The organism is Mucilaginibacter yixingensis, from assembly GCF_041080815.1.
Lineage (GTDB): Bacteria > Bacteroidota > Bacteroidia > Sphingobacteriales > Sphingobacteriaceae > Mucilaginibacter > Mucilaginibacter yixingensis.
On sequence record NZ_CP160205.1, the window covers coordinates 4,210,019 to 4,267,689 of the forward strand.

The 57,671-nt window shown below is 45.4% G+C and carries 50 protein-coding genes (2 of these 50 running past the window's edge); 19 read left to right on the plus strand and 31 right to left on the minus strand.

The features are described 5' to 3' along the window. The 7 genes from ABZR88_RS17185 to ABZR88_RS17215 form a co-directional block, all read right to left on the minus strand. Positions 1-22: the 5' end (the start) of a PstS family phosphate ABC transporter substrate-binding protein gene (locus ABZR88_RS17185; RefSeq protein WP_107827200.1), read on the minus strand. The gene continues 914 nt to the left of window position 1, outside the view; only the first 22 of its 936 coding nucleotides appear in the window; it begins with the start codon at positions 20-22; its stop codon lies off the left edge, out of view. A gap of 230 nt (positions 23-252) precedes the next feature. Then, on the minus strand, positions 253-1,077 hold the full coding sequence (locus ABZR88_RS17190; RefSeq protein ID WP_107827202.1) for an energy transducer TonB: 825 nt from the start codon (positions 1,075-1,077) through the stop codon (positions 253-255). 90 nt (positions 1,078-1,167) lie between these two features. Continuing rightward, positions 1,168-1,710: a biopolymer transporter ExbD gene (locus tag ABZR88_RS17195; protein ID WP_107827203.1), complete on the minus strand. Its 543-nt coding sequence runs from the start codon at positions 1,708-1,710 to the stop codon at positions 1,168-1,170. Between the two features lie 7 nt (positions 1,711-1,717). Next, on the minus strand, positions 1,718-2,332 hold the full coding sequence (locus ABZR88_RS17200) for a biopolymer transporter ExbD (protein ID WP_107827204.1): 615 nt from the start codon (positions 2,330-2,332) through the stop codon (positions 1,718-1,720). Positions 2,333-2,422: 90 nt separating this feature from the next. Further along, positions 2,423-3,256: a MotA/TolQ/ExbB proton channel family protein gene (locus ABZR88_RS17205; RefSeq protein WP_107827205.1), complete on the minus strand. Its 834-nt coding sequence runs from the start codon at positions 3,254-3,256 to the stop codon at positions 2,423-2,425. Between the two features lie 397 nt (positions 3,257-3,653). Beyond that, the gene (locus ABZR88_RS17210; protein ID WP_107827206.1) at positions 3,654-3,998 is read right to left on the minus strand and encodes a translation initiation factor; all 345 of its coding nucleotides are present in this window, start codon (positions 3,996-3,998) and stop codon (positions 3,654-3,656) included. Positions 3,999-4,002: 4 nt separating this feature from the next. After that, a complete protein-coding gene (locus ABZR88_RS17215) occupies positions 4,003-4,890 on the minus strand; it encodes a diacylglycerol kinase family protein (RefSeq protein WP_107827207.1) in 888 nt (295 codons plus the stop codon). Between the two features lie 226 nt (positions 4,891-5,116). Here ABZR88_RS17215 and metK point away from each other — a divergent pair, with 226 nt between their 5' ends. Then, positions 5,117-6,367, plus strand: a complete 1,251-nt coding sequence (metK, locus tag ABZR88_RS17220; RefSeq protein ID WP_107827208.1) for a methionine adenosyltransferase — start codon at positions 5,117-5,119, stop codon at positions 6,365-6,367. Positions 6,368-6,470: 103 nt separating this feature from the next. Here metK and ABZR88_RS17225 read toward each other — a convergent pair whose 3' ends face one another. From ABZR88_RS17225 to ABZR88_RS17280, 12 genes are all read right to left on the minus strand, one after another. Further along, positions 6,471-6,800 (minus strand): hypothetical protein, encoded by a 330-nt coding sequence (locus tag ABZR88_RS17225; RefSeq protein WP_107827209.1) that lies wholly within the window; start codon positions 6,798-6,800, stop codon positions 6,471-6,473. 75 nt (positions 6,801-6,875) lie between these two features. Further along, positions 6,876-8,162 (minus strand): DASH family cryptochrome, encoded by a 1,287-nt coding sequence (locus tag ABZR88_RS17230; RefSeq protein ID WP_107827210.1) that lies wholly within the window; start codon positions 8,160-8,162, stop codon positions 6,876-6,878. Between the two features lie 228 nt (positions 8,163-8,390). Further along, entirely contained in the window at positions 8,391-9,734 is a 1,344-nt protein-coding gene (locus ABZR88_RS17235) for an MFS transporter (RefSeq protein ID WP_245916995.1), read from the minus strand. A gap of 290 nt (positions 9,735-10,024) precedes the next feature. Then, complete coding sequence (gene recG, locus ABZR88_RS17240; protein WP_107827211.1) at positions 10,025-12,133, minus strand: ATP-dependent DNA helicase RecG; 2,109 nt, start codon at positions 12,131-12,133, stop codon at positions 10,025-10,027. Positions 12,134-12,147: 14 nt separating this feature from the next. After that, positions 12,148-12,525 (minus strand): RidA family protein, encoded by a 378-nt coding sequence (locus tag ABZR88_RS17245; protein ID WP_107827212.1) that lies wholly within the window; start codon positions 12,523-12,525, stop codon positions 12,148-12,150. Positions 12,526-12,675: 150 nt separating this feature from the next. Next, complete coding sequence (locus ABZR88_RS17250; protein ID WP_170113544.1) at positions 12,676-12,819, minus strand: DUF6728 family protein; 144 nt, start codon at positions 12,817-12,819, stop codon at positions 12,676-12,678. Positions 12,820-12,839: 20 nt separating this feature from the next. Continuing rightward, entirely contained in the window at positions 12,840-13,421 is a 582-nt protein-coding gene (locus tag ABZR88_RS17255; RefSeq protein ID WP_107827213.1) for a hypothetical protein, read from the minus strand. A gap of 49 nt (positions 13,422-13,470) precedes the next feature. Beyond that, a complete protein-coding gene (locus ABZR88_RS17260; RefSeq protein WP_107827214.1) occupies positions 13,471-14,853 on the minus strand; it encodes a M28 family peptidase in 1,383 nt (460 codons plus the stop codon). Positions 14,854-14,995: 142 nt separating this feature from the next. Next, complete coding sequence (locus ABZR88_RS17265) at positions 14,996-18,166, minus strand: ATP-dependent DNA helicase (RefSeq protein WP_107827215.1); 3,171 nt, start codon at positions 18,164-18,166, stop codon at positions 14,996-14,998. Positions 18,167-18,262: 96 nt separating this feature from the next. Then, positions 18,263-18,541, minus strand: coding sequence for a type II toxin-antitoxin system RelE/ParE family toxin (locus tag ABZR88_RS17270; protein WP_107827216.1), 279 nt, complete (start codon positions 18,539-18,541; stop codon positions 18,263-18,265). A gap of 1 nt (position 18,542) precedes the next feature. After that, entirely contained in the window at positions 18,543-18,779 is a 237-nt protein-coding gene (locus ABZR88_RS17275) for a hypothetical protein (protein WP_146166475.1), read from the minus strand. 71 nt (positions 18,780-18,850) lie between these two features. Next, on the minus strand, positions 18,851-20,578 hold the full coding sequence (locus ABZR88_RS17280) for a glycoside hydrolase family 3 N-terminal domain-containing protein (RefSeq protein WP_342748737.1): 1,728 nt from the start codon (positions 20,576-20,578) through the stop codon (positions 18,851-18,853). Positions 20,579-20,706: 128 nt separating this feature from the next. Here ABZR88_RS17280 and ABZR88_RS17285 point away from each other — a divergent pair, with 128 nt between their 5' ends. Then, on the plus strand, positions 20,707-21,390 hold the full coding sequence (locus ABZR88_RS17285) for a porin family protein (RefSeq protein WP_245916996.1): 684 nt from the start codon (positions 20,707-20,709) through the stop codon (positions 21,388-21,390). Between the two features lie 217 nt (positions 21,391-21,607). After that, the gene (locus ABZR88_RS17290; RefSeq protein ID WP_107827219.1) at positions 21,608-22,675 is read left to right on the plus strand and encodes an acyltransferase; all 1,068 of its coding nucleotides are present in this window, start codon (positions 21,608-21,610) and stop codon (positions 22,673-22,675) included. Here ABZR88_RS17290 and ABZR88_RS17295 read toward each other — a convergent pair. Continuing rightward, positions 22,672-23,628, minus strand: coding sequence for a nucleotide-diphospho-sugar transferase (locus ABZR88_RS17295; protein ID WP_107827220.1), 957 nt, complete (start codon positions 23,626-23,628; stop codon positions 22,672-22,674). The genes ABZR88_RS17290 and ABZR88_RS17295 overlap by 4 nt on opposite strands. Before the next feature lie 163 nt (positions 23,629-23,791). Continuing rightward, on the minus strand, positions 23,792-25,111 hold the full coding sequence (locus ABZR88_RS17300) for an OmpA family protein (RefSeq protein ID WP_107827221.1): 1,320 nt from the start codon (positions 25,109-25,111) through the stop codon (positions 23,792-23,794). 150 nt (positions 25,112-25,261) lie between these two features. Between ABZR88_RS17300 and ABZR88_RS17305 the strand changes: the two genes are divergently transcribed. Next, the gene (locus ABZR88_RS17305) at positions 25,262-26,551 is read left to right on the plus strand and encodes an aminopeptidase P N-terminal domain-containing protein (RefSeq protein ID WP_107827222.1); all 1,290 of its coding nucleotides are present in this window, start codon (positions 25,262-25,264) and stop codon (positions 26,549-26,551) included. A gap of 64 nt (positions 26,552-26,615) precedes the next feature. On the opposite strand, the gene meaB is transcribed toward ABZR88_RS17305, so the two are convergent. Then, entirely contained in the window at positions 26,616-27,524 is a 909-nt protein-coding gene (meaB, locus tag ABZR88_RS17310) for a methylmalonyl Co-A mutase-associated GTPase MeaB (protein WP_107827223.1), read from the minus strand. 162 nt (positions 27,525-27,686) lie between these two features. Here meaB and ABZR88_RS17315 point away from each other — a divergent pair, with 162 nt between their 5' ends. The 7 genes from ABZR88_RS17315 (at position 27,687) to ABZR88_RS17345 (ending at position 34,915) form a co-directional block, all read left to right on the plus strand. Then, on the plus strand, positions 27,687-28,679 hold the full coding sequence (locus tag ABZR88_RS17315) for a glycosyltransferase family 2 protein (protein ID WP_107827224.1): 993 nt from the start codon (positions 27,687-27,689) through the stop codon (positions 28,677-28,679). Between the two features lie 3 nt (positions 28,680-28,682). Next, the gene (locus ABZR88_RS17320; protein WP_107827225.1) at positions 28,683-29,660 is read left to right on the plus strand and encodes a glycosyl transferase family 90; all 978 of its coding nucleotides are present in this window, start codon (positions 28,683-28,685) and stop codon (positions 29,658-29,660) included. Then, positions 29,657-30,190 carry an AAA family ATPase gene (locus ABZR88_RS17325; protein ID WP_107827226.1) on the plus strand — a complete coding sequence of 178 codons (534 nt, stop codon included), beginning with the start codon at positions 29,657-29,659 and terminating at the stop codon, positions 30,188-30,190. The genes ABZR88_RS17320 and ABZR88_RS17325 overlap by 4 nt, the downstream gene beginning before the upstream one ends. A gap of 105 nt (positions 30,191-30,295) precedes the next feature. Then, entirely contained in the window at positions 30,296-32,125 is a 1,830-nt protein-coding gene (locus ABZR88_RS17330; RefSeq protein ID WP_107827227.1) for an ABC transporter ATP-binding protein, read from the plus strand. 1 nt (position 32,126) lies between these two features. Continuing rightward, positions 32,127-33,062 carry a glycosyltransferase family 2 protein gene (locus ABZR88_RS17335; RefSeq protein WP_107827228.1) on the plus strand — a complete coding sequence of 312 codons (936 nt, stop codon included), beginning with the start codon at positions 32,127-32,129 and terminating at the stop codon, positions 33,060-33,062. Between the two features lies 1 nt (position 33,063). Next, positions 33,064-33,819, plus strand: coding sequence for a glycosyltransferase (locus tag ABZR88_RS17340; protein WP_107827229.1), 756 nt, complete (start codon positions 33,064-33,066; stop codon positions 33,817-33,819). Beyond that, positions 33,812-34,915 (plus strand): glycosyltransferase family 1 protein, encoded by a 1,104-nt coding sequence (locus ABZR88_RS17345; protein WP_107827230.1) that lies wholly within the window; start codon positions 33,812-33,814, stop codon positions 34,913-34,915. The genes ABZR88_RS17340 and ABZR88_RS17345 overlap by 8 nt, the downstream gene beginning before the upstream one ends. A gap of 155 nt (positions 34,916-35,070) precedes the next feature. On the opposite strand, the gene ABZR88_RS17350 is transcribed toward ABZR88_RS17345, so the two are convergent. Further along, a complete protein-coding gene (locus ABZR88_RS17350) occupies positions 35,071-35,289 on the minus strand; it encodes a hypothetical protein (protein ID WP_107827231.1) in 219 nt (72 codons plus the stop codon). 210 nt (positions 35,290-35,499) lie between these two features. Between ABZR88_RS17350 and ABZR88_RS17355 the strand changes: the two genes are divergently transcribed. Both ABZR88_RS17355 and ABZR88_RS17360 read left to right on the plus strand, forming a co-directional pair. After that, complete coding sequence (locus tag ABZR88_RS17355) at positions 35,500-36,513, plus strand: sensor histidine kinase (protein WP_107827232.1); 1,014 nt, start codon at positions 35,500-35,502, stop codon at positions 36,511-36,513. Between the two features lies 1 nt (position 36,514). Beyond that, the gene (locus tag ABZR88_RS17360) at positions 36,515-37,255 is read left to right on the plus strand and encodes a LytTR family DNA-binding domain-containing protein (protein ID WP_107827233.1); all 741 of its coding nucleotides are present in this window, start codon (positions 36,515-36,517) and stop codon (positions 37,253-37,255) included. A 138-nt stretch (positions 37,256-37,393) separates the two neighbouring features. Here the strand turns inward: ABZR88_RS17360 and ABZR88_RS17365 are convergent, their stop codons facing one another. The 4 genes from ABZR88_RS17365 to dnaE form a co-directional block, all read right to left on the minus strand. Continuing rightward, positions 37,394-37,690, minus strand: a complete 297-nt coding sequence (locus ABZR88_RS17365; protein ID WP_211309749.1) for a GIY-YIG nuclease family protein — start codon at positions 37,688-37,690, stop codon at positions 37,394-37,396. A gap of 159 nt (positions 37,691-37,849) precedes the next feature. Then, positions 37,850-38,062, minus strand: coding sequence for a hypothetical protein (locus ABZR88_RS17370; RefSeq protein WP_107827234.1), 213 nt, complete (start codon positions 38,060-38,062; stop codon positions 37,850-37,852). Positions 38,063-38,092: 30 nt separating this feature from the next. After that, positions 38,093-38,977: a TraB/GumN family protein gene (locus ABZR88_RS17375; protein ID WP_107827235.1), complete on the minus strand. Its 885-nt coding sequence runs from the start codon at positions 38,975-38,977 to the stop codon at positions 38,093-38,095. A gap of 47 nt (positions 38,978-39,024) precedes the next feature. Next, positions 39,025-42,615, minus strand: a complete 3,591-nt coding sequence (gene dnaE / locus ABZR88_RS17380; RefSeq protein ID WP_107827236.1) for a DNA polymerase III subunit alpha — start codon at positions 42,613-42,615, stop codon at positions 39,025-39,027. Between the two features lie 611 nt (positions 42,616-43,226). Here dnaE and ABZR88_RS17385 point away from each other — a divergent pair. The 4 genes from ABZR88_RS17385 to ABZR88_RS17400 all read left to right on the plus strand — a co-directional run bounded on the left by ABZR88_RS17385 (position 43,227) and on the right by ABZR88_RS17400 (position 51,930). Then, a complete protein-coding gene (locus ABZR88_RS17385) occupies positions 43,227-48,527 on the plus strand; it encodes a translocation/assembly module TamB domain-containing protein (RefSeq protein WP_107827237.1) in 5,301 nt (1,766 codons plus the stop codon). Between the two features lie 3 nt (positions 48,528-48,530). Then, positions 48,531-50,780 (plus strand): BamA/TamA family outer membrane protein, encoded by a 2,250-nt coding sequence (locus tag ABZR88_RS17390; protein ID WP_107827238.1) that lies wholly within the window; start codon positions 48,531-48,533, stop codon positions 50,778-50,780. A 115-nt stretch (positions 50,781-50,895) separates the two neighbouring features. Next, on the plus strand, positions 50,896-51,330 hold the full coding sequence (locus ABZR88_RS17395; RefSeq protein ID WP_107827239.1) for an aspartyl protease family protein: 435 nt from the start codon (positions 50,896-50,898) through the stop codon (positions 51,328-51,330). Positions 51,331-51,336: 6 nt separating this feature from the next. Beyond that, on the plus strand, positions 51,337-51,930 hold the full coding sequence (locus tag ABZR88_RS17400) for a YdeI family protein (RefSeq protein ID WP_107827240.1): 594 nt from the start codon (positions 51,337-51,339) through the stop codon (positions 51,928-51,930). Between the two features lie 197 nt (positions 51,931-52,127). Here the strand turns inward: ABZR88_RS17400 and gyrB are convergent, their stop codons facing one another. After that, entirely contained in the window at positions 52,128-54,086 is a 1,959-nt protein-coding gene (gene gyrB, locus ABZR88_RS17405) for a DNA topoisomerase (ATP-hydrolyzing) subunit B (RefSeq protein WP_107827241.1), read from the minus strand. 154 nt (positions 54,087-54,240) lie between these two features. On the opposite strand from gyrB, the gene ABZR88_RS17410 reads away from it, so the two are divergent. Both ABZR88_RS17410 and ABZR88_RS17415 read left to right on the plus strand, forming a co-directional pair. Further along, complete coding sequence (locus ABZR88_RS17410; protein ID WP_107827242.1) at positions 54,241-54,840, plus strand: OmpH family outer membrane protein; 600 nt, start codon at positions 54,241-54,243, stop codon at positions 54,838-54,840. A 305-nt stretch (positions 54,841-55,145) separates the two neighbouring features. Further along, positions 55,146-55,613, plus strand: coding sequence for a nucleoside deaminase (locus ABZR88_RS17415; protein ID WP_211309750.1), 468 nt, complete (start codon positions 55,146-55,148; stop codon positions 55,611-55,613). A gap of 41 nt (positions 55,614-55,654) precedes the next feature. Here ABZR88_RS17415 and rfbC read toward each other — a convergent pair whose 3' ends face one another. The 3 genes in view from rfbC to ABZR88_RS17430 are tightly spaced (at most 27 nt apart) and all read right to left on the minus strand, a layout consistent with a single transcriptional unit that may run on beyond the window. After that, positions 55,655-56,203, minus strand: coding sequence for a dTDP-4-dehydrorhamnose 3,5-epimerase (gene rfbC, locus ABZR88_RS17420; protein ID WP_107827243.1), 549 nt, complete (start codon positions 56,201-56,203; stop codon positions 55,655-55,657). Between the two features lie 17 nt (positions 56,204-56,220). Continuing rightward, a complete protein-coding gene (gene rfbB, locus ABZR88_RS17425; protein WP_107827244.1) occupies positions 56,221-57,273 on the minus strand; it encodes a dTDP-glucose 4,6-dehydratase in 1,053 nt (350 codons plus the stop codon). Positions 57,274-57,300: 27 nt separating this feature from the next. After that, positions 57,301-57,671, minus strand: partial view of a UDP-glucose/GDP-mannose dehydrogenase family protein gene (locus ABZR88_RS17430; RefSeq protein WP_107827245.1) — the end only. Its footprint extends 940 nt past the window's final position; the window shows 371 of its 1,311 coding nt (coding positions 941-1,311); its start codon lies off the right edge, out of view; its stop codon occupies positions 57,301-57,303.

Here is a 57,671-nt window from a genome sequence, read left to right on the forward strand (position 1 = left end):
ATATGCGGTTTCTGTTATTCATCGGTTTTCTTTCTGAACAGGATCCGGCTACTGCGTAAAATTCCGTAAAGGATGCAGATAATGCCAAAACCTATTCGCTGCACAGGGGGCAAGTCAAGCATCTTGATTAGCTTGTCCCAGAACAAAATCATCAGCCCAAAACTGACTGTTACTACCAGTAGGGCTATTCCTAAAATGAGCAAAAACCGCCTTGGGGGCGATTTTTGCTCACGTTTATTAAAATATGGCATCTTAATTTTCTTGCAGCGTAAAGCTGATAGGCACGGTGTACTGTTGACGTACTGCACGGCCATTTTGCATACCTGGTTTCCATCTTGGCGAGTTCTTGATCACGCGGATCGCTTCCTCGTCACAACCGCTACCAATACCACGCAGAACTTTGATGTCGGTTAAGCTACCATCTTTCTCTACTACGAAAGTAAGGAACACTTTACCTTGAACGTTGTTCTCGCGGGCTACAGCCGGGTAACGAATTGATTTACCCAGATAAGCGTAGAACTTATCGATACCACCAGGGAACTCGGCACTGTTCTCAACCGCGGTAAAGATCTCGTTAGAGTCTTCCACCACTTGTTTGATGTCTGAGTTACCCACCGGCTCGTCGATACGAACCTCCTGAGTAGGGTCACCTTTCTGGTCTTTCTGGCCAGGGTCGGCAGTTTTCAGATCCTCTACAGTTGGAGGGTCTTTCTCCTTAACCTCGTTATCCGGTTTTACTACCGGAGGCGGGAAACGTACCTGGTCCACTTTTGGTTTTGGTGGCTCTGGTGGCGGCGGAGGTGGTTTTTTAGTTTCGTCAACCGGTGGAGGCGGCTTTAAAGTCACCTCAACTATCTTGACTTTTTCTTTTTCTTTTGGGATGAAACCCTTGATTTTGTTAATGATGGTCGGTAACGCTACCGCAATCGCAAACAGCACTACAGTGATAATTAAAGCTGTACGGGTATTTTTTGGATTATCCCTTCTCAGCTCGTAAGCACCATAGTTTTTATTGCGGCCAACAAAAACAACATCAAGCCATTCAGGTTTCAATATGTCTAATTTTGAACCAAACATTGATGTATTTTTTTAGTGGTTATACTGATAACGCAAAACGTTATCAGCTTATTGTACTAATGTACTAAACTTTTAGTTTAAAAACAAATATTAATAAATATTGTCGCGTTTTAACAGGCCAACTTCGGCTTCGCTGATGTCAACAATAGCACGAATGTTAATGTTGGCAATGTTCAGTTCATCCATGATGTTCACCATGTCAGAGTAAACCGATTTATCGCTCGGTTTAACAATCACGATCATTGGCTGGCCGCCTGAAGCGTCTTTTGTTTTTTTAGACTCTTCCAGTAAAACCTTACGAATACCGTTTTTACCGAAGTTATCTACAGTTGGACCTGCAAGTGGCTTGTCTGGCAAACCTCTGTACCACTCCATTTTGTGGTTACTACCCAGCAAAATGGTAAGCGTACGAGATTCTGGAACCGGTTTCTGGTCGTGTGTTTTATCGTCCTTATCCGGCATTACCAAGTCCATTGCTTTTGGTTTGGCCAGGGTGGTTGTTAGCATGAAGAAGGTTACAAGCAGGAACGCCAAGTCAACCATCGCTGTTAAATCCACGCGGGTTGATGCTTTCTTACTTCTTACCTTCCCGCCTTTCTTCCCACCCCCGCCGGAGGTATCTAATTCTGCCATTTCTTTCTTATTTAGGCGCGCTCTTTAACGCGGTAATTAAAGCGAATTTGTTAACTTTTTGTTTCTGCAAGGTCTTAATGATCGTTGCAATGGTAGGATATTCTTCCTGGCTGTTACCTTTAATAGCGATACGCAGTTCTGTATTGTGCAGGTTTTTTACAACCACACGTGCATTGCGCACCCAGTCATAAAGTTCGTTATCAGCAGTAGTATCAACCGGGATACCTGGCAGCTGCATTCCTTTACGTTTTTCTGGATCAAGATCAAGATATTCTTTCAGCGAGCCCATTGGTACGCCTACGTTAGGCATGCCGGCAAATTGTTTAACCTCAGATTCGGTTAACGCTACTTTGTATTTGGCTGCCATTTGTTTCACCAGCTCGGTACGTACGCTGTCGCCATCGATGCTGAAGAATACTTTTTTTGAACCAACGGTAAGCTGCGCCACGTTTGCATCCGGCAGGATAACCTTTTCTGTTGAAGCCGGAATATCTACCGGAACAGGGTCATCTGTTTTTGGCTTGGCCGTTAATATGAAGAAAGTAAGCAGAAGGAAAGCCACGTCACACATCGCGGTCATGTCTATCGCAGTGCTCTTTCTTGGAATTTTTACTCTTGGCATAGTCTGTCTGTTTAAATAAAATTAGTGGATGAGTTTTTTATAACAACCCGGCCCCTTTTACAGGGCCGGGCATAAACTAAACACTAAATTTTATTTGTTCTTGTGCGAAGCAGCAAAAGTTTGAACAAGGCTGAAACCAGTTTCGTCGATAGCGTAGGTCAGTTTGTCAATTTTTGATGTAAACAGGTTGTACATGATGATTGACAGCGCTGAAGTACTGATACCCAGAGCGGTGTTGATCAACGCTTCAGAGATACCTACCGCCAGAGCTGATTGGCTTGGAGCACCAGAAGCACCCAGTGCAGCAAACGCACGGATCATACCGGTTACTGTACCTAACAGACCCAACAGTGTACCGATTGATACCAGGGTAGCAATGATAGTAAGGTTTTGCTCCAGCATTGGCATTTCAAGAGCAGTAGCTTCTTCAATGTCTTTCTGGATAGCCAAAGTTTTCTGGTCAACGTCCAGGTTTGGCTCTTGCTCCATTTCTTTATACTTTTTAAGGCCTGATTTGATAACGTTTGCAACAGAACCTTTTTGTTTGTCGCACTCTGCGCTAGCAGCGTCAATGTTACCTTGGTTTAATAAAGCCTGAATCTTTTTAACAAAAGAATCAACACTGCTGGTACCAGCAGCTTTACCAATAACTACGAAACGCTCGATAGAGAAAACGATCAGCATCATAAACATAGTCATCAGCACCGGTACAATTGGACCACCTCTGTGTACAGTACCAAAGTAGTCATTTGGTTCACCGTGCTCAATATCACCGCCTTTATAGTGACTTGCATCACCCAAAACGAACATAAAGATCAATACAGCAACAATAAAACAGATAGGGATAACCAATACAGCGAAAATACTGCTGGTTCCTGCTTTTTCATTCTTAACAGGAGTAGTTGGTTTTGGTGCGTTTGCCATTACTTTAAAATTTAGTTTTTAGTTTTTGTTTGTTATTTATAAGTTAATTAATGTGCACTAGTATAGCCGGGTAACAAATTTAAAATTTTATTGACTTAAAAAAATTAAAGCCGCAATTCTTAACAATTTATTAACGTAGGCTGCTTGACGCGGTTGGTTTATAATTGGCGCAATAATAGCAACTTATTACCGCTATCAAACAAAAAAATTGCCGTTTCTGCGGACAATTTTTTACAATGAAAACTATTTTTTTTAAAAATAACAAGCCCCCCACATAAAAAGTATGTAACTAACGTGATATAGTTACAGGGGTATTTGTCGTTTTTTTAAATGTTACAACTGGTTTCGTTTACTTAAAACGTAAATACCTAACGAAGGCCTTAGTTGATATATTGTATCAACCGCCCGCTTTTTTTGCTTTATAGCCATCGGCCAGTAACATGGCCAGTATTTTATCCCTAAAATCGCCTTGAATTAGTATTTCTCCCTCTTTTACAGCGCCTCCAACACCACATTTGGTTTTCAATTTTTTGCCCAGCGCTTCCAGATCAGCATCGGCACCGGCAAAACCGGCAATGGCTGTTACCATTTTGCCGCCACCTTTTCTGTCTAAAAATATCCTGAGGTTTTGCTGCTGTGGCGGCACTGTCTGTGCACCATCCTGATTACTGTCCTGATATTCAAAATCGGGGTTGGTAGAGTACATGACTCCTCCCCCTGTGTTTTTATTCTTTTTTGACATGATGCTAGTTTTTATAAGCCGAACCTACAATAATATTTAACACCGCCGGGATGATATCAATTTGCAACTCTGCTCCTGCAATTTGCGGTTCGCCATCCAGATGGATAGGCCCCTCACTAGTCCGGCTGATACGGATATGTTTGCCGCGATGAATTTCTACCGCCGATGACTTGTCTGCCGTTTTGGTAAACATAATAGATGCCATCCATAAAAACTTCCAAACCGGAAAAGGTTTCACCACACAAACATCCAGCAGCCCATCCTGCACCGAAGCCATGGGCGATATATGCGCATTATTACCGTATTGCGATGAATTGGCTATGCTCAACATAAAAGCCTGACGCTCTACTTCTTTACCGTCAATATTGATAGTGTAGGTATCCGGCTTAAAGCTCATCACCTCAGAAAATGCCGAGCGAACATAACTCATAAAACCACGCTCTTTATGATGTGAAAATACTTCGCTAATGTGCGCGTCAAAACCCATCCCGGCCATGTTGAAGAAGTATTTACCGTTCAACTTACCGGCATCTATACGCTCTACGCGGCAATTGTTTATACTTTTAATAGCCAGAACAACATCCAGCGGAATATTCAGAAATCGCGACAACCCATTGCCAGAACCAAACGGGATAATACCGAACAAGGTATCACTACCCGCAATACCCGACGCTACCTCGTTAATTGTACCATCCCCCCCAACGGCCACTACAATATCATGCACACCTACAGCTTCTGCCGCCAGCGTGGTAGCATGACCTGCACTGGCGGTATAACCAATAGCATATTCGTATCTGTCAGCATCTAAATACTGTTTGATTAAGCCGGGTACACTGTCTTTTTTCTTCCCTCCGGAGATGGGGTTGATGATGAATAAAACTTTACGCTTCAAGTATTTGAATTTTAAGCCATCAAAGGTAACCTATTTTCGGCTTTGGTAAAATTGTTTTACATTTGCGCCAACGAAAGTGGACTGATTTTACGCCCCGCTGCCGCTAATGGCCCGGGCCGGATTGCAACCACATAAAAAAGTGCTAATTTTTTGTCTCTTTTTTCTGGTACCTATCCGTTCAGCCTGCCTTCTTTTTTCATAAAACTACTTATTAAGAAAGATTTTTATGCCTTATTTATTCACTTCAGAGTCGGTATCAGAGGGACATCCGGACAAGGTTGCCGACCAGATTTCAGACGCATTAATTGATAATTTCCTGGCTTTTGACGCTGAGTCTAAGGTAGCTTGCGAAACTTTGGTAACTACCGGACAGGTTATTCTTGCCGGTGAGGTTAAATCTAAAGCCTATCTTGATGTACAAAAAATTGCCCGCGATGTGATCAACAAAATTGGTTATACCAAAGGCGAATATATGTTTGACGGCGCTTCTTGCGGCGTACTTTCGGCCATCCATGAGCAATCTCCGGATATTAACCAGGGTGTTGACCGTAAAGATCGCCAGGAGCAGGGTGCAGGCGACCAGGGTATGATGTTTGGCTATGCTACGGTAGAAACCGAAAATTATATGCCATTGGCACTGGATCTGGCTCACGCTTTGTTATTGGAGCTGGCTGTTATCCGTCGCGAAATGAGCGAGATCAAATACCTGCGCCCGGATGCAAAATCGCAAGTGACGCTGGAGTATGACGACAACAATCAGCCTACCCGCATTGATGCTATCGTTATCTCTACCCAGCACGATGATTTTGACGAAGAAGCACGTATGCTGGACAAGATCAAACATGACATGATCAGCATCCTGATTCCTCGTGTTAAAGCTAAATATCCAAACTACGCTCACCTGTTTAACGATCATATTAAGTATCACATCAACCCTACCGGTAAATTTGTAATTGGCGGTCCGCATGGCGATACTGGCTTAACCGGTCGTAAAATCATCGTTGATACGTACGGTGGTAAAGGTGCACACGGCGGTGGTGCTTTCAGCGGTAAAGACCCTTCAAAGGTTGACCGTTCTGCTGCTTATGCTACCCGCCACATTGCTAAAAACCTGGTAGCTGCCGGCGTTTGTAACGAAGTATTGGTACAGGTATCATACGCTATCGGCGTGGCACAGCCAATGGGTATCTACGTAAACACTTATGGCACCACTAAAGTTAAACTGAACGATGGCGAAATTGCTGCCAAAGTAGAGCAGATCTTTAACATGACGCCGTATGCTATTGAAACCCGCTTTAAACTGCGTAACCCTATCTATAGCGAAACCGCAGCGTACGGCCACTTTGGCAAACAGAATGAGGTTGTAACCAAAACCTTTACAGCTCCAGACGGCACCGTGATTACCAAACAGGTGGAACTGTTTACCTGGGAAAAACTGGATTATGTTGATCAGGTAAAAGCTGCTTTCGGATTATAATTAGTCCGGAAGTCAGAAAGACCGAAAGACCGTAAGCATATAAAAAGAAAAGCGCCCCATGTTCGGGGCGCTTTTCTTTTTATATAATATGTTATCAGAGAACTTAAGCCAATCCTCTGTTTTTCAGTGCAACTTTATATTCGGCTAACGCGATTAACGACACAATTGCACTAAACAACAAGTTTATAATCAGGGCAAAGCAAAACACTGCGATACTTTCAATAACACGAGACTGACCGCAATGCAAGCAATTCATCTCATCTCCCCCTGAAATAGACGCAGCCCAGACAGCTGTGCAGATAGAAAGAAAAAAGCAGATGAGCGCCGTTCTACCTATAGAAACGTCTATTTTAAACTGCACCCGCCAAATCACCATCATTAACTGAATTACAGGCACTATGGCGATGATAACGCAACGAAAAAATGTTTCCATAATAAGGTTTATTATTAATGCAGAAATGCCACATTAAGTAACCTATTTATGAAAAAAATATTTGTTTGTCAGATCTCAGCCCGCTACCGCCACGCCGCTTAACCAGGTCTGTATAAACGGCTCACTCGGGTCATGGTCTGCAGCTGGCTTTACCGAGGTAAAGTACTTATTCTCACGCGGGTCGCAGCCTACACCGGCAATAAATGCCCAGTTACCCCAGTTGCTGGCGGGTTGGTAATCAATGAGTTGTTCTTCGAAATAAGAAGCGCCTTTGGTCCAGTCTACCTTTAGCTCTTTTACCAGGAAGTTGGCCACCGTTTGGCGGCAATAGTTGCTGATATAGCCCGTAGCTTTTAACTCATGCATACAAGCATCAACAAACGGAACGCCGGTGGTACCGTTTTTCCACTGCTCAAATAACGCATGCTGATCTTTGCTTACTGCTGGGGCATCATCCCTGAAACCATCTGATTTAAAGAACTGGTTACCATACTTTTTGAACATAAAGCGAAAGTAATCGCGCCAAAGCAATTCCATCACCAACGAGTGGTTTTGCGTCTGCTCATGTTTTACAGCTTCCCAATACACCTGTCGCGGCGAGATGCAACCAAAGGCCATCCATGGCGATAGTTGCGAGCCATAGGTGGCGTTACGTACTACTTTGCCTGTGTTTGGTTTATGGGTAATAAAATAATTTTCGAGCCTATGTTTAGCTTCTGTTTCACCACCTGCAAAATGAAAATTATCACGGGGATCAGTCACCGGCTCGTCCAGGCCCAGATCAGTCAGGGTTGGGATCTCTCCGGGTTCATCAATCTGCGGTACAGGGATGTTTTCTGGTGCCGGGGCAATGTGCCTTACGGTGCTATCGCGCTCTACCTTCTTTTTAAAAACGGCAAAGCTATCGGGAATATCTTTAATGGGGAACGGCAGATCCTCTTTATGGTAAAGGGTATGGCCAATGAAATGCTTGAGGTTAAGCCTGATTTTCCACAACGCCGCTTCTACCTGCTCTGAAATACCGGTTTCTTCAAACGCTACCTCGCGGTGATGATAAACCTCGTTCACCTGAAATTGCTGTGCCAGTTGCGTGATCACCTCGGCAGGGTTACCGGTGCGTACCAGTAACTCAGCACCCATGGCCCGCAAATTATCGCGCAGATTAGCTACCGACTCCAGCAAAAATTTAGCCCTAACGTTTCCGGTCTTTAACGTACCAGAAGCGGTGGTTCTGAAGTAGAAAGGATCAAAACAATAAACAGGCAATACTTTGTCGGCCCTGCGTGAAGCTTCCAGCAAAATCTCGTTGTCCTCTATCCGCAGGTCATTTCTGAACCAAACAAGTATTGTTTTTTCACTCATAGTTTATAGCGTGCAGCAGAAAATCCAACTAAGTTACAAAAAACAGGACTATCGCACCCGCTTCTGCTACCGTTGTACCAACATTTTGACACCGGGGCTACATTCATCAGTTTCCTCTCGTCATGCTGAACTTGTTTCAGCACCCCACATGCCAAGCTATTGTGTGGAACCTGCCCTGTGGGGTCCCGAAACAAGTTCGGGATGACCTGTTAGTAGTTGCGATGTACCTTACGCCGTCTTCGCCTCGCTCTTCACCTCCATAGTTCCGTCGGCATCAGCCTGATGAATATCGTTTAAGCCCAGTGGCAATAAGTTCTTTGTTTTGAAGAAAGTAAAGGATACGATGAAGATGGTCATACACCCGCCAAACAGAACCGCCGGAACGGTACCTAGATATTTAGCGGCCATACCCGATTCAAAATCGCCAATCTCATTTGATGACCCGATAAACATCTGGTTAACAGACGATACCCGGCCTCGCATATGATCTGGCGTTAAAAGCTGCATCAGCGTACTACGAATAATTACGCTCACACTATCAAAAGCGCCCTGCATAAACATGCAGAATACCGATAGGTAAAATATCCGTGAAAGACCAAACCCTATAATGGCCAAACCAAAGCCGGTAACGGCAATGAGCAGGTTACGCCACGGGTGATTCATTGGTGAAAAGCGCACCATGGCAATCATGGTAATGGCCGCACCTAATGACATGGCCGTACGCATAATACCTGCCCCTTCCGGGCCAACTTTTAAAATATCCAGCGCAAACACCGGCAACAGGGCTACTACGCCGCCGAAGAACACCGAGAAAAGATCGAGCGTCATGGCGTAGAACATCATTTTGTTGTTGAATACAAAATGCAAACCTTCTTTCAGGCTGGTCCAGATATCCTCTTTCGGCACAAAAACCGGCGGGTATTTGCGCAGTCTGTAGATCAACACCAGTGCAATGAGCAGGAATACTTGAATGATACCAAATGTAGCGGTGATGCCTGTTAAACCCGAAGAAATATGAGGAGCATAGGCATACACAAACATAGCCGTTGCAGGGCCTAATATAGCCGCAATTTGAAATGATGAACTGCTGAGCGTACTGGCTTTGGGATACAACTCTTTAGGAATACTCTGCGCATAAACCGTAAACGTAGCCGGACCGTAAAATGCCCGTGCAACCCCATTACCAAATATCATGGCATACAAAATGGGCAACACCCAGCCAGTTTTGATGTAAGCATGTACACTGCTTAGTGTAGCCGTAAACATCACCAGTGCGCAAAAGAAAACACCGCCAAAGATAAGCAGGAGCATTTTACGCTTCTCGTACTTATCGGCAATATAACCGCCGTATAATGCTATACCCACGGCAGGAATAGCTTCACCCAGCCCCACAAAGGCCAGAGCTACTTTACTATGCGTAATCTCATAAATGTAGAAACCGAGTACGGTGGTTTGCATCATGTAGGCAAACGTAAAAAAGAAACGCATACCTAAATATGACCGGAAATCTTTATAGCGCAGTGGCGCAAACCGGTCTTCCTGTTGTGGGGTACTATCTCCTTCGCCTGACACGTAATTATACTTTTTTGTTGTGCGGCAAAGTTACGGGCTTTTAACAAAAATGAAAAGTTTGAACCAGGATTAAACGAATTTATGAGATTAATGTGAACCAGGATTAAAAGATTTTTAAGATTTGCAGGATTTCTAAACTAAAGGCCGTAGCCTTTTGTGTTCTTTGGTCATGCTGAACTTGTTTCAGCACCCCACATGCATAGTGAACGCTTTGCTAACTCGTATGATGGGGTCCCGAAACAAGTTCGGGATGACGAAGAATAATTTTTAACTTTTAAATTACCCACCCCTTAGGATATCTTATCCCAACTCAAACCGGCTTTGCCTTTCTGGAAAACCTGTTGTAGTACTTGATGCTCGGGTTGTGCCAGCGATGGGTCTTTTTCAAAGATTTGCTCTACCTCGGTGCGAGCCAGCAAGAGCAATTGCTGATCGGCAGCCAGATCGGCGAGTTTCAGGTCAACTACACCGCTTTGCTGGGTACCTTCAATATTACCCGGGCCACGGAGTTTCAGGTCGATCTCTGAGATCTCGAAGCCGTTATTGGTTTTCACCATGGTATCCAGGCGGATACGCCCATCATTGCTCAGTTTCTGGCTGCTCATCAGGATACAGTAAGATTGCTCAGCGCCTCTGCCTACCCTGCCCCGTAATTGGTGTAATTGCGACAAGCCGAACCGCTCAGCATTTTCTATAATCATTACCGAAGCGTTGGGTACGTTCACCCCAACCTCAATTACCGTGGTGGCCACCATAATGTGGGTTTCGCCTTTTACAAAGCGCTGCATTTCAAAATCTTTATCAGCAGCCGAGAGTTTGCCATGCACAATGCTGATGCGATATTGCGGCAACGGAAACTCGCGCGACATTACTTCGATGCCGTCCTCCAGATTCTTCAGATCAAGCTTTTCGCTTTCTTTAATCAGCGGATAAACCACATACACCTGACGGCCTTTTGCAATCTCCTGCTTCATAAAGCCGAACATGCGCAAGCGCTGGCTCTCGTAAAAATGCAGGGTTTCTATGGGTTTGCGTCCGGCAGGGAGCTCATCTATTACTGATACATCCAGATCGCCATACAAAGTCATAGCCAGCGTGCGGGGAATTGGTGTGGCGGTCATCACCAGCACATGTGGCGGAACGATGTTTTTGCGCCATAGCTTAGCACGTTGCTCTACACCAAAACGGTGCTGCTCATCAATTACCACAAAGCCCAGGTTTTTAAACTGCACGGCATCCTCAATCAGCGCATGGGTACCGAAGATGATATGCAGTGAGCCATCTTCCAATTGCTCATGAATCACCTTGCGGTTTTTCTTTGGTGTTGAACCGGTGAGCAAAGCGATATTAATAAAATCTTCCCCAATCAATTGCTTGATAGACAGATAATGCTGATTAGCCAGAATTTCCGTCGGCGCCATAAAGCAGGCCTGGAAACCGTTATCCAGCGCAAAAAGAATACTCATTAGCGCTACAATGGTTTTGCCGCTGCCCACATCGCCCTGTAACAGGCGGTTCATCTGCACGCCGCGCTGGGTATCCAGCCGAATTTCTTTCAATACCCGTTTTTGCGCACCGGTGAGCGGAAAAGGCAGCTTATGCTCGTAAAACTCGTTAAAGTAATGCCCCACTTTATCAAACACATTGCCCTTAAACTTATGGGTGCGGATGAGTTTATTACGCAGTAGTTTTAGCTGGATAATAAACAATTCTTCAAACTTGAGCCGATGTTGGGCCTCCTGTAAAGCGGCTGCATTCTCCGGGAAATGGATATGCCGGTAGGCATCTGCCCTGCCCATCAGCTTTAATTTATTGAGCAGATATAAGGGTAGGTTTTCTGGAATATCTTTCAGGTGCTGATCAATCAGATGCGCGGTCAGCTTCTGGATACCCTTGCTATCGAGCGAGAATTGCTTGAGCTTTTCTGTGGAGCTATAAACCGGCTGTAAGGTGGCGTTGCCTTTACGTTTGAGTGTCTCGGGCGAATAGGGCTCGATCTCGGGATGAGCCATCTGGGCCTTGCCGTTAAACTCGCCGGGCTTACCAAAGATGATGTAGGCCTTGCCGGGGATCAGGCTTTTCTCTACCCACTTAATCCCCTGAAACCATACCAGTTCAATAACGCCGGTATCATCATTGGCTTGTACCACCAATCGCTTGGTGTATTTTTCGCCCAGAATTTCTTTGCTTTTCAGGCGCACTATCAGCTGCACCAAAGGCATTTCGGGTTGGAGATCCCTAACCTTGTAGAATTTAGTACGGTCAATATGCCTGAATGGAAAATGCCGCAGCATATCCCAAAAAGTATAAATGCCGAACTCTTTTTTTAAAAGTTCTGCGCGCTGCGGACCAGTGCCTTTCAGGTATTCAACAGGTGTATCTAAAGGCGTATCCAACAGCGCGCAGTTTAGTTTTAGCCTACCAGTGCAATTACTGCAATTTCTACGTTTACGTTTTTAGGCAGGGCGGCAACCTGTACGGTTTCGCGGGCTGGAAATGGCTCGCTCATGTATGGCGCATAGGTTTCGTTCACGGCAGCAAAATCGCCCATATCTTTCAAAAAGATGGTAGTTTTTACCACGCGGCTAAAATCTGTACCGGCCTCGGTAAGGATCGCTTTCAGGTTTTCCATCACCTGGGCAGCCTCGGTACGGATGTCGTCCATTACCAACTCGCCGGTAGCAGGGTTTATGGCCACCTGACCAGAAACGAAAAGAAAGCCATTGGCTGCAATAGCCTGGCTGTATGGACCGATTGGGGCTGGCGCATTGGCGCTAACGATGTTTTTCATGATTGTGTTGTAGTCGGGGTTCGGTCCGAAAGTCGGGAAGACCGAAAGTCCGGAAGATGATTATTCAGTTAATTAATGTTCTTTTCTCCATAACTGACCACGAAGCTGATCTTCCGGACTTTCCGACTTCACGGACTTCCGGACCACGATCTACTTCTTCAAAATCAGCCATTGTATCAGCTTCCACAAAATACCCACAACGAACATAATAATGGCCGTTGCATTGATGATATGCATCACCTTCAAATTAAAACTGGTTGGCCTGTTCGGGTCTTTCTTACGGAAGAAGTACATATGGCAAATGTAGGAAAAAGTTAATGTTTCAAAGATGATAGTAAAGTGGTTTTGCGCCTGCGTTTATTGATAAAGCAGATCAATAGAATCAACAATGAATAAACACACCATATCTGTATATAGTAGAACCAATCTTCAATAAAGTAAGACAATACATGGTTTATATCCAATCTGCCTACCTCATAAAGAATTATATATTTATTAAGATAATAAAGCACCAACTGTGGAATAACAATAGCTAATGCGGCATAAACCGACTGCCTGAAACGTCTTAGCCAAAATAACTGAGGCAACAGTTGATAAGCTATAAGTTGCCCCCCAAGTGCCCACCAATACGCCCCCCTAGCCCGGTTGATGCTATATTGATAATACTCAGCACCCGAAAAATAAGCTAAATAGAATTCGTACACCATTATAGCTAAACTTAAAAGTGCGGCTATAAGCATCGCAACATTCACCGCAATTACCTGGGACCGTTTTTCAATTAACCTTTGTTTTAAATGCCAAATTATTAATAGCGCAGGCGCCGATAACAAGCTGCATTTAAAGACTGCTTGCGGTAGAAAATGAAAAATAAACTCAGCTAAACTATTACTACCCATTTACAAATTATTCTTAACCGGATATTGTAATTCATTGTCCGTTCCATCATCACCTCCCGGCCTTCGGGTAAACCGGCAAACTCTCATGCCCCTCCGCGTCTACACTCTGCACGGCGAAGAAGTAATTATCTTTGGAATATGCAGAAGTATACTCCGTCCCTGCCACAAAAAATTTCTTTTCCCAGTACGGACTGATTGTTTCACGCATCAGCACATAATAACCTGCTGGCTTGGGACCACTTTTAGGCGCTTCCCAATGCAGGGTACTTTTATTGGTTAAGCCCGACGTGCTCATCAGTACGCTCTGGGGTGATGCCGGGGCCGAGGCCAGATTAGCCAGTACCGAGAGATTCATGCGAGCGACTTTTTGGATATAGTTATAGTCGGCAAACTCGGGCAGGTCGCCATATTGGATACCTTTTTCGGTGCGCACATCCTGGTGTTGGTGAGTAAAATCCTCGTTCATCTCGGTGAAGCGTACCGCCGTGAAACCGTTTTGCAGAAAAGGCGTCTGGTCGCCGCCGCGCAGGTAACGGTCGCGGCGATAGATCATTTTTACATCCAGGTGGTCTACATAGCGCTCGGCAGTTTCTTTTACATAGCGGGCCAATTGTCGCGACGGGCTATCATTCTCGCCCCCGTTACCTACCAAACTGTTGATAGCCATAGCGGCGCGACGGGCATCTGTAGTATCCCCTTTTATAGCAATGGCCGTTGAGGGTACGCCCTCGCTGAATACCCGCACATGCGTATTATCCTTCAGATCATTATCCATGCCGTGGGTATTGCCTACAATATCATTGTTCAGCATGGCATCCACATTCCAATGGCCTTCTTTGGCCAGTTTGGCTACGTGGGTAGAACCGTTCAGGCCCTGCTCCTCGCCGGGTACCGTCATAAAAATAATGGTGGCGGGAAACTGATGTTTAGCCATCACCCGGCAAATCTCCATCGATACGGCCGTGCCAGAAGCATCATCAACCGCGCCGGGTTCAACCGCATTGGCATTCATCACATCGTTTACACGCGAATCATAATGACCGGAAACAATATAGATCCGGTTATCGCTCGGGTCAGCGCCTTTCAGCGTAGCCAGTATGTTTTTCAGTACCGTTGGCTTGTCTACCCGTCCACCTGCTGGTTGCACAAAGGCATCAAAGGCTACGGTCATACGACCGCCTGATGCCGCGGCATATTTTTCCAACTCGGCCTTAATCCAGTTTCGCGCCGCACCAATACCCTCGGTTTTACTGGTGGTATCACTCAGCGTATGGCGGGTTTTAAAGCTGACCAGCTTTTTTATAATAGCCTCGATGTTTTGAGAGGACACCTCGTCTACCATCTGTTTGATAACAGGATCTTGCCTGACAGTAGTTTGGGCCGATGCGGGCAGGGTGAGTAACGAAAGAAGTAAAATCTTGAGATATTTCATGCTTGTTTAGTTTCCTGTTCTCTAACCTTACGTCATTGTAAGGCACGAAGCAATCTCTTTACTTGCAAGATCTACATGCATGTCCGGTCATCCTCCGCAGAGATTGTTTCGTGCCTCACAATGACGTGACGAGTTTTAGCCATTACTCAGCTCCTTCTTCGCCCGCTACTTCCATCATCTTACCGGGTTGCTCAAAATTGCTGCGCACAAAATGGCACCAATCGCAATCGGGCTTGCCACAGCCGGTGGCGAAATCGTGCTTCTGGATACGATCATACACCTCAACAATCTGCGTACGCACGGTTTCTTCGTCTTCCGGGGTGATGATTACTTTTTCTTTGTGATACTCGCTCTCGGCAATTGGCTCAATGAAATCGAATATGGTGCCGGTAACCTGCCAGTCTTTACTACGATCATTATCAATCAGCAGTTTATAAAATACTGCCTGGCGCCAGTAATCACCGCCGATCGGGAAATCATCGTCGGGACGCAAGAATTTGTCTTTAGCGTTTTTGTATTTACCGGTTTTATAGTCGACAACCGTTACCTCTTTGCCATGAAACTCCACTTTATCCAGATTACCTTTTACAGGTACGCCGGCAATTTCCAGATTTTTGATGGGTAGCTCCACCAGGGCTACTTTATTCCAGTAAGGCACATTCAGGTCGTAGTACACGGGTAGAATCTTATCACCGTAATCACTGCGTAGTTTAAACTCTTCTTTGGTGAACGCGTCGCGGTTACGGTACATATAAACGTGAAAATCCTTCATAAAATCCTCCGTCGGCGGAAATTCCTCGTTATTATCCTGCAGTTTACGATAGGCGCGACGCAAGGCATCATGCGCAGCCGAACCAAACGTAGCAGCCGGGCTTTTGCCCGATGGTACCCTGATCAAACACTGGAAGTAAAACCTAAGCGGGCAATCTAAAAAATTACTCAGATGCGTTACCGACAATGTATAGTTTTGCAGCAACTGATCGATGTAGTTTTTATCCAGCAGTTCAACCTTCGGCTTATCATCCTCGCTAAACTGTGTGGCCATAAAATCAACCATATCATTGCTCGCCACCTGCGGGTGACTGATCTGCAATGGTGTAGCGGCCAATATCTCACCGATAAACTGCGACGCCTCCTGATCTTTCTCTTTTTTGTCTTTACCGTGGTATGATACCATTAGGCATTGCTTGGCACGCGTCAAGGCCACATAGAACAACCGGCGCGATTCTTCAATCTGCACGGAGTCGTCCGTCTTGGTTTGCATGAGTGTATCCGGCAAGCTAAAACCGCTGTTGCGGCCCTTGCTATCCCAGATCTTTTTGGTGCAACCAATCAAAAACACATGTTCAAACTCCAGACCTTTAGAGCCGTGAGCCGTCAGGAAGTTGACACCGTTATCAGCAAAAATGGTTCGATGCAATTCCAGACGAATGTTGTTCTCCTTCATCAGATCAATAGTATCGATGAACTGTTGCAGTGTAATCTCCGGGCTTTTGCGGCTTTCATCCTTCAAAAAATCAAAGAAGTTGGCCAGCATCTGCATGTAATGCCCCTTGTCAGGCTGTTTCATTACATACTTCAAGATACCCATTTTGTTAACCACCTGCTGGAAGAAACCTTGCAGCGTTAAGCTCACGGCATCTTTCAACAAATCATCAATGTGACGCATCAGGTAGCGCATCTCGTTATTAGGAGGGGCATCAAACAAACCAATCTGCGCAGGCACGCGCATTTCTGAAATATGCCTGCGCAGTGATGTTTTAGGCTGATTTTTGGTAATACTACTCCAATTTTCGCTAGCTACGGCCACGCTCGCTTTAGCAATATCAATGGGTGCGATGTCAAAAAAATCATAGTGCATCAGCTCAAAAAGACGGTCGTCGCCACTATAGGGCGACTCCAGTTCTGCTGCCAGATAGCGCAGAATACTCACCATCTTCTCGCCAAAGGGATCGCTGAAAATATCAATCTTACGCCGGGTGTTTACCGCAATCTTTTTGCTATGCAGGTAATTGATCAGCTCATCAGCCTGGCTATGGTTACGGTAAATAATCGCGATCTCGCCAGCAGGTGTTCCACCCTCAATTAACCGTTCAATCTGGTGGGCAATATCAACCACCTCCTGATCGGGGTTCTGATACTCGCGAATCACCGGCTCCACAGCCGATAATTCAAAGCGGGGGTGCGCCGCATTCAGGTTTTTATTGAGTTGCAGCTGGGCCGTTAAACGCTCCTTATTGTTATCAATCAGCACGCGAGAGATATCCAGAATATGCTGATTGGAGCGATAGTTCTCTTTCAGCACGATGGTTTTCAGTGTGCGCACATAGTCGCCGGCAAAATCCAGGATGTTCTTCATGTTGGCACCCTGAAAACGGAAGATAGACTGATCGTCATCGCCCACCACAAACACGTTTGGCGTTTCCCAATAGCTGATGATGAATTTTAGCAACTCGTTTTGCGAGCCGCTGGTATCTTGGAACTCGTCTACCAGCACATATTGGTAACGCTCCTGGTAACGCCGCAAAATGTCTTCATTCTCGCGAAAGGCACGCAGTACCCAGATAATCATGTCGTCATAATCATAACGGCTGCGGCGGCGCATTTTATTTTCATATTTGCTGTACTCACCAACGGCGGCCAGCAGTTTTTTCATTACTTCTGTTGCGGCGTCAATCTCCTTCTGCTTTGGGTCGCCCACCTTGATGCCTTTGGTGGCGTTGGCACGCTTGTACATAAACTCCTCACGGAAGGGTAGATCGGCCAGATATTCTTCTACCGCTTTGTTAATCATCGCCTCATCCCAGTTCTCGCGCTTGATAGACGAGAACAGGCTGCGCAGGCGAGGCACATCATAATAAATATCGCCCGTAAAACGCTTCAGCAGATGATCATTCGGAAACTCGTCCACCAACTCGCGGAACAGCATGGCCGATTCCAGGTCTGACAATGGCTCTAACGACAGCTTGCCGAAATACTCCAGGTTCTCCTGGATCACCTCGTTACAAAACGCGTGGAAAGTGTGTATATGGATACGATAAGCCTCCGGGCCAATAAACTCAAACAAGCGTTTTCGCATGGCCACGGCGCCGGCATCGGTATAGGTTAAACAGAGAATCTCGTTGGGCTGGGCATCAGTTTCCAGCAATATTTTGCCAATACGGGCCGCCAATATCTGGGTTTTGCCCGTACCAGGACCGGCAACAACCAGCACCGGACCATCCATTTTATTAACGGCGGCCAACTGCTCGGCGTTTAATCCGGCTAAAACATCATCAAACTTACGGCGGTATTTATCAGGAACAGATTGCATAGTGAATAGTAAAAATATAGAAAAGTTGTGGAACACGGAGGGAGTCCATCAAACGAAAGTGCACCTATTTAAAGTAACGATGAAATAGCCTCGTTCTTAAATGAAAGGTTCTTGACGATTATCAAAGAAAAAGAGAATCAACACAGCATCAAGACCTATTTCATAAAGCATAGAGGTTTGCTTGCTAATAACCGCGTGCCGAGTATTTGGTATCGATGATTCCTTGTATAAATAGGGGTTGGCTTCTATTAGTGTTATTTTTTGATGAGTTGCCAGGTAAAACTCCAGTGCAATTTCCTCACCCCATTTATTTTCAATCTGGGTTAAAATCGAGTCAAAAGTAAAATGAGCATTCTCGGTCCAAACTACCCGCATCCTATAAATGCTTATAATACTTAGGGTATTTTCCCATTACCTCATTGTGTGGAATAGTTTGTCCTTCTTCAACCTGCCTCCTGCTCTTCTCAACACCTTCTTTTACATAATCCGGCAAATCTAATGGTGAGTAATTTCCATGAACTTCCAACAATGTTTTAAGCTCCTTAAGCAGAATCTCATCTTCTATATCCAACACCCTTTTAGCTAGTGCTATTTTTTCTGTTTGAATGTCCATAATCAAATTTACGTTATTCTGATCCAAAATGAAAACCAACCCCAAAAGCAACTTTTCTAAAACTCAATATATCACAAAGCCGGCTCAACCACAATCCCAGCACCATTCGGGAAGAAGGCATTTACACTAACCGGCAGTTTGCCTTCGGCATTAATTTGTCCACAAATCACTTTGGCGGCGGCACGTTGCATAAAATCTTCTTTCTGATAGCAGGCCAGCAATGCCCCGCTTTTCTCGATGCCTGGCAAACCAGCAATGGTATACGGATTAGCAAAAACGCTGATGACCACATTTCGATATGAAGCTAGTTCGGCAATCATTAGTTTAAGGTTGCTGCTATAATCAAGCTTGCTGGCGGGGCGGGCGCGGGTATCATGAATGCCGACGATGATCTGATCAAAGCCTTTCAGCTGATTGAGGATGGCTCGCATTTCAGGCATCTGCACTTCTTTACCAATCATAAACTCTTTGCAGGGCATAAACACTTTGGCTAGTTCCTGCTGATAAACGGTTACGCCACTTGTACCGATGCTAACCAACGCAGTACGTTTTAACGGACTAAGATTACGAATAACCGAATCGCCACGCAGTAGCGTAACGGCTTTATCCGCCAGTTGCTGCTGCAGGGCGAGCGCGTCTGGGCGGTTCAAATCTTGAGCTAAACCCGTGGGATTTGCAGGTTTATAGATGGCCAGCCCAGCCCAGTATTTGGCGGCCAGTACTTTCCGAACTTTGGCGTCCAATTCTTCCGGAGCTATCTTGCCCTGACGGATGGCTTTCTTAATCATTTTAACCGCGCGGCAAGAGTTTTCAGACAGTTCAAGGATATCATTCCCAGCTATAAACGCACGTACGTCAGCTTCGCCATTAGGGAAATACTTGGTTACGCCTTTCATTTCCATGGCATCAGATACTATCAATCCTCTGAACTTTAAAGAGTCTTTCAACTCACCCGTGATGATGGGGCGAGAAAGCGTACTTGGCAAATTCTTGGTGCTATCCAGCGCCGGGATATTCATGTGTGCCACCATTACCCCACTAATACCAGCAGCGATGGCCTGACGGAAAGGATATTCTTCCAGCGAATCTAGTCGTGCTCGGTTAAAATTAAGCTGAGGTAGGTCAAGATGCGAGTCGGTCTCCGTATCGCCATGACCCGGGAAGTGCTTGGCCGTGGTAAGCAAGCCGCCGAGTTGCATTCCGTGCATATAGGCTATTCCCCTCTGCGCCACATTGTATTTGTTATCCCCAAACGAGCGGTAGTTGATTACCGGATTGTTAGGATTGTTATTAACATCCATATCAGGAGCAAAATTCATCTGTGCTCCTATCCGTTTAAAATCATAGGCCACATACTGTCCCATCTTGTAGATTAACGCGGTATCTTGAATTGCGCCCAGTGTCATTTGGTAAGGATAGGAAATCGTACTGTCTAAACGCATACCCAACCCCCACTCGCCATCCATGGCAATTAACAGTGGAATATGTGCCAGTTTCTGATAATTATTGGTAAGATTTAGCTGTCTGCCCGGCCCTCCTTGAAAGAAAACCAATCCGCCAACCTGCTCTTTTGCAATCACTTTACCTACAGAGTCTTCATAAGCCCTACCCCGGTTGGTATGTGCGCGAACAAAAAATAACTGCTCCACCTTACGCTTGCGGCTCAGCTTATTAAAAACCGAATCTACCCAATGGTTCTGCTCATCAAGCGTAGTAATATAACCCTGACGTTGCGCAAAGACATTCAATACCAACAGATTAAAAAGCAACAACAGGACAGCGGTGGCAAATTTTTTCATAAGCATCAAAAGTAATTTTTAAACAGTAAAAGCGGCAAAGGGTTGCACTCAAAATATTTTTTATAAACAGAATAAACCTTTGCCAACAACCAGCATCTATAGCTTATAACTATCAAAAGTTAACGTATATGAAAAAATTGACCTTTTTTGCAATATTGCTGCTCATGGTAGCAGCAGGGACAGTAAACGCGCAGATGCGCCGTTACCCTCCTCCACGTCGTTACCCGCCAGCACGTACAACCTATCGCAGGCCGGTCGACGATTTTTATCGCGTAAAATTCGGCATCGTAGCAGGTGCCAATATTTCAAACATTGTTAATATCAACAACTCCAACTTTAATACCAATACTATTGTGGGTTGGAATGTGGGCGCCAGTTTAGATATTCCAATCGTGCGTCCGTTAAGCTTTGAGGGCGAAGTACTATTCTCTCAAAAAGGCTACAAAGCCTACACCGCCGATGGCGATTTTACCCAACGCACCAACTGGATTGATGTGCCTTTGCTGGCCAAAATTCAACTGGCGCCGGCGTTTAACCTGGTTGTTGGTCCGCAGATTTCGTTCCTCACATCAACGCAAAACACCTACCGCTCGGGCTTCAACAGCGTGTCTGAGCAGATCTATACCCGCGATGCTGACGGCTTTAACAAAAGCCTGGTGGGTGGTGTAATTGGTGTAGGTATTGATCTGAGCCCGAACGTAGAGCTGCGTGGCCGTTATACGCTCGATTTACAGAACAACTCATCAGACGGCGCTACTTATCCAGACTACCGCAACCAGGTTTTCCAGGTAGGCCTTGGGTTTAAGTTTTAACAATATAATTACCTAAAGAAACAGGGAAGGGCAAACGCGTTTTGCCCTTCCCTGTTTTCTGCTTGCTAAAGAAAGCGTACTTTTGCCATCGTTAAACAATGATATCAGCCTACTTTTAAACTGGTACCACAAACTACTAATCTCCGTTAAAATATAAAAACACCGATTTTTAACGGTTTCCAAGTTGAATTGCCCTTTTAGGGACTAACATTTGCCCATGCAGAATTTAATTGATGAAAAGCCATCAAAAAAAAATTATGATTTTATAGATCACATCCGTTGTCTGGCCATGATGAGCATTGTTTTTGAACATTGCTTTGGCGATAGGAAATTCCCAATGTTTTCTGATAAATTCTGGGTTTACCTCAGTTGGGTAGAACTTACAAAATTTGGCACTGTTGCATTCTTTTTACTGGCCGGCTTTCTTATCAGCGATAAGTTTACCGATTATACCCCTTCGCAATATTTAAAACGCCGGTTTTCAACCACTTTTGGGCCCTGGTTATTTTGGTCTGTAATGTTTAATATATTCATGGTGATTACGCTGCACATTACCGAAGGCATGTACCATGATGGCCGGTTTACCCTTGCCCATATTCTTGAGAATATTAAAATCACCTACTTCTATACCAATTATTGGTTTATCATCAACTTTATGGTAAGTATTACCATTCTGCTCATTTTTAAACGTTACCTCTACTCAAAGGTATTTGGCAGCGTACTGTTGGCTTTTACCTTGTTTTATTGCGTCAACATTCATTATGAGTGGATAGATCCCAGCCATACGGTTGCCATTATGGGGTTCATCTTTTTCCTTTGGCTCGGGGCACAACTGCGCAAGCACTGGACACCAATTAATCAATGGATAGAAGGCATACCTTACACAGCCCTCTTTATTGCCCTTATTATTGTGCTCGGGCTATCTATGTATGAAACTATAGCTCTTATGCACCACGGCAGCCGCGACCCTTACAACACGCTTCGTTTTAGCGCAGTAGTATACGCTTTACTGTTTTTCATGCTGCTGCTTAAATACAAAAAATTCAGTGGGTTGAATTACCTGAAGCCGCGGCAAACTACATACGGTATTTACCTCATTCACTATATCATTTTCACCTATCTGCTTAATGAAATATTAATGCACTTGCCTATTGATGAGAATAGCCTGTCGGCAGCGGGCTTTGCACTTTACCGCATATTTGCATTTGTTATTGTTTACACTATTACCTGGATTGTAGTAACGCTAATCAATAAAACACCACTTAAAGTTCTGGTAGGAAATTAGCTTTTAGCAGATTTCCACCAGCGTTTTATGCGCGCTGATAATCTTTTATTTCTGCGTTTACGTTTCTCTACATCAAAATCCTGAAACAGCGTACGGCTGTCCGCATCTTTTTGAGGCAATATAAATAACGGATGTGTTATAGCACCGGTTAAGGGCTGAAGCGGAATATTACTGTTTGGGTTTTCTGCCGACAAGGTATGCGTGGCACCTTCGCCAAATCCGATATTACAGATCAGGTTCTGATTAGGAATGATTGACAGTCTGTTATTAAAGAAATCCAGAAAGGTAAGCTGATAATCCCAGGTATCTATTTTTCCGGCTTTTAACTCTTTAAAAATGTGCAGCCAGGTTTCATTAACCAATGGCTCTGCAAATATTTTTGGCAGGGCTAGTTTTACCTGTTCTGTATCATAACGAGCCAGCTCTTTGTCGTAATCTTTCCATACCCTGCGCCAACTGGCCCAGCCCCAAATGTGTGTAAGGTTAGAAAAATAATAAGTGGCAGTGCCATATTTTTGCCCATATTGTAAGTTACAGCCGCTTATAATACTAACGCGTGTATCTGTACGATAAAGCGCCAGCAAAGTATCGCAGAAATGAAAAAAGCTATTATCTGGCAGGCAATCATCTTCCAATATAATCCCCTCTTCTTCATTTTCAAAAAACCAGGTAACGGCAGAAGAAACGGCATCCTTACAACCCATATTTGTTGCCCTGAATAGCGTAAAAACCTGGCACGGCCAATCTATAGCCTGCGCTATCTGCCGGGCTTCCATACATCTTTCTTCTTCACCCTCACGATCTTTACGCGGGCCATCGGCTGCTATGTATAAACGGGGCGGCTGTGCCTGACGGATCTCTTCAAATACACGGCGAGTAGTATCCGGCCTGTTAAACACAACAAATAGTACTGCCGATTGGGTTTGATATGGGTTTGATTGCGATATGCTCATTGAAACAAAAATGATGAATAAATCAACCTTAAAGAAATAAACAGGGCATTAATTACTCCCCGGATAACTAAACAGACCTATAATTTATGCGTGCAACTGCTTTAAACAAAAAAAGCCGTCCTGATATCAGGACGGCTTTTATCTAAAAAACCTTTTCGGTTAATTATTTTTTGAATTCAACGCGACGGTTAAGTACGCGGCCTTCTTCAGTTGAGTTATCAGCAATTGGTTTAGTTTCGCCGTAACCTTTAACTTTAACGCGTTTTGCGTCAACACCTGAGTTAACCAGGTAAGTTTTTACTGAGTTAGCACGGTCTTTAGACAGTTGCATGTTGTGAGCAGCAGTACCTTCAGATGAAGCGAAACCGTTAACCCATACAGTACCAGTTGCACTACGCAGGTCAGCTGAAGTAGCGTCCAAAGCTGGGTAAGATGAAGTTCTCAGTACTGAGCTATCAAAGTCAAACTGAATGTTTGAGTAAGCAGCAGCAACAGGAGCAGTAGCGGTTACAGTATCTTTAGGGAATTTGATTTCGCAACCAGCACCATCAACTACTGTACCAGCAGGAGTGTTAGGGCATTTGTCAAACTGATCAGATACACCGTCACCGTCAGAATCTTTTTTCAGATCGTTAACAGCGTTTTCTACGTTGCTTACACGGCTTTTCAAAGCAGCAACTTCTTGACGAAGTGCAGCATCATAAAGCTCGTCATACATCATAGCAACTGGGTTTACCCAATCCAGGTTTGGTTTTGATTTTGGACCTAAAGTAAACTCTAAACCGGCGTAACCGTAAGATGATTTGTCTTTAGTAGGAAAACCTTGTTTGTTACCGTCAAAGTTGTCACCATCGTAGAAGTTAGCAGTGTAACCTAAGTTCAGGGCAACAGCGTCTGTTAAACGGAATTTAACACCTGCACCGATAGGAATAACCAGCTCTTTCACGTCATGACCTGAAGTTGCTTTCCAATCGTAGTGAGCACCTGAAGCTAAAGTACCGGTTGGGTTGTACCAAGCTAAACCAGCACCAGCAGTAACGAAGAAGTTAACAGCATTTTTACGACGGATATAGTCGATAGTTGCTACGTTAACAACACCACCTAAAGTAGCGCTCCAGAACTGAGTTGAGAAATCGCGGAAACCATTTTGTTGGCCACTAGCTAAGTTGCTGTTGTCACCAGCTACTTTACCACCGCGTACATCTAATTGTAAGCCAAAAGAATGGGCTAATTGGTTTCTTACTGAAACGCCATAGCCTAATTGACCTTTCCAATTAGTAAAATCGTTAGAGCCGCCGATAGCGACAAAAGGTGAAGTTACACCAACGTTAACACCAATGTTCCAGGTGTTGTACTGGCCTCTGCCGCCAAATACCTTGGCAGTAGTTGTTGTTGAGTCGGTTGATTGAGCTTTCGCCATTCCAACAGCCATTGCAGCAACAAACGACAAGGCGACTGTTTTCTTTAATGTAGAATAGTTCATAGTTTTTTTAGATTAAACAATTAATTGTGATTTTTTCCAAAATTAGTAATTATGTTTGAAAGTTCATCACCAAACACCGTTCCAATTTTCATAATTACGTGACAAATAAAGTGAAATTTTGTTTTTTGAGACAAAAAAAAACTACCAAAAATGAAATACCTACCTCTTAGTAATAATTTATTTCTCATAAATAGAAAAAATTTCGTTCAGAGATTAAAGAAGGCCTCTATTGCCATTTTTAACGCTAATGACGAATTTGTAAGAAGCGGCGACCAGAACTTCATATTTAAGCAAAACGCCGATTTTTTTTATCTGACGGGCATTGACCAGGAGCAAAGCATCCTGATCTTATTTCCGGATTGTCCTAATCCACTATACAGGGAAGTACTCTTTTTAAGACAGACCAATGAGCATATTGCCGTATGGGAAGGACACAAGTATACCAAAGAGGAAGCACGCGCCGCATCAGGCATAGAAAATATCTATTGGCTGCAAGATTTTGACGCCATATTGCATAGTATTATTCATTATGCCGAAAACATATATATTAATACTAATGAGAACGACCGCTACGCGCACACTGTTCCGTACCGCGATCTGCGGTTTCTGAACGATCTGCGTTCTAAATACCCGCTGCACCACTACGAGCGCTCTGCACCTATTATGCGTGAGCTGCGTGCGGTAAAATCTGAAATTGAAGTAGAGCTTACTCAAAAAGCTTGTGCTATTACCCGCGACTCGTTTATCCGTGTACTGAAGTTTGTAAAACCAGGTGTTACCGAATACGAGATCGAAGCCGAGATTATCCATGAGTTTATCCGTCAGCGAGCTACAGGGCAGGCCTATAGCCCTATTATTGCATCGGGCGCCAATGCCAACATATTACATTATATAGATAACAACCAGATTTGCAAAGATGGCGATGTTATACTGATGGACTATGCGGCGGAGTATGCTAATTACAATGCAGATATGACGCGCTCTATCCCGGTAAATGGGCGTTTTACCCAACGCCAGCGTGATGTGTACAATGCTGTACTGCGGGTAATGCACGAAGCCAAAAAAATGCTGATAGCCGGTACCATCTGGAACGAGTATCATGATGAGGTAGGCAAAATTATGACCAGCGAGCTGATTGGCCTGGGCCTATTAGATAAACACGACGTAGAGAAACAGGACGCCAAAGTGCCTGCCTATAAAAAATACTTTATGCATGGCACCTCGCATCATTTGGGCATAGACGTGCATGACTTTGCTAGCCGTTATACGCCGTTTGCGGCAGGCAACATCCTCACTTGCGAGCCTGGCATTTACATTCCAGCCGAAGGTCTGGGCATCCGCCTGGAAAACGATATCCTGATAACTCAGGATGGCAATATCGATCTGATGGCCGATATTCCGATTGAGGCTGATGAGATCGAAGAATTGATGAACTCCTGATGATTTCTAAATTCGGATTTTCGATTTCGGGTTTAATAATAGCAGAAGCCCATTAACCGGAAGTTTATTCCAAATCAGAAATCGAACCTTCGAAATCCAAAATAAACTTATACAGATTAAAATCTGGCTCTTGCATAGCTTCGGCAATATATTGCCGAAGCTTTTTTTTGTCTACATCCGACATCCGGCGTTCGCGAATGAGGCTCCAGGCTTTATCAGCAAGCAACAGCGCACGCCGTTGATTGATTTGAGGCGCATGTTGTTTGATGTGATGTGCCAACTCTGCCATGCCCTGACCTTGCGACGCAACGGTTTTAATAACCGGTGTTTCGGCATGTTGCTGCTGCACTAGTTTTTTCAACGTATTATAATAGGTATCGGCGCCGTCTCTGTCTGCCTTATTGATAATATATACATCGGCAATTTCCATAACGCCCGATTTGATATTCTGTATCTCGTCACCACTCTCGGGCACCAGCATCAAAAGAGTAATATCGGCTAGTCCGGCAATTTCTATTTCGCTTTGTCCAACGCCAACCGTTTCAATCAGCACATAATCAAAGCCCGATGCACGTAGCACATCTGCCAGTTCTATGGTTTTAGCCGAGAGTCCTCCTAAAGAACCGCGCGTAGCCAACGAGCGGATAAACACATCGGGGTGATTAAAATGCGATGCCATCCGGATCCTATCGCCCAACAATGAGCCATAATTAAACGGCGATGTAGGATCTATCGCCAACACGGCCACTTTGTTACCGTCTTTAAGCAACTCTTCAATCAGCGCATTTACCAAAGTGCTTTTCCCCGCCCCCGGTGGGCCGGTAATACCCACTACCGGTACCTGCTCATTAAACTGCAAACCCCGTAACAAAGCTTCGGCACCAGGCAGATCATTCTCTACCAGCGTAAGCGCACGCGCAACGGACCGAAAATCGGCTGTAGTTGGGTTAACAATTGGACTGAGAACAGGCATAATAGGTAAGTTAATAAAAACAAGTTCAAATTTAAAGAATCTACAGCAGTAGCATGGCCTACAAAATTTCTAAAACTTAATAAGCCTTCCTCGGCTATGCCTTTCGGATTAAGTGTCTTTGCTAAAACTCATTATCTTTGCCGCTTATCGTATTGAAAAAATTTGAGCAGCGCACGTACTATTTCTGTCATCATCCCCAATTACAACGGCCGGCAACTGCTGGAAGATTATTTGCCGTATACCTTTCAAACCCTTGATGAAACCGGCGCTGCTTATGAGGTTATTGTAATTGATGATTGCTCTAAGGATGATTCTGTAGCATTTATCCGCCAACATTATCCGCAAGTGAAACTCTTGCAAAACGACAAAAATCGCGGTTTTTCTTACACCTGTAATCACGGCATCAAAGTAGCACAGTATGAGCTTACCTTTTTGCTCAACTCAGACATCAAACTACTGCCAGGTTACTTTGCCCCACTTTGGAAATATTTTGATAAGCCCGACACCTTTGGTGTTACCGGCAGGATGATAGACATGGAAGGCGACCGCATACAAGACGCCGCCCGCATGCCCGGCTTTAGTGGCTACAAAATCAAAACCAAGTATTTCTATTATACAGAGACAGCCGATGCACGCACCCTCACTTTCTATCTTTCGGGCGCCAACGCTTTGGTAAGTACCCAGAAGCTGAAAGCCATGGGTGGGTTTGACGAGATCTACTCGCCATTTTACTACGAGGATATGGACCTGTGCATCCGTGCATGGCGCGCAGGATGGGTTTGTTATTATGACCATGCCGCTATCTGCCGACACAAAGGATCGGCTACCACCAAAACCATTAAGCCAGGATGGGTAAAAAGTATTTATTACCGCAACCGCTTTTTTGTACACGCCATTCATTTGGAAGGTTTTTCCAGGCTGATGTGGTCTTTGCAGGCTACGTTTACTGATGTGTTGCCCAAGTTGATTATCGGTCGCGGATGGGTATGGAAGAGCTATAAAGGCTATCTAAAAGGAGGCCGTAAGGTTGATAAATCGCGTAAGCAACTACATAAACTGATGGACGCCAATAACAGTCACGTCAGTTTACAGACCCTGTTCAAACGCATCCAGCAATCGGCAGCGGGCCAAAACGTCAAACAATTTAAGGCATAAGCTATGGCGTTCAGAAAACTCAGAACGACAATCAGGCGCAGCAAAATCGGGTATTATGCTATCAATTACTTGCGTCAGGCAATACCCGTTGGCCTATATAGTGGTGCCCTGCAACGGAAACTAACTGCCATCAATCGTTATGACAAAGCCGATCTGGCCGATCGTGTAAACTATTACAACAAGCTCAACAAACGCACCCAACCAGGTGAAAACGCCATCGCCCTGAAAAATATGGAGATCTTCAAAAGTCCCAAAACCTACAATTTTGACACTTTTGAATACACCCGCTACTTTGACCAGAACTTTAAAGCGAGTTTTGTTTTTGGCGATGCCATTCATACCTTTCCTGAACCATCCATTCAAAAAAGCCGACCGATTGAGGGAGACAACCGCAATGCCGTCCTCCTAAAGCTGGATAAAAAGCGGCATTTCATCTTTATTAAAGACCATATTAAGTTTGAGGATAAGAAAAATCTGCTGATTGGTCGCGGAGCCATGACACAGGCCCACCGTATGCGTTTTATGGAGATGTATTTTAACCATCCGCTGTGTGATGTAGGACAGGTAAATACCCGGGGCGGCAAGCCTGAATGGATCAAACCGAAGATTAGCATTGAAGAGCACCTGCAATACAAATTCATTTTGAGTTTAGAAGGCAACGATGTGGCCACTAACCTGAAATGGATCATGTCGTCAAACTCCGTTGCCGTGATGCCCAAACCCAAATACGAAACCTGGTTTATGGAAGGCCGGTTAATTGCCGGTACGCATTATATCGAAATAAAGGACGATTACAGCGATCTGGAAAGTCAGCTACAATATTATATAGCACATCCGGACCAAACACAGGCCATTGCCCGCAATGCCAATCAATATGTGAGCCAGTTTTTTGATCGCCGCCGCGAGGATTTGATTTCATTGCTGGTGCTGCAAAAGTATTTCTACTATACATCGCAAACAGATCAACCCGTACAGTTGTGAGAATTCATATTGTGGGTGCCGCAGGCGTAGGGAAAACTACTTTAGGGATAGCCCTGGCCGCTCAGATGGACATCCCTTATTTTGATAGCGATGCCTATTTCTGGGCAGACAGCGATGAGCCTTTTACCGTTAAGCGTCCACCTGAACTGCGCAATGCGATGCTGTTAGCCGACCTGGAGCGCCACGAAAGCTACATTGTTGGTGGCTCGATGATTAGTTGGGAGATTGACTGGAACAAGTGGTTTGACCTGATTGTATTTCTGCGCCTGTCGCAGGAGATACGTATGCAACGCCTGCACAACCGCGAACTGGAACGTTACGGCGAAAGTATTTATACCGAGCGCGCACCTCATTACAAAGAGTTTATGGACTGGGCCCGCGGCTATGAAGATGATACCACGCCCCGTCGCAGTTTACGCAATCACCAGGAGTGGCTGCAAACCATGCGTTGCCCGATACTGGAAATAGCCGACGACACCACAACTGATGAACGCATTGACCGAATATTACAAACCATACATAATCAATAAATACTACACGCTGCCGGGCTGCGTTTTGCAATAACTAAAGGCTGTTAAACAGCCTTGGGCTTTGGGCTACAATTCAGTACCTTTGCAAACTTTTTATATTTTTAGATGAAGACATATTTAAGGCTGCTTTCCTTCGCCAAACCGATCGAGAAGTTTGCTATTCCTTATATCCTGTTTACACTGCTGTATGTACTATTCAGTTCTGCGGTGTTTACCTTGTTAATTCCCCTGCTCAATACACTCTTTAAAAACATCGATACAGATGCCGCCAAAGCAGTAGTTGCCGTTCCAAAATCACACTGGGATTTGGTTGGCTGGTATGATTATTACATGGACTACTTCATCCGTTACCATGGTGAGTGGGGGGCGCTGCAATTTGTGTGTACAACCATTATTGTCACCATATTTTTGGGTAACCTGTTCCGTTACCTGTCGGCCCGTACGATGGAAAACCTGCGGGTGCATACACTGCTTAACCTGCGCCGCTCGGTATTTAACAATGTGATGGACCTGCACATGGGCTATTTTAACAATGAGCGTAAAGGCGATATCATTTCAAAAGTAGCGTCAGACGTGCAGGTGGTACAGTTTTCTGTTACAGCTACTTTACAGGTAATTTTTAAAGAGCCGGTGCAGCTAATCGTTTTCCTGATCATGCTCTTTGCATTGTCAACCAAGCTTACACTATTCTCACTTTTAGTAGTCCCAATTGCGGGCTTTATCATCTCGCGCATTGTTAAGCGTTTAAAGGCACAGGCCATTGCCGCTCAACAAACATACGGCAACATGATTAGCTACCTTGACGAGTCATTGCAGGGCATAAAAATTATTAAGGCATTTAATGCTACCACGTTTATAAAAGATCGCTTTGACAACGAGAACCGTAGATATTCAAAAATAATGCGGTCTATGGCAAAGCGCCAGCAATCGGCATCACCGGTTTCAGAAGTGCTGGCTGTTACCATGATCTCGTTTATTGTACTTTATGGTGGTTATTTGATTCTCAACCACCAGTCGGGCAGTTTGAAAGGTGCGCAGTTTATTTCTTACATCGCCATTTTCTCGCAAATCATGCGTCCGGCTAAAGCCATATCAGACTCGTTTAGCAATATCCATGCAGGCCTTGCCGCCGGCGAACGCGTGCTTAATCTGATTGACGAGAAACCACAAATTGTTGACCGCCCTGGCGCACAAACTATCAGCACTTTCGACGATAAGCTGGAATTTCGCGATGTAATCTTCTCTTACCCTGGCCGCGTAGTATTAAAAGGCATCAACCTTACTATTGCTAAAGGGAAAACTGTGGCATTGGTTGGACCATCGGGCGGTGGCAAGTCGACCATGATGGACCTGATCCCACGTTTCATCGAACCAGAAGGCGGCGAGATCTGCATTGATGGAAAAAACATCCAATCAGTAACCATGGACTCATTACGTGCACTGATGGGCACTGTAAACCAGGAATCGATTCTGTTTAACGATACTATTTTTAACAATATTGCCTTTGGTAAACAAGACGTAACCATGGAACAGGTAGAGGCAGCGGCACGCATTGCCAACGCCCACAACTTTATCTGCGAAAAAGAAGAAGGCTACCAAACTAACATCGGCGATCGTGGTTCAAAACTTTCGGGCGGCCAGCGCCAGCGCATTTGTATTGCCCGTGCGGTATTAAACAACCCGCCCATCATGCTGCTGGATGAAGCTACATCGGCTCTGGATACCGAATCTGAAAAACTGGTGCAAGAAGCATTGAATAACCTGATGCAGAACCGCACATCGCTCATCATTGCTCACCGTTTAAGTACTATTCAGAATGCAGATTTGATTGTTGTACTTGATCAGGGCGAAATTGCCGAACAAGGCACTCACCAGGAGTTGATGGCACACAATGGCGTATATCGCCGTCTGATTGACATGCAAACTTTTAATTAATATGACCGACAAGCCACTGGTTTCCATTGCCCTGTGCACCTACAACGGCGCCCAATACCTGGCGCAACAATTGGAAACCCTGGTTGGGCAAACTTATCCTAATATTGAAATTATTGCAGTTGATGATGTTTCTAAGGATGATACTGTAAATATCCTCGAGCAATTTGCTGCGCGGCATACCAACTTCAGCATTCATCGCAACACTGAAAATCTGGGCTATATCAAAAACTTTGAGAAAGCCATATCGCTCTGTAAAGGACAGTACATTGCTCTGGCCGATCAGGATGATATCTGGGAACTGAACAAAATAGAACTGTTGCTGCAAAACATCGGCAACGCCGCACTCATCTACCACGACTCTGAGTTTATTGACGAGCAGGGACTGTCTATCGGCAGAAAAGTATCAGACGTACGCAATTTCTACGCGGGCACCAATGCCAACATTTTCTTACTGGAAAACTGTGTATCGGGCCACGCGCTTATGTTTAACCGCGAGCTATTAAAATATTTCACGGGGTTTAACCGCGAGGTTATTCATGACTGGTGGCTCACCTATATGGCCTGCAATAACGGCGGCGTCACTTTTATTAATGATGTACTGGTCAAATACCGGCAGCATACACAGGCCAACACCAATATTTTGCGGCAAGATCGCGGTGAGGCCAAAAAGAAAGACTCGTTATTACGTATTGAAAAACTGCATGCTATCGCAGCGGCTTTTGCCGGCTATCCATACAATACAGATCAGGCTTTTAAACAGCGCTATTTCAAATTAATGGACATGCGCATGCACAGTTATTTTTCTTTCAGGTTATTTTGGTTTATCTTCAACCGTCGCGACAGCTTGCTGTACATTCAGAAAAAATCTGCCCTGAGCAAGTTCAATTTCTCATTGAAATATGCCTGGGGTTACCTATTGAAAAAACTGTTTAACTGATATGATAGAAGGCGGGAAACGCATATTTGGCAAAGGCAAAACGCCCAAAGTAAGCATCATCACGGTTACCTATAACGCAGCTAATTTGCTGTATGACTACTTTGAAAACGTAAAGCCCTACCTAAGTGATGACGTTGAACTGATTATTATTGACGGCAGAAGCATAGATGCTACCTTATACCTGCTGCAACAAAACGGTAACGATATTGACTACTGGCTAAGTGAGGCCGACAACGGCATTTATGACGCCATGAACAAAGGCGTAATTTGCGCCCGCGGCCAATGGCTATACTTTTTGGGCGCCGATGACTACCTGAAAGAAGGCTTTACCCAAATGGTTGCCCAACTAAAAGACAAGAACACCATTTATTATGGTGATACCATTTATTACGGCAAATACTACAGCAAAATATACAACGCCTATTACCTGACCAAGCTCAACTTTATCCATCAATCGCTGTTTTACCCGCGTGCGGTATTTGATAAGTATCAGTATGAAACCCGCTACCGTGTGTATGCCGATTATCATTTGAACCTGCTGCTGTGGGGTAATGACAAATTCAGGTTTGAGCATCGCCCGCTGCTGGTGGCCGGTTTCCCGGAGGGTGGTTTCTCTACGCATGAGAAAGACGCCGAGTTTGAGAAAGACCGTAACAAGCTGTTTAAAAAACATCTCGGTCGTTCGGCTTATTATCGTTATCTGAATCGTACCATTGGCTGGTTCAAAACATTTTTCCGCATCATCAGCAATGGTTAAAGTACTGTTTGATCACCAGAAATTCAGCGAACAGCGCTATGGCGGTATCACCCGGTATTTTGCGGCGCTGATTGACGCGCTGAAAACCGATCCGGAGTTTGACTATCGCGTTGGGGCACTTTACAGCAATAACTATTACATCCGCAATGAGCACCTGCCACTCAATAATTTTGTGGGTCGGTGGCTGCTGGATGGGGATGCCCGCCGCCAGTATAAATGGAACAAACAATACAGTAAACGGGCAATTGGTGGTAGCGACTACGATGTTTTTCACCCGACTTACTTCCACCCCTATTTTCTAAAACGGGTTAAAAAGCCTTATGTCATCACCATGCATGACATGATCTATGAGGCCCTGCCCGAGTATTTTACCAATACCGATATTACGCCCCGCCACAAACAACAAACTACCGAACGGGCCGACGCGGTGATTGCCATATCAGAATCCACCCGTCGTGATTTGATGCAATTGCTCAACATCCCGGCAGAGAAGATCACCATGATTCACCATGGTCTGGACCTGCAAACCCCACTGCAATTTGAACCAGTACCCGGCCTACCCGAAAACTATATTTTGTTTGTGGGCGAACGTGGCAACTATAAAAACTTCTTCCGCTTTGCAGAGGCCTGCGCACAACTGCTGCGCGAGTATCCTGACCTGCATGTGGTGTTGGCCGGTGGTGGTCAGCCGCAGGTTGCCGATGCCCTGGCCATACAACGCCTGCATTTAAATAACAGGTGCCATCAATACAATGTTACCGATGCACAGCTCAACTACTTGTATCAACATGCGCAGGTATTTGTATTTCCGTCGCTTTATGAGGGCTTTGGCTATCCCCTGCTGGAAGCCTTTAAGGCAGGCGCACCGGTGGCAGCCAGCAATACCAGCTGCTTCCCGGAGATTGGTGGCGATGCCGTGCAATATTTTAATCCGTATGAAACAGCGGAGATCTATCAAGCCATTAAAGCGGTGCTGGACGACAGCACACTGCGTACAGGTTTGATTAATAAAGGCGGGGAGCGATTGAAGTTATTCCCCGTAGAAAAACAGAAGGCGAAAACGTTGGAATTGTATCGGAAGGTGGCAGGGAAGTAATAATATTTGTCACCCCACTGCTCAACCCTCACGTTCCTCGCAATGACAAAATGTTTTATTGCTAATTACTAAAAACAGAAAAAGGGGATGAAAAATCATCCCCCTATCTTTTATAACGCTGTTAACGTTTATTTCCTTTGATCCGTTTACAGGATTCACCACACATTTTCTGTAGCAACGCCGCAGATGGCTTTTACCATATGCACACCTTTGATAAACAGCGACGTAGACTGTTTAACGTTGGTCATGCTCAGGCCATCAACTTCGGCTTTTGCTTTTTGCTCAAACTGGTAGCTAACACCCATTACCATTGCAAATAATACCGGTATCAGTATCAGCATAAAGGGGTTTGAGTTTGATATTAGTTTTTTCATGGTGTTGTTTGTGATTGATTTGATGAAACAAAGAAACAGCAAAGGTTTAATCTGCTAAAAAGTATTAGACCAACGGCCGCCTTTCATAGATGAACGGCAATTAACAGCCACCGAACGGTTGATCGGGTATAAACGCCTGTTCATCGGTAAAAAACCGGGGTACATATAATACAACAGGTGTTTTAACGGAGTTTGTATTACATTTAATTGATGAAAAAAATCTGGCAGATATTCTGGCATACGTGCTTCTGGGTATCTATGATCCTCTTTTTTGTTTTTGTTGCGCATAACAGCGCCAAGATCAGTATCCAGGCGGTACTCATTATTTTCGGTGTTTTTGGTATAGTTAATATCGGGCTGTTTTACCTTAACTACCTGCTGCTTATTCCCCGGTTTCTGGATCTTAAAAAATATAAATTGTATATCGGCGCGGTGCTGATAAGTATGGCAGCCTTCGGCCTAATAAAATATGCGCTGGCCTTCCATTTCTGGACCATGATGCATGGGCAGATGAAACACGAGCCGTTGCACTTTGTCAACTATTTCTTCAATACGTTTTTAACCAGTCTGATCTTTATTTTTCTGAGCATCGTACTACAGTTCTCTATCGACTGGTTTACTAACGAGCGTGTACAACGCGACCTGGAAAATCAACGGTTGGCTGCGGAGCTGGCCTTCCTGAAATCGCAGATCAATCCGCATTTTCTATTCAACTCCCTCAATAGCATTTACTCACTGGCTTACCAAAAATCAGATACCACGCCCGAGGCCATCTTAAAGCTCTCTGAGATTATGCGCTACATGCTGTATGAGAGTAATGACAACAAGGTTGACCTGGCTAAAGAGCTGCAATACCTGCAGAACTATATTGACCTGCAACTTATCCGCTTCGGTAAAAAGGCTTATGTAGATTTTGAGGTGAAAGGCCAGGTAACCGTTCAGCGCATTGTGCCATTGCTGCTTATTGCCTTTATTGAAAACGCCTTTAAGCATGGCGTGGCTAATGATCCGGAACATCCTATTAAGATGATAATTGCTGTATCCGACGGAAATCTGTCGTTCTATATGCACAATAAAAAACACTTACACAATCGCGATGCGGTGGGCGGCATAGGTCTTAACAACGTAAAGCGCCGCCTGGACCTCCTTTACCCCGGCCAGTACAAACTGGAAATACATGATGAGGCCGATACCTACACTTGCGAATTATCCTTAATTTTATAGCATGATCAGATGCCTGGTAGTTGATGACGAGCCTTTGGCCCTGCACATCATAGAAGATTATATTAATAAAATCCCTTTCTTACAGCTGGTTAAAGCCACCACCAATCCTATCGAGGCACTTACTTTGGTACAGGATGGCGGGGTAGATCTGGTGTATCTTGACGTGCAGATGCCCGAGCTTACCGGCATCCAGTTCCTGAAAATCTCTAACGGTAAAGCCAAAGTGATTTTAACCACCGCCTATCCGCAATATGCTTTGGAAGGATATGAGCTAGACGTGATTGATTATCTGTTGAAGCCCATTGCGTTCGATCGCTTCTTTAAATCGGCCCAAAAAGCTCAGGGCATTATCAACCCAACACAAAAAAATCAGCAGGCAGAAGCACCACAACCTATACCACAGGCGCCTCAATCAGATTTTCAGAGCGATTTTATCTTCGTAAAAACCGAACATAAGATCCAAAAGGTTTACCTGCACGATATTATGTTTATCGAGGGGTTGAAAGATTACATTTCCATCTTCACCGAAGAGGAACGTATCATTACCCTGCAAAACATGAAGAAGATGGAAGACGCCCTGCCTGAACGCCATTTTGTGCGGGTGCATAAATCATACATCGTCGCCCTCAATAAAATAGACAGCATTGAGCGCAGCCGTATCTTCATTGGCGATAAAATCATCCCCGTAGGCGATACTTACCGCGATCAGTTTTTTAAGGTGATTGAGGATAGGAATGTGTAAGAGGAAGGTTATTCTAAGTCATGCCGAATTTATTTCGGCACCTCATCAGGACGGCAATCGTTGACAGGAAATCGCTTGGTTAACTTAGCTTGTGAGATGTCGAAATAAATTCGGCATGACCTGAGATATAACAGAAATTCAAATCAATTCTAATTCGCTTTTCAAATCTTTCATTTCAGGATTTGCAGCTTTAATTAGATTAATCTTCCATTCATGATGCCAATTTTTTAATTGCTTTTCACGATTAATGGCGTCTGTTATTTTCTCAAAATATTCGTGGTAAACCAGATCGAACAATCTGTATCTTTTTACAAAAACTGACCCTTCTCCATTTGTATGTTGCCAAACCCTGCTTCTCAGATTAGCTGTTACCCCAATATAGAAGGTGGTTCTATAAGCATTCGTCATAATATAAACATAGCCTTGATTCAACATATTATAAGATCAATATTTAGTCTACTACCCCTACGTCATGCCGAACTTGTTTCGGCACCTCATTAGGGTGGTAATCAATGGCCATACAGATCGCTACGACTTAGCATGTGGGGTACCGAAACAAGTTCGGCATGACTTATAGGGAAATGAGATTATCTGTTAGTTCAAACGTTCTTTCAGATCCTCAACTGTACATGTTTTCATATACCCTGACTCTAATGCTTCATCCCTTTCTTTCAGAATTAACTCCTGTTCATCCGACAAAGAAAAATCGCCCTCCTGCAGTACTTGCAGCAATTGCTCTTTTTCTGTCGAGTCAAGCTTTCTAACAGCATCAGCTAATTGATCTATGGAAAGATTTATGGAAATCATGATACTCAAATATAACAAATTTCCGGCCAGTTACAGCTTTACCGCCCGCACGGTATACCCTTTCATTTTCAGTTGATTAACCAGCCCATACTCGCCCACCAGATGGCCGGCACCTACCGCTATAAAGGTTGATTGTGCAGACATGATGCCTGGCAACTCTTGCATCCATTTCAGGTTACGTTTTTTCAGCAATGCGTCCATTTCATCTTGATCGTAATCGTCGTCGCTATAAAACATTTTACTCAGCCCATCAATATCCTGTTGCTCATAAAGGCGGTACATTTTCTGCATCTGCATCTTGTAGAGGTCGTGTTTCTGTACAAATTTCAGCAAATGTTTCTTTTGGCTTTCCATGCTGCCGTTTAGCAGCAGGTCTATCTGCTCCTGCAAACTCTCTAAACCAATTATGGTGTCTTTGCGGCTTTTCCCCTCGGTTTGAAAATACTCATCCAGTGCCGGGTTGGCACTGGATATGGTTCTTGGTGCTACCGTAGTCATGTAAACCACAGTTAACGCCGATGGCTTAAGGCCGTTAAACCGCAACATGTCTGAACCAGTTATTTGCTTGGTGGCCTCTGTAATCTGTTGATATTCTTGCGGAGTAAAAAGCTTATCGAGCGTAGTGCCACGCAACATCATAGCGGGCATCATCTTATACATATCCGTCTTACTGATTAGTATCTCGCCGACAACTGCGGTGCACGTATTAAACTTCTCTTTAATTGTACTCAGGCTGTCAGCAAAGCTCTTACCCGCCAAATGATAGGTACCGAAAAGATAAGAAGGCGATTTTAGTCCGTTGCCGCTTATTTCCCAAAGCAAGCCACTATTAGTATACTGCGTTGGCTTTGACTGCGCATGGCAAGCCGTACACAAAAGCAGAACGACGCAGGCAAGTGATAAGATTTTTTTCATGATATAGGTTTCAAAACAGTAGCTAGAACCACTCCAAATTAACCTGACTATGTCAGCACCGGCTCCATATTGGTAATCTCGTGTATCTCGGTCAGCAATTCATCACAAGGGTTAACCTTGAAACTTTTTGATGGCAGGTCTACCAGCAACGCATCTTCACGATCGCGCACCTGGAAACGGAGGGAGCAGCTTTTGTTAGGATACTTCTCGCCATGCAGTTGCAGCATGGTTTCTAAGTTGTCCAACAGTTGGCCACTTAGCGTATGTAGATCCAGTATTACAGTAATAGATTTGGTGAGTTTCTCGCGCAGTTCAGACAGCAAGTTGATGGTGCTTACGCGCAAATCCCAGTTGTCTTTCTGGCGGAATTTTTCTTCAATATTACCCCTTACCTGCACAAAAAAGCCGTCCATCAGCATGTTACGGAACTTTACATAGTCATCGCCAAAGAACGCAAACTCATAGGAGTCGTTATAATCTTCCAGTACAAACGTACCAAATGGCTTACCCGTTTTAGTGGTTTTATGTTGCACGTTGCCCATCAAACCACCGATGCATAGCTCTCCTTTGCGGCGCAAGTCATTAAAAGCTGCCAGGATATCTTCGCCGCCCTCGGCAGAGCGGGCCTTCTGCATGATTTTCAGGTCTGACACCCTGGCATTGCAATAGCGGGCCAGTTCCAGCTTATAATTATCCAGCGGGTGACCGGTCAGATAAATACCAATCACATCTTTCTCAAACTTCAGCTTTTCTATCAGCGCCCATTCTTCCACTTCCGGCATTGGTGGTTCGGGGATGAAGGAGGCAATATCACCACCTCCACCAAACAACGATGCCTGGGTACTATTTTGGGTATTCTGATAATCATTGGCGTATTTAATTAAACGCTCGATACCTGTAAGGTTCACATTCTCGGTCTTGCCGAAGAACTGTGCCCGGTGGACAGGGAAACAATCAAACGCGCCACCGTAAACCAAATTCTCGTATGATTTCTTATTAACCGTACGTACGTTTGACCGGCGGGCAAAATCATAAACGGTTTCAAACGCGCCATTTGCCTCGCGCTCTTCAATAATGCTTTCTACCGCTTTCTCACCCACACCTTTCACGCCCGACAAACCGAAACGGATCTCGCCTTTCTTGTTTACGGCAAAGGCATTACCACTCTCGTTCACATCCGGACCAAGTACCGGGATGCCCATGCGGCGGCATTCCTCCATAAAGAAGGAAATTTTATCAATGCTGTTCTGGTTATTCAATACCGATGCCATGTACTCTGCCGGGTAGTGGGCCTTGAGCCAGGCAGTTTGGTAAGCCACCAGCGCATAACACGTAGAGTGCGATTTATTGAAGGCATATTGGGCAAAGGCCTTCCAGTCAGTCCATATTTTTGCCAGTTTGTCTTTAGGGTGTCCTTTAGCGATGGCGCCGTCCATAAACTGGGCCTCCATCTTATTGAGGATCTCAATCTGCTTTTTACCCATGGCCTTACGCAGCACGTCGGCATCGCCTTTACTAAAGCCGGCCAACTTCTGCGACAGCAGCATCACCTGTTCCTGGTAAACGGTAATACCGTATGATTCTGACAGGTATTCCTCCATGTCCGGCAAATCATAAGTAATCGGTTCTTTACCATGTTTACGGGCAATAAAGTTAGGGATGTACTCTATCGGGCCCGGACGGTAAAGGGCGTTCATGGCAATTAAGTCTTCAAACTTATCGGGCTTCAGATCGCGCAGGTACATTTGCATACCGTCACTTTCAAACTGGAACGTACCGTTGGTATCGCCACGCTGGTAAAGTTCAAAAGTCATCTGATCATCCAGCGGCAGCAAATCTATATCAATCTCTTCGCCATGGTTTTGTTTGATCATCCGCAGGGCACCTTTGATAATGGTGAGGGTCTTCAGACCCAGAAAGTCCATCTTAATTACGCCCGCATCCTCAATTACACGGCCATCATATTGGGTAACCAACAGATCAGAGTCCTTAGCGGTAGCAACCGGTACAATAGTGGTCAAATCGTCTGGCGCAATAATAATACCTGCAGCGTGCACACCGGTGTTACGTACCGAACCTTCCAACTTTTCAGCCTCGCGCAGTACGGTACCTTGCAAGGTATTGGCTTTGTAGATCTCCTGCAGTTCGGGCACCTGTTCAATAGCCTGGCGCAGGGTAACACCCAGCGTATCGGGCACCAGTTTTTTGATGGTGTTCACATCGCTCAGCGGCATATCCAGCACCCGGCCCACGTCCTGGATACTGGTACGGGCAGCCATAGAACCATAAGTAATGATCTGCGCCACCTGGTTCTTGCCATATTTATCAACCACATAATCAATTACCTTTTGCCGACCCTCGTCGTCAAAGTCGGTATCAATATCGGGCATTGACTTACGGTCGGGGTTCAGGAACCTCTCGAACAGCAGGTTATATTTTATCGGGTCGATGTTAGTAATACCGATACAGAAAGCCACCACCGATCCCGCTGCCGAACCACGGCCCGGACCGATAAACACACCCATATCCCGGCCAGCCTTAATAAAATCGGCCACAATGAGGAAGTAACCCGCAAAACCCATGGTACGAATGGTAAACAACTCAAAGTTGATGCGTTCCTCCGCCTCTGGGGTAATATCAATATAACGCTCTTTAGCCCCGGTGAAGGTTAAGTGTTTCAGGTATTCCCACTGGTTCAGCGTGTCAGATTCAGGGCCATCGTGGATCTTAAACTCTGGCGGTATCGGGTAGTTGGGCAGCATGATATCGCGCTTCAACTTCAGCACCTCTACCTTGTCAACAATTTCGTTGGTATTATCCAGTGATTCGGGCAGGTCATGAAATAGCTGGCCCATCTCGGCCTGCGTTTTAAAATAAAACTGATCATTCGGAAAACCGAAACGATAGCCTTTGCCGCCTTCCTCGTCCGTTGCAATTGGGGTGCTTTGCATATCGCCGGTGTTAACGCACAGCAAAATATCGTGTGCGTTAGCATCCTGCTGATCCACATAATGCGAATCGTTTGAACAAATCACCTTTACATTATATTTCTTGGCAAACTTGAGCAGTACGTTGTTAATGGTAGTTTGCTCAGGGATCTCGTGGCGTTGCAGCTCGATGTAATAATCCTCACCAAATAGGTCCAGCCACCATCTAAATTCTTCTTCGGCCTCAGCCTCACTTTTCTTCAGGATGGCCTGCGGTACCGACGCACCAATACAGCAGGTAGTAGCAATCAGTCCTTCATGATATTTCAGGATCAGCTCCTTATCAATACGCGGCCATTTACTATACAAACCCTCCATATAACCCAACGAGCACAGCTTCACTAGGTTTTTATATCCCTGCGGATTTTTTGCCAGCAACAACTGGTGGCAGCGCACGTCCCGCTTCTCTTTGGTAAACTGTTTTACATGGCGGTCTTCCACCACATAAAACTCACAGCCTACAATAGGCTTTACGTTGTGCTTACCCGCCTCAGCCACAAACTTGAACACGCCAAACATGTTACCATGGTCTGTAATGGCCAGGGCCTTCATCCCGTCGGCCGCCGCTTTCTTGTAAAGTTTAGAAATATCGGCCGCGCCGTCTAACAGCGAGAACTGGGTATGTACGTGAAGATGAGAGAAATCTGGCATGACGAAGAATCTTTAACACTAATCTATTAGCAACTAACAAATCTATTAAAAAGAGCTGGCGGATGGAAGCGTGTTGATAATTGGTGGATAACGTTTTCCACTACGTCATAGCGAGGCACGAAGCAATCTGGTTTGATGCCTTACCAACATGTCATGCTGAGGCACGAAGTATCTCTGAGGATAATCCTGCTAGCCAGTCCGCAGAGGTTTTTCGCTTTCGCTCAAGAGAATAGTTCTTCGCTATTACTACCCATGACAAGTTAAAAAGGGATGTCATGCTGAGCTCTGTCGAAGCATGGCGGGTGGGCCTCTCCGCGCGAGTCTTCGACAAGCTCAGACTGACAGCCCTCTCGTTTGTCATTGCACCCTCATAGGCCGCCGGGATTCTATCACACAGAATGACAACGCAGACAGAAATTTCCCTCCGTTAAACCCACCTCACCATCACGATAAATACCCATTCTGCTCCTCCTCCACCGCTAAGCGTAACCTTCTTAAAACAACATTCCCCCTCTCTTTGTTGAAAAACCGAGCGTGTTGGCCAAAATTCCCCTATATTAAGCTGCACGCCCCAGCAACAATTTAGCAACATCTTAACCTTTGATATTACTTTGGGACGATTTGGACGAATAGCCTTAAAAACCATCCTCTGGATAATTGCAAGCGTACTGTTTTTAGTGGTGCTTGTGGCCGGCCTTATACAGGTGCCCGGCGTGCAGAATTTTGTAAAAGACAAAGCTGTTAACTTCCTGCAAAATAAAATCCACACCAAGGTGCAAATAGCCCACATCAGCCTGGGCATACCCAAAATGCTGATACTGGAAGGCGTTTATTTTGAGGATCAGAAAAAAGACACACTGATTGCGGGCGACAAACTCAAGGTTGATATCAGTATGCTGAAACTACTGCATAACCAGGTAGAGATTAATGAGATTGACCTGGAGGGCATCACCGCCAAGATAAATCGCGGGGCCGACAGTGTTTTTAATTTCGACTACATCATTAAAGCTTTTGCGGGCGAGCAGAAGAAACAACCCAAACCGGAAGATACTACTTCTACCATGAAATTTTCGGTCGGCAAGGTGAATCTCGACCGGATTAACATCTCTTATAAGGACGTCACTACCGGCAATGACGTGCACTTTTTGCTGGGGCATTTTGATACCCGTATCAAAGATTTTGATATGGATAAAATGAAATTCACCATCCCAAAGATCACCCTTTCGGGTTTCAACGCGCGGATCATCCAAACACCGGTGGGCTCATCCGTAGCACAGGCGGCGGTTGTAGATACCACTACCCAACCCATCAACCTGAGACTGGATCTGGGTACCATTGATATCTCCAAAATTAAGGTTGATTATCAAAGCCCGGAGATGAGTACCAAACTGGATTTAGGTAAGCTGCTGGTGGAGATGGATAAGATAGACCTGAAGAACCAGCGGGTCGGTATCAAAAGCATTGAGCTAAATGATACTTACACCGGCCTCTCATTAGCCAAGCCTAAAACGGTAGTAAAAGCCGCAGTAAAAACGGTAAAGAAACTGGATACGCTGGTTGCTGCGCCCAGAAGTTCAAAAGGCTGGGCGGTACTGCTGGCCTCGCTTAAATTAAGTAACGACCATATCCAGTTTAACAACGAAGCCCAAAAGCCACTCCCCCATGGATTAGATTTTGGCCACATGGACCTGCGCAATCTAAACACCGAGCTGGAAAATCTGTCATACAAAACGGATACCATCTCGGGCAAGATCAATAATCTGTCGTTCGATGAGAAAAGCGGCTTCCGCGTCAAACAGTTTCGCACCGATTTCTTTTACGGACCGAAGAGCGCTTACCTGAACAGCCTGTACCTGGAAACTCCTAATACGGTTTTACAGAAAAGCGTACAGGTAAGCTACCCATCGTTGGATGCTATTACCAAAAACATAGGCATGCTCAGTGTTAATGCCAACCTGGATGGCAGTCATCTCAATTTAAAAGATGTATTACTACTGATGCCGAGCATGGCTTCAATGGAGCCGTTCCACAGTCATCCAAATTCATCTTTTAAGATTAACGGACATGTGGTGGGCAAGGTGAATGATTTGCGCATTTCGGGGGTAGAGATCTCTGGTTTGACAGAAACGCATATCAAAGCTTCTGGCGTACTAAGGGGTTTGCCCGATGTAAATAAAGCTTATTTCGATCTCAATATTGCTGATTTCAATACCAGCAGAAATGATATTGCCATGGTTGTACCAAAAGGCACTATTCCGTCCAACGTCAGCATCCCTGCCTTTATGGATCTGAAAGGAACATTTAAAGGCGGCATGAAAGACTTCAGCACCAAGATGAATCTGCACAGCAGCTACGGTAATATTGACCTGAACGCCGTTTTCCATGGTGCGCGCAAAGGGCATGAAAACTATGTGGCCGATGTAAAGATGAACGATGTTAACGTAGGCGCATTAACGAAGCAGCCGCAAATGGTGGGCAAAGTAACGCTGGCAGCAAACGTAAAAGGCACCGGCATCGACCCGAAACATATCAGCCTGCAATTTAATGGCAACATAGCCAGTGCTTATGTAAAAGGCTACACCTACAAAAACCTGCAACTGAAAGGTAGTGCCACTGATGGCAGCTACATAGCCACCGCCCGCATGGCCGACCCAAACATCCACTTCAGCCTGGATGCCAAGGCCAATATGAACAAAAAGTATCCATCGGTAAACGCTACGCTGATGCTGGACAGCATTAATCTGCAAAAACTCAATCTGGTAAAAGATGATATGCGCCTGCATGGCAAGCTGGTAGCCGATGTACCGACTGCCGATCCGGATTATCTGAACGGCAACATTAAACTGACTGATCTGGTTGCTGTCAATAAAGGCCAGCGCATTAAGATTGACACCATCAGCCTGGTATCAACGGCCACTGCCGATAGCAGTTCGTTACGCCTGCACACACCGGTATTGAATGCACGGTTGAGCGGCAAGTATCAGCTGACCAAGATCGGGCCGGCATTACAGGATGTCATCAACAAATATTACAATACCGATATGGCCGGCGGTGCCACGGCAACTGCCCGCGCAAAAATTGACTCTACCAAACGTGCGCGTGTAAAAGCGGGTAAGCCTATCAAACCGGCCTACGCCCCGCAGCAGTTTACCTTTGATGCCCACTTGATTAAAACCCCGCTATTAGAACAGTTTGTGCCAGACCTAAAACAGCTTGACCCGGTAAACCTGAGCGGCAAGTTTGACAGCCAGACCGGCGAGTTGACTGTCAACGCCTCGGCACCAAAAATTATCTATGCTACCAATACCGTTAATAATGTTAAATTCAATGTTAACACCAATAATAATGCGCTTAATTACGCCCTGACGGTTGACGAGGTGAAAGTGGGCACCTCTTTTGATATTCTTTACCCGAGCGTTACTGGCAAGGCCCAAGACGATAAACTAAACCTGAGCCTGCAGGTGCGCGATGCCAAACGCAAAGAACGTTACCGCATTGCGGGTGTATTTACCGCCATGCAGAGCGAGTATCAGTTCAGCTTTCTGCAAAACGGGTTGATGCTGGATTACACCCCGTGGACCGTCAACCCTAACAATGCCTTTCAATTTGGCGGCAAGGGCATCCTGGCGCGCGATTTTACCATATCTAACAACAACCAGATTCTGAGTGTTAACAGTAGCTCGCAAGAGTTAAACTCGCCACTTACCGTTGCCTTTACCAATTTTCATATCGAAACATTAACCAAAATAGCACAGCAGGATTCATTACAGGTGGGTGGTGTTATTAACGGCAAGGCCAACATCAGCAACTTCCAGGCATCGCCGGTTTTTGTGGCTGATATGAATGTGGGCGACTTCAGCTTTAAAGGCGACACCGTGGGCAACATCGCCCTCAAAGTAAATAACCAGACGGCCAACGCCTACGCGGCCAATGTGGCTATTACCGGCAAAGGCAACCAGGTTTCGCTGGATGGTATGTATTACACCACGCCCGAAAGCCGGATGGATATGACACTGAACATCGGCACACTGAATATGAAGAGCATTGAGGGCTTTAGCTTCGGCAACATCCGTAAGGCCAGCGGCACCATTTCAGGGGCGCTCAAAATAACAGGCTCACCAAGTGCGCCGGCCGTGCGCGGCGATGTGAAGTTTAACCAGGTGGGCTTTAATGTGGCTATGCTCAATTCTTACTTCCGCATGCCTAATGAGAGCATTGCGTTTAATGACGAAGGCATCCGTTTCAACAACTTCACCATGGTTGATTCTGTAGGCAACAAAGCCATAGTAACAGGCGCGGTTTACACCAAAACCTATACCGATTTTCGCTTTGGGCTGGATATCCGCACCAATAATTTCCAGGTGATGAACTCCGGGTCTGCCGATAACAAACTGTATTACGGCAAGCTTTACCTGGACAGCCATATTACTATTAAAGGCGACACCAAGCGACCAATAGTGGATGCCGACATCACCGTGAACGATAAAACCGATATGACCATTGTGCTGCCAAGCGATGACCCGGCTATTGAAGACCGGGCAGGGGTGGTTACTTTTGGCAGCATCAGTCAGCGGGCGGAGGATTCCATCTTACTGGCTAAGCAACTCGACTCGCTCAAGAAATCTGAGGTGACTGGTATGGATGTATCGGCCACGCTTAAGGTGGATAAAAATGCCAGCTTCAACATCGTTATCGATCCGCGGAATGGCGATATCGTCCACATCAAAGGCGAAGCCCAATTGAATGCCGGGATTGACCCAAGCGGCAAAATTAACCTGACCGGCACCTACACCGTTAACGAGGGATCATATAACCTGAGCTATGCCACCGTGAGCCGTCGCTTTGAGTTTAAACAAGGCAGTACCATTACCTGGACCGGCGATCCAACCACGGCCGACATTAACCTCACAGCCACTTACGTTGCCAAAGTGCCGCCGATTGACCTTGTAGATAATTATACCGATGACACGCAGCGCACCATGTTTAAAGAGAAGCTGCCTTTTAACGTGAACCTGAATTTGAAGAACGAGTTGATGAAGCCCGATATTGGCTTTGACATTGTTCTGCCTGATAATACTGTAACCGTGTCTTCCGATGTGGTGGACGCCGTACAAACCCGTCTGACCCAGATTCGCCGCGACCCGAACGAGATGAACAAACAGGTGTTAGGCGTACTGGTACTGGGACACTTTATTGGCGACAACCCGCTGCAAAGCCAGGGGCCAAGCGCCGGTGTGGAAGGCACCATCCGCAACAGCGTAAGCGGCCTTCTGTCAGACCAATTAAACAAACTGGCCGGCAACCTGATTGAGGGTGTAGACCTGAGCTTCGACCTGCAGTCTGGCGAAGACTATTCATCAGGCGTGGCCCAGAATCGTACCGATTTAAATATTGGATTATCCAAACGCTTCCTGAATGACCGCCTGACCGTTACCGTTGGCAATAACTTTAACCTGGAGGGACAAAATCAGCCGGGACAAAAAGCTACCAATATTGCGGGCAACCTATCTGTAGGTTATAAGCTGAGTAAAGATGGCCGTTATATGCTGCGCGCGTATAGGAAGGATGAATACATTGTTATTCAAGGTCAGGTGATTGAGACGGGTGTAGCTTTCTCGGTAACGCTGGATTATAACCGTTTCAGCCAGATCTTCCGCAAACGTACGGCCGAAGAACGGGCCATGCGCCAGAAAGCCAAAGAGCAGGATAAGGCCGACAAGGAAAAAGAGAAACAACAAAAAGACCAGGACGAAAAGCAACGTCAGAAAGACCAGCAGGCCACCGGCGTGGTAACTACCCAGTTGAGCGACGAAGAGCGCCTACATAACGAAGAGCTTTTTCAGCCGGAAGAACAACATCCGTTAGAAAGCGATACGCCGGATAACGATCAGGACATCATTACATCAAACTAAACCATGAGTAAAAGGGCCATATATTTATTATTTGTTACGCTGATACTGAGCGCCTGCAGCAACACCAAGTACCTGACGGGCAATCAAAAACTATATACCGGCCCGGATATACAGGTAGATACCTCCGAGATTACCAAGAGCGACCAAAAGTTTATCCAGAACGAGATGAAAGGGCTGATCCGTCCGCTGCCCAACTCATCTATCCTCGGTCTCCGGGTAAAACTTTGGCTGTACAACAAAACGCATAACCGCAAAAACTTCATCCAGAAATTCCTGAGTAAATATGGCGAGCCTCCTGTATTGATCAGCAATGTAGATGTTGATCAGAATGCCAAGATTATGGCTAACCGTTTGCAAAACGAGGGCTTCTTCCAGTCGCAAGCCAATGGCGATACAGCCAGCAAGGGCAAAACCGCAAAGGCAATATTTCATGTGGCAGCCGGTCCGTCGTATGCGGTGCGCAACATTATCTGGCCGGTTAACAAAACCAATCTGGACACCGCCATTGCGGGAACGCGCAGTAAAACATTATTCGTACCCGGCAATAACTACAACCTTGATATTATTAAAGGCGAACGCATCCGCATTGATGCCCAGTTGAAGGAAGAAGGTTTCTACTACTTCGCGCCAGAAAACCTGATCATGAAAATTGATAGTACCGTGGGTAAACACCAGGTAGATATACAGGTACAGGTAAAAGGCGAAACCCCTGCCCGCGCCCGCGATATTTATGCTATCAATAATATCTATATCTATCCCAACTATACATTGAGAGACACCTCGCTGATGCTGGACAAGGCCAGGCCTTACAACAACTACTTTGTGGTGCAAAAACGCGAGTACGTGCACGACTATGTTTTTAAGAACGTAGTACAGTTTCATAACGGCAGCATTTACAGCCGCACCGAGCACAACAAGGCGTTGAACCGCTTTGTGGAGCTAGGCCCGTTTAAGTTTGTAAAGAACCGTTTTGAAGATGTACCCAATACAGATTCCAACAAGCTGAACGTTTACTACTTCCTTACCCAGTATCCGCGCAAATCATTCCGGTTTGAAGTTTTGGGCAGAACCACCTCGGCCAACTTTACCGGTACCCAGTTAAATATTAACTGGCGCAACCGCAACGCCTTTAAAGGGGCCGAGTTACTAACCGTATCGTTATTTGGTAGTACAGACGTGCAGGTATCGGGCCAGAACAGTGGTTACAACGTTTACCAGGCAGGCATTCAAACCGGCCTTTCATGGCCGCGGTTTATTGCGCCGTTTAATTTTACCTCCAGCAGTGCTTTTGTACCGCATACCAACTTCACCTTGCAATATGCCATTACCAACAGGCAGAAACTTTACGCTCTCAACTCGTTCAGCGGCTCATGGGGCTACCAGTGGAAACAGAATGCGCATAAAACACACGAGTTTCACCTGGCCGATGTAAATTACGTGAGTGCCGCCAACGTAACGCAACAATATAAAGACTCCATCATCCATACCCGCAACCCGGCACTGAAACACGTTATTGATAATCAGTTAACATTCGGTCCGTCATACAGTTATACGTATACCAACACCACCGAAGATTATCGCATCAATACTTTTTACTATAACGGTAAAATCAGCACCTCTGCTTTGGCTTTAGGCCTGATAAGTGGGGCCGATACTACGGCTGGCAAAGTGCGCAAAATATTCGGGGCACCATTCAATCAATACGTTAAACTGGAAAATGAGATCCGTTTCTACCATAAAACCGGCCTGTACAGCCAAATTGCCGCACGCTTTATAGCCGGCGTGGGCGTACCGTTTGGCAACTCAACCATTATGCCTTATAGCCAGCAGTTCTTTATTGGCGGCACCAACAGTTTAAGGGGCTTCCAGGCACGATCGGTAGGTCCGGGCACTTATTACAATGCAGATAATGGCGGATTTTTGGCAGATGAATCAGGCGATATAAAGTTGGAGGCCAACATAGAGTATCGTCCTAAACTGTTCAGCATTGTGCGGGGTGCTTTGTTTATGGATGCCGGTAACATCTGGAACATGCGCTCGCAAGCCGGTGTACCGGGTGGCGCCTTCAGCAAAAATTTTATTAACCAGCTGGCTATTGATGCCGGTTTCGGTCTGCGGTTTGACCTTACCGTACTGGTGTTGCGTACAGATATGGGGTATCCGCTGCGCAAGCCATGGTTACCTGCCGGTCAACGCCTCAAGCTGGATACTCGCGATGGTGTGTTTAACCTGGCTATTGGTTATCCGTTCTGATTGGGCTCATGGTTGATGGATCACAGTTCATAGACTTTGAGATTGTCAAACTAAATTCTACAAAACACCATGAACAATGATCAATCAACCATGAACCTGTCCTATCTTTATCCGCATGACCATTACCGTGCCGCTGCGCATTATTGATTTGCATGAAGACGGCTATCACCTGCTACTGGAGATCCGTGTGTATGATGCCCCTTTTACCGTTGTGCTGGATACCGGCGCCTCAAAAACAGCTTTTGATAAAGACCTGCTGCAGGTGCATGAGCAAGCGCTGATCCAATCGAGCGACAAGCTTTCTACCGGTCTCGGCACAAACGACATGCAATCATTCACCGCCACCATCCCTGAACTTTGTATTGGCGAGCTGACGGTGAAAAACATTGAAGTGGCTGTGCTGGATCTATCGGCCATTAACCTGGCCTACGCACAGATGAACCACCCACAGGTACTGGGTGTAATAGGCGGCGATATTTTGACCAGATACAAAGCCGTGATTGATTATGGCAAAAAAGAGCTTAAATTTAAAGTAAGGCAAACCAAATAATCCGTTATGAGCAACGACAGGACTAACCCCAAAGTTGATTTTTTCTTCAATAAAGAAGGCCAGTGGCAGGATGAATACAAAAAGCTGCGCCATATTGTGCTGGATTGCCAGCTAACCGAAGAACTAAAATGGGGATGCCCCTGCTACACTTATCAGGATGCTAACGTGGTGCTCATCCACGGGTTTAAAGAATACTGTGCCATCTTATTTATGAAAGGTGCTTTGCTAGCCAATGCTGACGGCTTGCTGATTCAACAAACGGAAAATGTACAATCGGCCCGCCAGATCAGATTTACCAGCCTGCAACAGATCATTGAACAAGAGGCAGCCATTAAAGCCCATATCTACGAAGCCATTGAGGTAGAAAAGGCCGGCCTTAAAGTGGAACTGAAGAAAACAACCGAGTTTGCCGTAGCCGAGGAGTTCCAGATCAAGCTGGATGCCCTGCCCGATCTGAGAAAAGCTTTCGAGGCATTAACACCCGGCCGGCAGCGGGCTTACCTGATGCATTTCGCTCAACCCAAACAATCTAAAACCCGTGAGGCACGGGTAGAAAAATGTATCCCGATGATTTTGAGCGGTAAGGGGTTGACGGATTAAAGGGCTATATAACACTCTGACGTCATTGCGAGGAACGAAGCAATCTCTGTACTTGAATGACAGATTTGCAAATTCGAACATCCTCCGCAGAGATTGCTTCGTTCCTCGCAATGACGTAGTGGGATCAACAAAAAAGCCCTGCCGGTAATCCGGCAGGGCTCAATATTATTAAGATAAAAGCTTTATGCTTTCAGCTCTTAAGTATCAATCTTAGCGTATTTGGCATTCTTTTCAATAAATGCACGACGCGGAGCAACTTCATCACCCATTAGCATCGAGAAGGTATGATCGCACTCGGCAGCGTTCTCAATAGTTGCACGGCGCAGGGTACGTGTATCCGGGTTCATGGTGGTTTCCCATAACTGCTCGGCGTTCATCTCACCCAAACCTTTGTAGCGTTGTACATGCACACTATCTTCCTTACCGGCACCTTTCAGGCGCTGAATGGCCAGATCGCGTTGTTCATCGTTCCAGCAATATTCATGCTCTTTACCTTTCTTTACCTGGTAAAGCGGCGGCGCAGCAATGTATACATAACCATATTCTACCAGTTCCTTCATGTAACGGAAGAAGAACGTGAGGATGAGCGTGGTAATGTGCGAGCCATCCACGTCGGCATCCGTCATGATTACTATTTTGTGGTAACGCAGCTTGGTAATGTTCAGCGCTTTGGCATCCTCTGGAGTACCAATGCTCACACCAAGTGCAGTAAACATGTTCTTGATCTCCTCGTTCTCGTAGATCTTGTGCTCCATGGCTTTCTCCACGTTCAGGATTTTACCGCGCAACGGCAGGATAGCCTGATAATCGCGGTTACGGCCCTGCTTGGCTGTACCACCCGCCGAGTCACCTTCGACCAGGAAGAGTTCACAAACCGCCGGATCATTGTTGGCACAGTCGGCCAATTTACCAGGTAAACCGGAGCCACCCATAACGCTTTTGCGTTGCACCATATCGCGGGCTTTGCGGGCCGCGGCACGGGCGGTAGCTGCCAGAATCACCTTCTGAACAATCATCTTAGCCTCGCGTGGATTTTCTTCCAGGTAATTACCTAAAATCTCACCCACCGCCACGTTAACGGCACCACTCACCTCACTGTTACCCAGTTTGGTTTTGGTCTGGCCTTCAAACTGCGGCTCGGCAACCTTAACAGAAATTACAGCAGTTAAGCCCTCGCGGAAATCGTCACCGGTAATATCAATTTTCACATTTTTCAGCAGGCCCTCTTTTTCGGCATAAGCTTTCAGTGTACGGGTAAGGCCCATACGAAAACCCGCCACGTGGGTACCGCCTTCAATAGTGTTAATGTTGTTTACATACGAGTGTACATTCTCCGTATAAGTATCATTATACTGCAATGCAAGCTCTACAGGCACGCCCTGCTTTACCCCTTCAACATAAATAGGCTCAGGAATAATAGCCACACGTGTGCCGTCCAGGTATTTCACAAACTCTTTCAGGCCGCCTTCAGAAAGGTATTCTTCTGTTACGAAACTGCCATCGGCATTAGTTTCGCGTTCGTCGGTCAGGGTTAATTTAATGCCTTTATTTAAGAAAGCCAGCTCGCGTAAACGAGTAGCCAGTGTTTCAAAACGATACTCGGTGGTAGTTGTAAAGATCTCCGGATCGGGCTGGAAGGTTTGGATGGTTCCGGTTTTATCGCTTTCGCCAATCACCTTTACATCAAACATCGGCTTGCCGCGCTCATACTCCTGGGTAAATATCTTGCCCTCACGGTGCACCACGGTTTTTACGTGGGTTGACAACGCGTTAACACAACTGATACCTACACCGTGCAAACCGCCCGATACTTTATAGGTATCTTTATCAAACTTACCACCGGCGTGCAGCACGGTCATTACAATCTCCAGCGCAGAGCGTCCCTCTTTGGTGTTGATACCCGTTGGGATACCGCGCCCGTTATCAGAAACAGTGATGGAATTGCCTTTGTGGATAGTAACGTATATGGTATCGCAGTAACCGGCCAGCGCCTCGTCGATAGAGTTGTCTACCACCTCATAAACCAGGTGGTGTAAACCTTTAACACCGGTATCGCCGATGTACATGGAAGGGCGCTTGCGCACCGCCTCTAAACCCTCTAAAACCTGTATATTATCTGCGGAATAATTGGATTTGTCTTTGTTTTCCTCGCTCATGTAGAAATAAAAAGTATAACTTTCAAACTTACGTTTTTTAGGTGAATTTAGTGTTAATGTGGATAACTATAACACTGTTATGTAGCAGTTGTTTAAAAGATTAGGATACTTGGAGTGAAAGTTTATCTTTGTCAAAATTTTTTTAAGACAGATAATGAAAAATAGTGTTTCACTCGTAACTAACATCGCTCTAGGTTTAGTAATTGCCGGCGGCCTGGCAGCCTGCAAAAACGGTGGCGATACCAAAACAGCAACCACTACGGCGTCTAGCGCTGCTCCTGCTAAAGCAGATATCGTATTTATTAATGAAGACAGTGTTTCTTCAAAAGTTAAATACGCTGTTGATATGCGCAAACGCGTTGAAGATAAATCTAAATCAGCTCAAAGCGATGTGGCTTCACGTCAGCAAGCTTTCCAGCGTGAATATGCAGAGGCTCAGAAAAGCGCTGCAAGCATGACCCCTGATCAGCAAAAAGCTGCCGGTGAGCGTTTACAGCGCGACGGACAAGCTTTCCAGCAATATCAGCAAAATGCTGGTGCCGAACTGCAAACCTTGCAGAACGACGAGATGAAAAAGCTGTATGATAAAGTAACTGAGTTTACCAAAACTTACGCTAAAGATCACGGTTACAAATTGGTATTGACCTATCAAACCGGCAACACCACCGTTCTGTACGGCGACCCAAGCCTTGACGTAACCGCCGATTTTGTAAAAGCATTTAACGAGGCTTACGATAAAGACACCAAAAAATAATTTTTAACTTTGATAAAAGAAAGCCCCTTTTCTAAACCAGAAAAGGGGCTTTCTTTTTGAGTAAAGAATAGAACGGGGAATCAGGATAAAATTAATTAAACCGAGTTGACAATTTAACTAACCTAATTGTCATTGCGAGGAATAGCGGAGGAGGCAAAAGCGCAGGGATGACGAAGCAATCTCGTCGCTTACCCAACCATCAGACGAGATTGCTTCGTCACCCCTGCCCTCGACCGCTGCAGTTCCTCGCAATGACAATAGAGACAACAAACGAACACTCTCGCATCTAACAGACAACAAAGTATATGCACGATAAATTTATGCGCATGGCCATTCAACTGGCCGAGAATAACGTAAGGAACAACGAGGGCGGCCCCTTTGGCGCAGTGATTGTGAAAGATGGTGAGGTGATTGCTGCCAGCGGCAATAAGGTGATACCGAATAATGACCCTACCGCACATGCAGAAGTTTCGGCTATCAGGCTGGCCTGTCAAAAACTAGGCACCCATAGCCTGGAAGGCTGCGTTATTTATACCAGCTGTGAGCCTTGCCCTATGTGCCTGGGCGCCATTTACTGGGCACGCCTAGATCATATTTATTATGCCAGCACTAAAGTTGATGCGGCCGCCATTGGGTTTGACGATCAGTTTATTTATGAGGAACTGGACCGCCCGATGCACCAGCGTAAACTGCCTGTACTACAAATGCTGCGTGATGAAGCCCTTGGCGCCTTCCGCTTGTGGAAGGAAAACGAAGATAAAACCCACTATTAAACAAAAGAGGCCGGTTTAAAACCGGCCTCTTTTATGTTTTATTAAAACGGACTTACAAAGTCTTTAAAACTTGGCAGTAACTCGTCTTTAGGCGATAGCAGTACATCTTTCACATCCACTCCCCAGCCAATAGCCAAAGTTGGATCGTTCCAGATTACACCTATTTCAGAAGCTTTATCGTAATAGTTGGTCACCTTGTAAGTGAAGATGGTATTATCTTCCAGCGTAACAAAGCCATGTAAAAAGCCCGGCGGAACCCAGAATTGTACATGGTTATCGCCACTCAGCTCAACGCTTACGTGCTCACCGTAGGTTGGTGAGTTTTTGCGGATATCAACCGCAACGTCTAACACACGGCCCTGTAATACGCGTACCAATTTGCCCTGTGCAAACGGATCTGCCTGACCATGTAAGCCACGCAGCGTGCCTTTTTGAGAGAACGATTGATTGTCCTGAACAAAATCATAATCAATACCCGCGTCGGCATACTTCTGCTTGTTAAAGCTTTCGTAGAAATAACCGCGATCATCAGGAAAAATGCGTGGCTCAAGAATGAGCAAACCATCAATTTTGGTGGTGGTAACTTTCACTTAATTCTTTTTATAGTTTATCTGTCTGCGTATTGCTCACTGTAATATTGCTGATAATGGCCAGATGTTACATCGTCTAACCACTCCTGGTTTGCCAGGTACCAATCAACTGTTTTCTCCAAACCTTCTTCAAAGGTGATGCTTGGCACCCAACCCAGTTCAGTTTTCAGTTTGGTAGCGTCGATAGCGTAACGCAGGTCGTGTCCGGCGCGGTCGGTCACATAAGTAATCAGTCCTGCTGATGTACCTTCTGCTCTACCCAGCTTCTTATCCAGGATGCTGCACAGCAATTGGATCAGGTCAATGTTTTTCCACTCGTTATGGCCGCCGATGTTATAGGTTGCGCCAGATTTAGCTTTGTGGAAGATCAGTTCAATTGCTCTTGCATGGTCTTCAACCCACAGCCAGTCGCGCACGTTCTCGCCTTTACCATAAACAGGGATAGATTTCATCTGCTTAATGTTATGGATAGCCAGCGGAATCAGCTTTTCCGGGAAGTGGTATGAGCCGTAGTTGTTAGAACAGTTAGAAATTACGGTATCCATACCGTAAGTGTCCTGATAAGCACGCACAAAGTGATCTGAGCTTGCTTTTGAGGCCGAGTATGGAGAGTGCGGATCGTAAGCAGTTTCCTCGGTAAACATACCGTCTTCACCCAGGGTACCATAAACCTCATCGGTTGATACATGGTAAAAACGGGTGCTGTCATAACGGCCTTTCCACAAGTTGCGGGCCGCGTTTAACAGGTTAACTGTACCAATAACGTTGGTCATCACAAACTCAGTTGGGTTGGTGATAGAACGGTCAACGTGTGATTCTGCTGCCAGGTGAATTACCGCGTCTGGCTGTTTGTCTGCAAACAACTGATCAATAAAAGCAGCGTCAACAATATCGCCTTTTACAAACTCATAGTTTGGAGCACCCTCAATATCTTTCAGGTTAGCCAGGTTACCGGCATAAGTCAGTTTATCAAGGTTGATGATATGATACTCGGGGTGCTGAGTTACAAAACGGCGCACTACGTGTGAGCCGATGAAACCGGCACCGCCGGTAATAATGATCTTTTTCATATATGCGTTAGAGTGCTGGAGATAGTTTTAGCTTACTATTTTACGACCAATGCTATTGTAGTAGAATCCGCAATCAATCATTTTTTGCAGATCATACAGATTTCTACCGTCAAAAATAACCTTGCTTTTCAGTAATTGAGCAATCTGATCAAAATCTGGGGTTCTAAATAATGACCACTCAGTAACTATCAGTAATGCGTCCGCATCTTGCAGAACGTCGTACTGGTTAGTGCCATAAGTTATTTTATCGCCTAACAGGGCTTTAACATTGTTCATACCCTCTGGGTCGAACGCAGAAACAGTGGCGCCTTCAGCTAATAATTCGTCAATAATATATAAAGCCGGTGCTTCACGGATATCGTCAGTTTCTGGCTTAAAGGCCAAACCCCACAGTGCAA

What these genes read in the sequence shown, in the direction of transcription:
- ABZR88_RS17410 (WP_107827242.1), top strand. Translation starts at nt 54,241, where the DNA reads ATGAAAAATAGTGTTTCACTCGTAACTAACATCGCTCTAGGTTTAGTA.
- ABZR88_RS17375 (WP_107827235.1), bottom strand. Translation starts at nt 38,977, where the DNA reads ATGAAAAAAATCTTATCACTTGCCTGCGTCGTTCTGCTTTTGTGTACG.
- ABZR88_RS17350 (WP_107827231.1), bottom strand. Translation starts at nt 35,289, where the DNA reads ATGAAAAAACTAATATCAAACTCAAACCCCTTTATGCTGATACTGATA.
- ABZR88_RS17370 (WP_107827234.1), bottom strand. Translation starts at nt 38,062, where the DNA reads ATGATTTCCATAAATCTTTCCATAGATCAATTAGCTGATGCTGTTAGA.
- ABZR88_RS17300 (WP_107827221.1), bottom strand. Translation starts at nt 25,111, where the DNA reads ATGAACTATTCTACATTAAAGAAAACAGTCGCCTTGTCGTTTGTTGCT.
- ABZR88_RS17340 (WP_107827229.1), top strand. Translation starts at nt 33,064, where the DNA reads ATGATAGAAGGCGGGAAACGCATATTTGGCAAAGGCAAAACGCCCAAA.
- dnaE (WP_107827236.1), bottom strand. Translation starts at nt 42,615, where the DNA reads ATGCCAGATTTCTCTCATCTTCACGTACATACCCAGTTCTCGCTGTTA.
- ABZR88_RS17285 (WP_245916996.1), top strand. Translation starts at nt 20,707, where the DNA reads ATGAAAAAATTGACCTTTTTTGCAATATTGCTGCTCATGGTAGCAGCA.
- ABZR88_RS17265 (WP_107827215.1), bottom strand. Translation starts at nt 18,166, where the DNA reads ATGCAATCTGTTCCTGATAAATACCGCCGTAAGTTTGATGATGTTTTA.
- ABZR88_RS17395 (WP_107827239.1), top strand. Translation starts at nt 50,896, where the DNA reads ATGACCATTACCGTGCCGCTGCGCATTATTGATTTGCATGAAGACGGC.
- ABZR88_RS17245 (WP_107827212.1), bottom strand. Translation starts at nt 12,525, where the DNA reads ATGAAAAACATCGTTAGCGCCAATGCGCCAGCCCCAATCGGTCCATAC.
- ABZR88_RS17230 (WP_107827210.1), bottom strand. Translation starts at nt 8,162, where the DNA reads ATGAGTGAAAAAACAATACTTGTTTGGTTCAGAAATGACCTGCGGATA.
- meaB (WP_107827223.1), bottom strand. Translation starts at nt 27,524, where the DNA reads ATGCCTGTTCTCAGTCCAATTGTTAACCCAACTACAGCCGATTTTCGG.
- ABZR88_RS17295 (WP_107827220.1), bottom strand. Translation starts at nt 23,628, where the DNA reads ATGAGCATATCGCAATCAAACCCATATCAAACCCAATCGGCAGTACTA.
- ABZR88_RS17290 (WP_107827219.1), top strand. Translation starts at nt 21,608, where the DNA reads ATGCAGAATTTAATTGATGAAAAGCCATCAAAAAAAAATTATGATTTT.
- ABZR88_RS17210 (WP_107827206.1), bottom strand. Translation starts at nt 3,998, where the DNA reads ATGTCAAAAAAGAATAAAAACACAGGGGGAGGAGTCATGTACTCTACC.
- ABZR88_RS17320 (WP_107827225.1), top strand. Translation starts at nt 28,683, where the DNA reads ATGGCGTTCAGAAAACTCAGAACGACAATCAGGCGCAGCAAAATCGGG.
- ABZR88_RS17335 (WP_107827228.1), top strand. Translation starts at nt 32,127, where the DNA reads ATGACCGACAAGCCACTGGTTTCCATTGCCCTGTGCACCTACAACGGC.
- ABZR88_RS17200 (WP_107827204.1), bottom strand. Translation starts at nt 2,332, where the DNA reads ATGCCAAGAGTAAAAATTCCAAGAAAGAGCACTGCGATAGACATGACC.
- ABZR88_RS17330 (WP_107827227.1), top strand. Translation starts at nt 30,296, where the DNA reads ATGAAGACATATTTAAGGCTGCTTTCCTTCGCCAAACCGATCGAGAAG.
- ABZR88_RS17400 (WP_107827240.1), top strand. Translation starts at nt 51,337, where the DNA reads ATGAGCAACGACAGGACTAACCCCAAAGTTGATTTTTTCTTCAATAAA.
- ABZR88_RS17190 (WP_107827202.1), bottom strand. Translation starts at nt 1,077, where the DNA reads ATGTTTGGTTCAAAATTAGACATATTGAAACCTGAATGGCTTGATGTT.
- ABZR88_RS17365 (WP_211309749.1), bottom strand. Translation starts at nt 37,690, where the DNA reads ATGTTGAATCAAGGCTATGTTTATATTATGACGAATGCTTATAGAACC.
- ABZR88_RS17225 (WP_107827209.1), bottom strand. Translation starts at nt 6,800, where the DNA reads ATGGAAACATTTTTTCGTTGCGTTATCATCGCCATAGTGCCTGTAATT.
- ABZR88_RS17390 (WP_107827238.1), top strand. Translation starts at nt 48,531, where the DNA reads ATGAGTAAAAGGGCCATATATTTATTATTTGTTACGCTGATACTGAGC.
- ABZR88_RS17355 (WP_107827232.1), top strand. Translation starts at nt 35,500, where the DNA reads ATGAAAAAAATCTGGCAGATATTCTGGCATACGTGCTTCTGGGTATCT.
- metK (WP_107827208.1), top strand. Translation starts at nt 5,117, where the DNA reads ATGCCTTATTTATTCACTTCAGAGTCGGTATCAGAGGGACATCCGGAC.
- ABZR88_RS17305 (WP_107827222.1), top strand. Translation starts at nt 25,262, where the DNA reads ATGAAATACCTACCTCTTAGTAATAATTTATTTCTCATAAATAGAAAA.
- ABZR88_RS17270 (WP_107827216.1), bottom strand. Translation starts at nt 18,541, where the DNA reads ATGCGGGTAGTTTGGACCGAGAATGCTCATTTTACTTTTGACTCGATT.
- ABZR88_RS17360 (WP_107827233.1), top strand. Translation starts at nt 36,515, where the DNA reads ATGATCAGATGCCTGGTAGTTGATGACGAGCCTTTGGCCCTGCACATC.
- ABZR88_RS17275 (WP_146166475.1), bottom strand. Translation starts at nt 18,779, where the DNA reads ATGGACATTCAAACAGAAAAAATAGCACTAGCTAAAAGGGTGTTGGAT.
- ABZR88_RS17260 (WP_107827214.1), bottom strand. Translation starts at nt 14,853, where the DNA reads ATGAAATATCTCAAGATTTTACTTCTTTCGTTACTCACCCTGCCCGCA.
- ABZR88_RS17415 (WP_211309750.1), top strand. Translation starts at nt 55,146, where the DNA reads ATGCACGATAAATTTATGCGCATGGCCATTCAACTGGCCGAGAATAAC.
- ABZR88_RS17250 (WP_170113544.1), bottom strand. Translation starts at nt 12,819, where the DNA reads ATGTACTTCTTCCGTAAGAAAGACCCGAACAGGCCAACCAGTTTTAAT.
- rfbB (WP_107827244.1), bottom strand. Translation starts at nt 57,273, where the DNA reads ATGAAAAAGATCATTATTACCGGCGGTGCCGGTTTCATCGGCTCACAC.
- ABZR88_RS17195 (WP_107827203.1), bottom strand. Translation starts at nt 1,710, where the DNA reads ATGGCAGAATTAGATACCTCCGGCGGGGGTGGGAAGAAAGGCGGGAAG.
- ABZR88_RS17205 (WP_107827205.1), bottom strand. Translation starts at nt 3,256, where the DNA reads ATGGCAAACGCACCAAAACCAACTACTCCTGTTAAGAATGAAAAAGCA.
- ABZR88_RS17345 (WP_107827230.1), top strand. Translation starts at nt 33,812, where the DNA reads ATGGTTAAAGTACTGTTTGATCACCAGAAATTCAGCGAACAGCGCTAT.
- gyrB (WP_107827241.1), bottom strand. Translation starts at nt 54,086, where the DNA reads ATGAGCGAGGAAAACAAAGACAAATCCAATTATTCCGCAGATAATATA.
- ABZR88_RS17255 (WP_107827213.1), bottom strand. Translation starts at nt 13,421, where the DNA reads ATGGGTAGTAATAGTTTAGCTGAGTTTATTTTTCATTTTCTACCGCAA.
- ABZR88_RS17280 (WP_342748737.1), bottom strand. Translation starts at nt 20,578, where the DNA reads ATGAAAAAATTTGCCACCGCTGTCCTGTTGTTGCTTTTTAATCTGTTG.